This window comes from Streptomyces sp. NPDC060064 (assembly GCF_042736455.1).
Classification (GTDB): Bacteria; Actinomycetota; Actinomycetes; order Streptomycetales; family Streptomycetaceae; genus Streptomyces.
The window spans coordinates 113,297-156,562 of sequence record NZ_JBHWWF010000022.1 but is presented as its reverse complement, the minus strand read 5'-3'; the positions used below and the strand labels follow the sequence as shown (position 1 = coordinate 156,562).

Sequence of the window (43,266 nt, the reverse complement as noted above, 5' to 3'; positions counted from 1 at the left end):
AGCGTTAGGGAAACGCCCGGTTACATTCCGAACCCGGAAGCTAAGCCTTTCAGCGCCGATGGTACTGCAGGGGGGACCCTGTGGGAGAGTAGGACGCCGCCGAACAATCTTTCAAGGACCCGTGGTCCAGCGTTCACGCTGGGCTACGGGTCCTTTTTTGTTTTGCCTATTTTTCGAAGCGCGTCCGATGGCCGGCTGCGCGAGAATGACTGCAGTACCCGAAGACAGGAGTCACGCCGATGTCCACCAACTCTCCCGACGACCGTCCGGAGCGCGAGCCGCGTCGTAGGGACGGTGGCGACCGGGGCGGTTTCCGCGGCGGCCGTGACGACCGGGATCGTGGGCCGCGCCGTGACGATGACCGTGGTGGCTACCGTGGGCCGCGTCGTGATGATGACCGTGGTGGTCGTCCCAGCAGTGGTGGCGGCGGCGGTGGTTACGGCCGGCGTGATGACCGGCCGAGTGGTCCGCGTCGTGATGATGACCGTGGTGGTCGTCCCAGCAGTGGTGGCGGCTACGGGTCGCGCCCGAGCAGCGGTGGCGGGTACGGCGCACGCCGTGACGACGACCGTGGCGGTCGCCCCAGCGGTGGTGGCGGTGGCTACGGCCGTCGCGATGACCGGCCGAGTGGTCCGCGTCGCGATGATGACCGTGGCGGTCGCCCCAGCGGCGGCGGCGGTGGCTACGGCCGTCGTGATGACCGGCCGAGTGGTCCGCGTCGCGACGATGACCGTGGTGGTCGTCCCAGCAGTGGCGGCGGCTACGGGTCGCGCCCCAGCGGCGGCGGTGGCTATGGCCGTCGTGATGACCGGCCGAGTGGCCCGCGTCGCGACGATGAGCGCGGTGGACGCCCGAGCAGCGGTGGCGGGTACGGCGCACGCCGTGACGACGACCGTGGCGGTCGCCCCGGCGGCGGTGGCGGTGGTTACGGGCGTCGTGATGACCGGCCGAGTGGTCCGCGTCGTGACGATGACCGTGGTGGTCGTCCCAGCAGTGGCGGCGGCTACGGGTCGCGCCCCAGCGGTGGTGGCGGGTACGGCGCACGCCGTGACGACGACCGTGGCGGTCGCCCCAGCGGCGGTGGCGGTGGCTACGGCCGTCGCGATGACCGGCCGAGTGGCCCCCGCCGTGACGACGAGCGTGGCGGTGCCTTCCGGCGTGATGACCGGGACCGCGACCGGGATCGTGGGCCGCGTCGTGACGATGACCGTGGTGGCTACGGTGCGCCGCGTCGCGATGATGACCGTGGTGGTCGTCCCAGCAGTGGCGGCGGCTACGGGTCGCGTCCCAGTGGCAGTGGCAGTGGCAGTGGCGGCGGCGGTGGTTACGGCCGTCGCGACGACGACCGTGGCGGTCGCCCCAGCGGTGGTGGCGGCTACGGGCGCCGCGAGGACCGGCCGAGCGGTCCGCGTCGCGACGACGACCGTGGCGGTCGCCCCAGCGGTGGTGGCGGTGGTTACGGGCGCCGCGACGACCGGCCGAGTGGCCCCCGTGGTGACGACCGCGACCGCGGTGGGTACCGCGGGCAGCGCGACGACCGACGTGACGACCGTGGCGGGTACCGCGGGTCTCGTGACGACCGTGGTGGCTACGGGCGGCGCGACGACCGCGACCGCGGTGACCGGGAGCCGATCAAGCGGCTGCCGATTCCCGAGGACGTCACGGGCGACGAGATCGACAAGGACGTACGGCAGGAGCTTCAGAGCCTGCCGAAGGGCCTCGCCGAGGACGTGGCCAAGAACCTCGTCATGGTCGCCAATCTGATCGACGAGGACCCCGAGCAGGCGTACGCCTACTCCAAGGTGGCGCTGCGGCTCGCTTCTCGTGTGGCCGCCGTGCGCGAGGCCGCGGGTTTCGCCGCGTACGCGACGCAGAAGTACTCGGAGGCGCTTGCCGAGTTCCGTGCGGCCAAGCGGATGACCGGGAGCGTCGAGCTGTGGCCCGTCATGGCGGACTGCGAGCGGGGGCTCGGGCGGCCCGAACGGGCGATGGCGATGGCCGGTGAGCCCGAGGTGCAGAAGCTCGACAAGGCCGGCCAGGTCGAAATGCGGCTGGTCGCGGCCGGAGCGCGACGGGACATGGGGCAGATCGACGCTGCCATCGTGACCCTGCAGAGCCCCGAGCTGGCGTCCAACTCCGTACAGCCCTGGACCGCGCGGCTGCGTTACGCGTACGCCGACGCGCTGCTGGCCGCCGGGCGCGACGGCGAGGCGCGTGAGTGGTTCGCCAAGGCGCTCGAGGCGGACAAGGACGGGGCGACCGACGCCTCGGACCGGCTCGCCGAGATAGACGGTGTGGAGTTCGTCGACGCCATGGGCGAGGACGAGGCGCCCGACGCGTCCACGGAGCCGGCCGCCGCCGCCGACGAGGCCGAAAGTGACGTCGACGGCGAGGCCGACAGCGACGCCGACGGCGATGTCGAGGGTGACAAGGCCGAGTAGGTAAGTACACGCAGACGAAAGGGCGGCACCCGGCATGGGTGCCGCCCTTTCGTATGTCCGTATCTCGTCGTCAGTTCTCGTCGTCAGTCCGTCGGTTCGTCAGTCCAGTGCGAGGCTTCTGAGGACCAGGCCCGTCGCCGGCTTCGGGCCGAACGACGTGGACTTGCGGGGCATCGTGACCCCCTCGCGAGCGAGATTCCGCACGACCTCTTCCCGCACCGGATGCATCACCACCGCGGTGCCGCCCTTGCGTTCCGCCTGCTCGACGGCCGCCTCCGTGTCATGGATGTAGGCGATGTGCTCCGGGGTGTCCGGGATCCGCCAGATGTGGTCCAGGAGCGTGGAGTGGAGGACCGTGGCGTCGAGTGTGCGCCAGGCCTCGGGGCGGTCGCGCCGGACCGTACGGGACAGCAGCTCGACGTCCGGGCGGTCGACGAGGTGGAATCCGCCGTCGCCCGCGAGGAGGAAGGCGTTGCCCTCGGCGGCCGCGTTCGCGAGAGTCTCGAGCGCCTGTGGAAGCGGGCCGTCGAGTTGCTGGATGCGGAACGAGCCGGTCAGAGCGGTCAGCGCCTCGGAGACAGGGAGGCGGTGCAACAGGCGGTGGATGGCGCGCACCCTGAGGGGATAGCGGGCCGTGTCGATCAGCAGGACCAGGCCGTAGTTCCACGGGCTCGGGGAAGGGTGTTCGGCGCGCAGCCGCAGATAGGTCGCCCAGCGGTGGTGGCCGTCGGCGATCAGCGCCTGGTGGTCGGAGAGATCGGCGCGGACCTCGGACAGGTCGTCGGGGTCCGTCACGGACCACAGCCGGTGCTTGAAGCCGTCCTCCGTGGTGGTGGCCAGCAGCGGGGTACGCAGGATGGTGCGGTCGATAACGGCGGTCGCGCCGGTCGCACCGCCCGTGCTGCGGTAGGTGAAGAGCAGCGGTTCCAGATTGGCGGCGGTCGTACGCATCAGAGCCGCGCGGTCCGCGACGACGTCCGGCATCACGTCCTCGTGCGGGAGGACGACGCCCTCGGACGGTTCGGACAGTGCGAGCGCCCCGATGATGCCCCGCTGGAGGATGTCGTCCCTGCGCTGCTCGTACACGTAGAACGCGGGCTCGGGGTCCGGGGCCAGGATGCCCTCGGAGAGCCAGCGGTCGAGGGTGTCGGCGGCCTGCTGGTTGCGGGCGCCAGCGGTGTTCGCCTGCGGGAGGATAAGCCGGACGATGTTGTGCGGATCCGCCGACTCCAGATGGAGCAGGCCGTCGGGCCTGACGACGACGTCGTACGGCGGTGAGGTCACGGCGGCGAGACTGCCGACCCGCTCAGGGACATAGCGCAGTCCACGGAACGGGATCAGGTGCAGACCGTCATTGGCCGCGGGACCTTCGGTGTTCATTTGTGCATCGTATGTGGGTCGCGCGGATGAGCGATGATCGGGGAGCGACACTGAGCGAGGAGCGGAAACGAATGAGCCAGCAGAGCAGGAACCGGCCGAGCGGTAGTGCGACGGCGCTGAGCGAGGTGTACGACACGGCGCTGCTCGACCTCGACGGAGTGGTGTACGCGGGCGGTGAGGCGATTGCGCACGCCGTGGATTCGCTGCTGACGGCGCGGGACGGCGGGATGCATCTCGCCTATGTGACCAACAATGCGCTGCGGCCGCCCGAGGCCGTGGCCGCGCACATCACCGAGCTGGGCGTGCCCACCGACGCGGCGGATGTCATCAACTCCGCACAGGCCGTGGCCCGGTTGATCTCCGAGCAGGTGCCGGCCGGTTCCCGGGTGCTGGTGGTCGGCGGGGAGGGGCTGCGGGTCGCGCTGCGCGAGCGCGGGCTCGAGCCGGTGGAGTCCGCCGACGACGATCCGGCGGCGGTGGTGCAGGGGTACGGCGGTCCTGACCTGGCCTGGGGGCGGTTCGCCGAGGCCTGTTACGCGATCGCGCGGGGCGTGCCGTGGTTCGCTTCCAACACGGATCTGACGATTCCGAGTGCGCGCGGGATCGCGCCGGGCAATGGTGCGGCCGTGGAGGTCGTACGGATCGCGACGGGTGCGGAGCCGCAGGTGGCGGGCAAGCCGCTGCCGCCGATGCACAAGGAGACGATCCTGCGGACGGGTGCGCGTAGGCCGCTGGTGGTCGGGGACCGGCTGGATACGGACATCGAGGGTGCGTTCAACGGCGGCGTGGACTCGCTGCTCGTACTGACCGGGGTGACGGACGGCGCGCAGCTGCTGGCCGCGCGGCCCGAGCACCGGCCGACCTATGTGGACGCCGATCTGCGCGGGATGCTGACCGGGCAGCCCGAAGTCGGTGAGGCGGAGGGCGGGTTCACATGCGGCGGGTGGACCGCGTCCGTACGGGAGGACGAGCTGGCGCTCGACGGGGACGGCGAGCCGTTGGACGGGCTGCGGGCGCTGTGTGCTGCGGCCTGGACCGACGCCGGGGACGGCGTGTGCGAGCTGGACGCGGACAAGGTGCTGTCCCGGCTGGGACTGTAGGGCCGTGCCCCGCGGGTGGGGCGGAGGGACTTCGGTCCATACGATGCGTCTCTTCCTTCCGCGGTCGTCCTTGAAGCGCCGACTCCCTTTCTTCGCGCCGGAGTCGGCGGCAGGGGAGGCTGGTCCGGCCGGCGCCATTCACGGAAGGGGAGCCCCCTCGCCGTGGCGAGGGTAGGCTAACCTAACCTCGTGTTGGTCGACAGTCCCCCCAAACAGAGCGCGGAGCCGCAATCCGCACCCGCATCCCGGAGGCGGCACGCGCTGCGCGCCACCGGGTTGCTCGTGTCAGTCGGCATCCTGCTGCTGGTCTGCCTCGCGAGCATCGCGACAGGTGCCAAGTCGATGCCGCTGTCCGACGTGTGGCACGGCCTGTTCCACAACTCGGGCGCCGGCAACGACGTGATCGTCCACGATGTTCGTGTACCGCGGACCCTGCTCGGCCTGATCGTCGGCGCGGCTCTCGGACTCGCCGGCGCGGTGATGCAGGCGCTGACCCGCAACCCGCTCGCGGAACCGGGACTGTTGGGCGTGAACGCCGGCGCCTCGGCCGCCGTCGTCTCCGCCATCAGCTTCCTCGGCGTCACCTCGCTCACCGGCTATGTGTGGTTCGCGTTCCTGGGCGCGGGCGTCGTCTCCGCGCTCGTGTACATCCTCGGCGGCAGCCGGGGCGCGACACCGGTACGCCTCGCGCTCGCCGGAACCGCCGTCAGCGCCGCGCTCGTCGGCTATATCCACGCCGTACAGCTGCTGGACGCGGCCGCGCTCGACCGGCTCCGGTTCTGGACGGTCGGCTCGCTGGCCTCGGCCGATATGGAGACCATCGGCAAGGTGGCGCCTTTCATCGGCATCGGCGTGTTGCTCGCGCTGCTGCTCGCACGGCCGCTGAACGCGATGGAGATGGGTGACGACACCGCCCGCGCGCTGGGCGCGCATCTGAACCGCACCCGCATCCTCTCGATGCTCGCCGTCACTCTGCTGTGCGGGTCGGCGACCGCCGCCTGCGGGCCGATCGTCTTCATCGGGCTGATGATCCCGCATCTCGTCCGCGCCATCACAGGTCCGGACATGCGGTGGATCCTGCCGTACGCGACGGTCCTCTCGCCCGTCCTGCTGCTGGGCGCCGATGTCGTCGGCCGGGTCATCACCCGCCCCGCCGAGCTGCAGGTCGGCATCGTCACCGCGCTGATCGGCGGGCCCGTCTTCATCCATCTCGTACGCCGCAAGAGGATGGCCCAGCTGTGAAGGCCGTGCTGTGTCTTCCCGGGGGACAACCTCCGGACCCCCGGCAGGACAGACAGCTCCGACGACCTGCCCGGAACGTCATGCGAGGGAAATCCCAGTGAAAGCCATACGCACCCCCGGCGGGCTCTCCGTCCGGGTCGATCCGCGCGCGGCCGTCGTCGTGCTGCTGCTCGCCGCGGCCACCGCGGCCACCGGAGTCGTACTCATCGGCAGCGGCGACTTCCCGATCTCACCCGGCGAGGTGATCGCCACGCTGCTCGGGAACGGCACGCCGGCGCAGGAGTTCATCGTTCAGGATCTGCGGCTGCCGCGAGTGCTGGTCGGAGTGCTCGTCGGCGCCTCGCTCGCCCTCAGCGGCGCGATCTTCCAGTCCATCACCCGTAATCCGCTGGGCAGTCCGGACGTCATCGGCTTCGGGCAGGGCGCGACCGTCGGCGCGCTCAGCGTCATCGTGCTCTTCCACGGCGGGGCCGTCGCGGTGGCGGGCGGCGCGCTCGTCGGCGGAGTGGCGACCGGCGTCGGCGTCCATGTACTGGCCTGGAAGCGCGGGGTGCACGGCTACCGGCTGGTCCTCGTCGGTATCGGCATCGCCGCCGTGCTCACCGCCGCCAACCAGTATCTGCTCACCAAGGCCAGCCTGGTCGACGCCATCCAGGCCACGCTCTGGATGACCGGCTCGCTCGACGGCCGCGACTGGGCGCAGGTCTGGCCACTGCTGGGCGTGTGCGCCGTTCTCGTGCCGCTGGTGTCCGGGTACGGGCGGCCGCTGCGGATGCTGGAGATGGGCGACGACGCGGCGTACGCGCTGGGCGCGCCGGTCGAACGCACCCGTGTGGTGCTGTTGAGCGCCGGCGTCCTGCTGGTCTCGGTCGCGACCGCGGCGGCGGGGCCGATCACCTTCGTCGCGCTGAGCGCACCGCAGCTCGCCCGTCGGCTGACCCGCTCGCCCGGCCCGAACCTGGCCGCCGCCGCGGTGATGGGCGCCGCGCTGCTGCTGGTCGCCGACTGGATCGCCACCAACGCCTTCGGCGAGCGGCAGTTGCCGGTCGGTGTGGTGACCGGAGTGCTCGGCGGCTGCTATCTGCTCTGGCTGCTGGTCACCGAACGCAAGGCAGGACGCATATGAGCACGGTGAAGCCCGTGGCAGACGAACCATCGGAATCCAGGAGTACGACGACAATGCAGCGCCTCACCGCGGAATCGGTCACCCTCGGCTACGACCAGCGGGTCATCGCCGAGAACCTCTCGGTGGAGATCCCCGACAACTCCTTCACAGTGATCGTCGGCCCCAATGCCTGCGGAAAGTCGACACTGCTGCGTGCCCTGTCCCGGATGCTGAAGCCGTCCGAGGGACGGGTCCTGCTGGACGGACAGACCATCCACTCGCTGCCGGCCAAGAAGGTCGCCAGGACGCTGGGCCTGCTGCCGCAGTCGACGATCGCACCGGACGGGATCACGGTCGCCGACCTCGTCGCACGCGGCCGCTATCCGCACCAGGGGCTGCTGCGTCAGTGGTCGCCGGAGGACGAGCGGATTGTCGAGGAATCGATGGCCGCGACCGGAGTCGGCGAACTGGCGGAGCGCTATGTCGATGAATTGTCCGGTGGGCAGCGGCAGCGCGTATGGATCGCGATGGCACTGGCCCAGCAGACCCCACTGCTGCTGCTCGACGAGCCCACGACATTCCTCGACATCCAGCACCAGCTCGAGGTGCTCGACCTGTGCGCGGAGCTGCACGAGACGCAGGGGCGGACGCTTGTCGCCGTACTGCATGACCTCAATCAGGCCGCCCGTTACGCCACACACCTCATCGCGCTGCGCGAAGGGAAGATCGTCGCCGAGGGCGCGCCCGCGGATGTGGTCACCGCCGAGCTGGTGGAGCAGGTCTTCGGGGTGAAGAGCCAGGTCATCGACGACCCGGAGTCCGGGACGCCGCTGGTGGTGCCGGCATCCCGGAGGCGTAGCGCCACGGTGGTGTCCTGACCGCTGAAGCAGCTGCCCGGCCGCCGCGGCAGTGCACCGGCCGCCACGGCAGCGTCCCGGCCGTCACGGCAGTGCAGTGACCGCTACAGCAGCGTCCTCAGGCGCAGCAGATCGCGGAAGCCGGCCTCGAGCCTGACCCGGCCGGAGGCCCAGGCCTTCGCGAAGTTCAGCTCACCGTTCACCATGGCCACCAGATCGTCGCCGCTCATCGCGAGACGGATCTGAGCCCTGTCGGGCGGCGGTCCCTGGAGCGTGTCGACCACATCGATCCGGCCGTCCACGAGGCGGCCGGTGAAGGTGATGTCCAGGTCCTTGATGTGGCAGCTGAGGGAACGGTCGAGCGCGGCAGCGCTGCGTACATCACCGTCCGCCTGTGCCAGGTTGTCCGAGAGTTTGTCGAGTGCGCTGCGGCACTCTTCCGTCGTCGCCATCGTGATCGACGGTACCTCAGGGCTTCGCGGTAGCGTCTGGGCATGAGCGACTCGATGCCGGGCCCTGAGATCCAGGAGCAGGGGTTTCAGGAGGGACCAGTGAGCCCGGAGCCGGAGAACCCAGCGTCCGAGAACCCAGCGTCCGAGAACACGGACCGGGAGAGCCGGGAGCCGGTGGGGCCCGGGGCGGCTGCCCGTCAGGCCTACGACCCTGCCGCGCCCGCGCCCGTCGGCGTGCAGCGCGTGCCGACCGGCAACGCCGATGTCGACGACCGGCTGGAGCGGCTGGCCGACGCCGACCACCTCCCGGCGGACGGACACCTCGAGGTGTACGAGGATGTACACCGGGGGCTGCGCGACGCGCTGACCGCGCTCGACGCACGCCCGGCACCTGCGCCTCAGGGGCCCTCGCCATCACCGTCGTACGACAACAGGAGCTGAACCGAACGTGGCAGGAGTGGCCCGCCGCCGTCTCGACGCCGAGCTGGTACGCCGCAACCTCGCACGCTCGCGCGAGCACGCGAGCCAGCTGATCGCCGCGGGACGGGTGACGGTCGGCGGCAACACCGCGACCAAACCCGCGACCCAGGTCGAGACCAGCGCCGCCGTCGTCGTCACCGCAGACGACAGCGACCCCGACTACGTCTCGCGCGGCGGACACAAGCTCGCCGGCGCGCTGGCGGCCTTCGTGCCGCTCGGGCTGAAGGTCGAGGGCAGGCGGGCACTGGACGCGGGCGCGTCCACCGGCGGCTTCACGGACGTACTGCTGCGGGCGGGCGTCGCCCATGTCGTCGCCGTCGACGTCGGATACGGACAACTCGCCTGGTCTCTTCAGAGTGATGAACGCGTGACGGTCAAGGACCGTACGAATGTGCGCGAGCTGACGCTGGAGACGATCGACGGTGAGGCGGTGGACCTGGTGGTGGGGGACCTTTCCTTCATTCCGCTCGGCCTCGTCCTGCCCGCGCTCGTCCGGTGTACGGCGTCCGGCGCGGATCTGGTGCTGATGGTCAAGCCGCAGTTCGAGGTGGGCAAGGAACGCCTCGGCAGCGGCGGGGTCGTCCGTGACCCGGAGCTGCGCGCGGACGCGGTACGGAATGTGGCGCGCAAGGCGGGGGAGCTCGGTCTCGGCGTGCTGGGCATCACGGCCAGCCCGCTGCCGGGCCCCTCCGGAAACGTCGAGTATTTTCTGTGGCTCCGGGCCGGAGCGCCCGAGCTCGACCCGGCGGACGTCGACCGTGCAGTGGCGGAGGGACCTCGTTGACAACGACACCGGCAGCGACACCAGCACGTACCGTTTTCCTGCTCGCACACACCGGCAGACCTGCGGCGATCCGCAGTGCCGAACTCGTCGTACAGGGGCTGCTGCGCAACGGTCTCGGCGTACGCGTACTGGAGGCGGAAGCGGCCGACCTGCCGCTGCCGCCGTCCGTCGAGACGGTCCGCGAGGCGACTCCCGACGTACTCGACGGCTGTGAACTGCTGATCGTGCTCGGCGGGGACGGGACCCTGCTGCGCGGCGCCGAATTCGCCCGCGCCTCCGGGGTGCCGATGCTCGGCGTCAACCTGGGGCGGGTCGGCTTCCTGGCGGAGGCCGAGCGCGACGACCTCGACAAGGTCGTCGACCGCGTCGTCACCCGCGAGTACGAGGTCGAGGAGCGCATGACCATCGATGTCGTCGTGCACAGCAACGGCGATGTCGTGCACCAGGACTGGGCGCTGAACGAGGCGGCGGTGCAGAAGGTCTCGCCCGAGCGGATGCTCGAGGTCATCCTCGAGATCGACGGGCGGCCGGTGACCGGCTTCGGCTGCGACGGCATCGTCTGCGCGACGCCGACCGGCTCGACCGCGTATGCGTTCTCCGCCGGCGGCCCGGTGGTCTGGCCGGAGGTGGAGGCGCTGCTGATGGTGCCGATCGGCGCGCACGCCCTGTTCGCCAAGCCGCTGGTGACCTCGCCGACGTCGGTACTCGCGGTGGAGGTGCAGCCGCACACACCGCAGGGGGTGCTGTGGTGCGACGGGCGCAGGACGGCCGAACTGCCGCCGGGCGCACGGGTGGAGGTACGGCGCGGGGCCGTTCCCGTACGGCTGGCGCGACTGCACCACGCGTCCTTCACGGACCGACTGGTGGCCAAGTTCGCGCTGCCGGTGTCCGGTTGGCGCGGCGCGCCGCACTAGGGCCGCCGGGCTGTCCTGGCCCATCCGTGGGAGAGGCAGGCGCGCTGCCGGACTCGCTCTCCGCGCCGGACGACGGGCTCCGGCCGTACGAGCCGTGGCTGCGGATGCGCTCGACCGGCCGCTCGGGGTGGGCGCGAAGGGCGGGCACGGTCCGGTGCGCCACACGGGCGTCGAGTACGCGCCCGGCCGGTGGGTCCGCTTCCGCTCACCGGGCCGCGCGGCTTCCACGGCTTCCACGAGTACGTCGTGGAGGAGGCGGGGGCGGTGCCGTGCTGAACCATCCGCTCGCGATGCGCGTACGCGGCCCCGCCCGGCTGACGTGGCCGCTCTTCCGGCGTCGGCAGCACGACGCCGTGACCGAGGACAGCCTGGACCGGGCGGAGGGCGTACGCAGGTCGCGATGGGGCCCTTATGTCCGACTGCTGCGGCGGACAAAGGGGCTGCGGTGACTCTCCGCTGCCCTGGAGAGTGAATCGGAGGCCGGGGTCCGTCGCACAGCGGGCCCCGGACCTCGTAAGGTCGTGTCCGTGTTGGAGGAGATGCGGATACGGTCGCTCGGTGTCATCGACGACGCGGTCGTCGAGCTGTCACCCGGTTTCACTGCGGTGACCGGCGAGACGGGCGCGGGCAAGACCATGGTCGTCACCAGCCTGGGGCTGCTGCTCGGCGGGCGCGCCGACCCCGCCCTGGTGCGGATCGGCGCCAAGGCGGCGGTGGTGGAGGGGCGGATCAGTGTGTCCGCCGACGGCCCCGCCGCGGTACGGGCCGAGGAGGCCGGGGCCGAGCTCGAGGACGGCATGCTGCTGATCAGCCGGACCGTCTCCGCGGAGGGGCGCTCCCGCGCCCACGTCGGTGGGCGGTCCGTGCCGGTGGGCGTGCTGGGCGAGCTGGCCGACGAACTCGTCGCCGTGCACGGCCAGACCGACCAGCAGGGGCTGCTGCGGCCCGCGCGGCAGCGGGAGGCGCTCGACCGGTACGCGGGCGGTGCGGTCACCGGGCCGCACGCCAAGTACGCGGCCGCGTACCGGCGGCTGCGGGCCGTCTCCGTCGAACTGGACGAGCTGACCACGCGCGCCCGTGAGCGCGCGCAGGAAGCCGATCTGCTGCGCTTCGGGCTGAACGAGATCGCGGGCGTCGAGCCGCGGGCCGGCGAGGACGTCGAACTCGCCGCGGAGGCGGAGCGGCTGGGCCACGCCGAGGCGCTGGCGTCCGCCGCGTCGCTCGCGCACGGCGCGCTGGCGGGCCATCCCGAGGACCCGGAGGGCGTCGACGCGACGACGCTGGTCGCGGGCGCAGGACGGGCCCTGGACGCCGTACGCTCGCACGACCCCGCGCTGGCCGGGCTCGCCGACCGGATGGGCGAGATCTCCATCCTGCTCGGTGACGTGGCGGGAGAGCTGGCCGGGTACGCGGACAATCTGGACGCCGATCCACTGCGGCTGGCCGCGGTGGAGGAACGGCGGGCGGCGCTGACCGGGCTGACGCGCAAGTACGCCGCGACCGGTGAAGGCATTGCCGCCGTGCTGGCGTGGGCGGAGGAGAGCGCGGGTCGGCTCACCGAGCTGGACGGCGACGACGACCGGATCGGCGAGCTGGCGGCGGAGCGGGACGCGCTGCGGAGCGAACTGTCCGGTCTGGCACAGGCGTTGACCGACGCGCGTACGGAGGCGGCGGCGCGGTTCGCCGAGGCGGTCACCGCGGAGCTGGCCTCACTCGCGATGCCGCACGCGCGGGTGTCCTTCGACATCAGGCAGACCGAGTCCGTCGACGAGGCCTCCGGCGTCGAGGTCGGCGGCCGCGCGGTGGTGTACGGGCCGTCCGGCGTCGACGAGGTCGAACTGCTGCTGGCCCCGCACCCGGGCGCGCCGCCGCGGCCGATCGCCAAGGGGGCGTCGGGCGGTGAGCTGTCGCGGGTGATGCTGGCGGTCGAGGTCGTCTTCGCGGGGACCGATCCGGTGCCGACGTATCTCTTCGACGAGGTCGACGCGGGCGTGGGCGGCAAGGCGGCGGTGGAGATCGGCCGGCGGCTGGCGAAGCTCGCCAAGTCGGCGCAGGTGGTGGTCGTGACGCATCTGCCGCAGGTGGCGGCGTTCGCCGACCGGCAGCTGCTCGTCGAGAAGACGAACGACGGCACGGTGACGCGAAGCGGTGTGACAGTCCTGGAGGGCGAGGACAGGGTGCGCGAACTGTCGCGGATGCTGGCGGGCCAGGAGGACTCGGAGACGGCCCGTGCGCACGCGGAGGAGCTCCTGGCGACGGCCCGGGCGGACGGGTAGCCCGCGGCGGAGGAGTTTCTGGGGACGGCCCGGGCGGACGGGTAGCCCGCGGCGGAGGAGTTTCTGGGGACGGCCCGGGCGGACGGGTAGCCCGCGGGGCGGGCAGAACCCCGTGCCCCGCGGCCCTGTCGCCGCGCCGGCTTGCCGTTCAGCCCGCCGGCCTCGTCGCCGCGGCCGCGCACGGAGACGCCGTCAGCCGGCCCGCCGGATCACCCGTGTGGGTGATCCGGCGTACGGAGTCCGGTTCGGGACACGGGCACGACGCCTCGACGGTGCCGGAACGTGCGTACGGGCTGGCATCCTTGGCCGAGTGACACAGCTGCGTACGGTCCAAGTGCTGGGCGGCGGCAGCGCGGGCAGCAGCGCGCACGTCAGGTCGCTGGCCGCGGGGCTGGTGGCGCGGGGCGTGCGGGTGACGGTGTGCGCTCCCGCTGAACTGGAGCACGTCTACGACTTTCCCGGCGCCGGGGCCCACTTCGCGCCCGTACCGCGGCGCGGTGACCCGGCGGCGGTCGGCGCGCTGCGCGCGGCGTGCGCGGGAGCGGATGTCGTGCACGCGCACGGGCTGCACGCCGCCGTACGCGCCACGCTGGCGCTGAGCGGGCAGCGCGTGCCTCTGGTCGTCACCTGGCACACGCGGGCGCACGACGACGGCGCGCGTGGCCAGGTGCTGCGCCTGCTGGAGCGAAGGGCCGCGCGGGCGGCGGCGGTTGTGCTCGGTACGTGCTCCGAGCTGGTCGACCGGGCCCGCAAGCGGGGCGCACGTGACGCCCGCCTCGCGCCGGTCGCCGTGCCCGCGCCGCGCGGCCGGCCGGGTGGCGCGGAGAGCAAGGCACGCGCCGAACTGGGCGCTGTCGAACGCCCCTTGGTGATGGCCGTCGGGAGCCTGGTGCCGCACCGGGGGTACGGAACGCTGCTGGACGCGGCCCGGCTGTGGCGCGGCCTGGACCCTGTGCCGCTGGTCGTGATCGCGGGGGAGGGACGGCAGCGGGGTGCGCTCCAGCGCCGTATCGAGGCGGAAGGGCTGCCGGTGAGGCTGATGGGGCGCCGGGACGACATCGGTGAGCTGCTCGCGGCGGCGGATGTGGCGGTACTGCCGAGCCGCTGGGAGGCCCGCTCGCTGCTCGCGCAGGAGGCACTGCGGCTGGGCGTCCCGCTGGTCGCGACGGCGGTGGGCGGCGTCCCGGAACTGGTGGGCGAGGCGGCGGAACTCGTTCCGTACGGCGACGCGGCGGCGCTGGGCGGGGCGGTGGCGCGGCTGCTGGGTGACCCGGGGCTTCGGGAGGAGCTGGCGGCGGCGGGACGGGCGCAGGCGGCGACGTGGCCGACGGAGGACGAGACGATTGCGCTGGTGTTGAGCGTGTACGACGAGGTCGTGGCGGGGTGGAGCTGAGGCACGGGCGGGGGGTTCCTGCTGCCCGCCGCTGCCCGCTGTATCCGATGTGCGCGTCCGCCGGGTGAGGGGGCTGCCCCCGGGGCCGGGGGGACGGGGGTACGCGGGGCTGACGCCCCGTACCTCGAGACGCCGGCTTCGCGGCGCCGGCTGCGGGTTCTGTGGAGTGCCGCGTTACACGGCGCGCGGCCTCGTACTTTCCGAGCGCGGCTCCGCCGGGTGAGGGGGCAGCCCCCCGGGGCCGCGGGGGATGGCGGTAGGCGGGGCTGACGCTCCCGTACCCCGAAGCGTCGGCTTCGCGGCGCCGGCTCCGGGCTCTGTGGAGTGCCCCGCACATGGCGGGTCCCCCCGTACTTCCCGAGCGAGTCCGCCGGGTGAGGGCGGAGGCCCCCGGGGCCGCGGGGGCTGGGGTACGCGGGGCTGACGCCCCCGCACCCCGAGACGTCGGCTTCGCGGCGCAGCCCGCGGGCCCTGTGGAGTGCCGCGTACAGGCCGCGCCGCCCCGTACTTTCCGAGCGCGGCTCCGCCGGGTGAGGGCGGAGGCCCCCGGGGCCGCGGGGATGGGGATACGCGGGGCTGACGCCCGCGCACCCCAAGACGCCGGCTTCGCGGCGCAGCCCGCAGGTTCTGTGGAGTGCCGCGTACACGGCGCGCGGCCCCGCTCCTCCCGAGCGCGTCGGCTTCGCGGCGCAGCACCCCGAGTCCTCAGGAATGCCGGATACGCGCCGCACGGCCCCCCAAACCCTCCGCGGCGCCCACCTCACCCCGCGTGCCGTCGCGCCCTCAGTGCCAGGCTCAATGCCAGCACCGTTTGAGGGTCGTCCAAGTCCGTGCCCAGGAGTTCCGAGATACGGGCCAGGCGGTTGTACAGCGTCTGGCGGTTCAGATGGAGTTCGCGGGCCGTCTCCGCCTTGCGGCCCGCGTGGGCCAGGTATGTCTCCAGCGTCGGGAGCAGCGGCGGGCGGGACGCCCGGTCGTGGGCGCGCAGGGGGCCGATCGCACGGTCCACGAACGCCGCCAGGTCCGGGTGGTCCCGGAGGCGCCACAGCAGCAGGTCGATGTCCAGGCGGCGTGCGTCGTACCACGGGCGGTCCGAGAGGCCTTGCGCCGCCGTCGCCGTCTCCGCCGCATGGCGCAGCCCCGCCGACACCGCCGCCCAGCCGCCCGCCATGCCCACCACCACGACCGGCGGATGCGCGCCCGCCCGCTCCAGGCCGGCCCGTTCCACACCCGCCCGCAGCGCCGCGGCGACCCGGTCCGCGACCGCCGTGCGTTCCGACTCGGAGCGCAGGCCGAGCAGCAGCGGTACGCGGCCCTCCACCGGGCGTACGCCCAGCAGCACCGGCACCCCTACCGACGCCAGCTCCTCCAGCACCGCGCGTGCCAGCAGCGCCCAGTTCCCCGAGGGGAAGAGCTCCGCGGCGAGGCGCATCACGACCGGCAGCAGCGGGCCCTCGCCCGGTCTGAAGCCCAGCACCTTCGCCTGCGCCGGCGCGTCCTCCGCCGTGATGCGGCCCTCCGCAAGGTCCGTCAGGAAGTCGCCGCGGCCGCGCGCCGCCAGCTCCTCCTCCTGGCGTGCCTGCATGAGTACGACCGCCAGCAGTCCGGCCGCCCGCTCCGCCGCCATCCGGTGCACCGGAAGCATCGGGGAGCCGACGGCCAGCAGTACCAGCCGGGCGCGTACCGAAGCCGCCCCGTGCCCACCGCCCGGTACGTCCACGAGGACCGCGCCGGCGGGAGGGGACTCCCGCGCCGCCCGCTGGCCGCGCAGCCCGTCCCACACCTGGAGCGGATCGGCTCCGGCCTGCCCCGACTCGGACTCGGCCGCGTACAGCAGCTGCCCGTCCGCCGTTTCCAGGAAGACCGGGTTCGCGGTGAAGTCCGCGAGGATACGCAGCACTTGGGGCACTCCGCCGCCGTCGAGGAGCACCTCCGTACACCGCCGGTGCACTTCCTCGGCCTGCCGCAGCAGGGCGTAGTGCCCGTTCACGATCTCGGTGTGGATCTCCTCCGTCACCGAGACGAAGGGGACTTCGCGGTGCAGCTGCACCAGCGGCAGTCCGGCCGCCCGGGCCGTCTCCACGATCGTCGCCGGCAGCCTGCTGAATCGCGGCCCCAGCTCCACCACGAGCGCGGCGATCCCTCGGTCCGCCAGCTGCCTTACGAAGGCGCGCTGCTCGGCCGGCCGGGTGCCGAGGCCCAGGCCCGTGGTGAGCAGCAGCTCACCGCCCTTGAGGAGCGAAGCGATGTTGGGCACCTCACCCGCATGCACCCAGCGCACCGTGCGGTTCAGCCGCTCCGCGCCTGCGACGACCTCCGGAAGCCCGGCGCGCAGCCCGGGCAGTTCGAGCGCCCGCTGCACCGTGATTCCACCTTGGGTCGTCTCCACTGACTCTCGCCTCGCGCTTCCGATCCGTCCGACGGGCGCCGGCCGCCCCGGCTCCGGACGCTACCGGGCCCGTACATGCGTGCGCATCACCCGGTGTGTCCCGACCGGCATCGCCCGCGCGGCAACCCGACAACATGTCGGCCCGCGCGGGCGTTTGCCGGGCGCCTCGTCTCAGAACGCCGGTTTGATGTTGTGGTTGAGCCGGAACACGTTGTTGGGGTCGTACTTCGCCTTGACCGCGGCGAGGCGAAGGTAGTTCTCCTCGCCGAAGCCCTCGAGGACCCGCCCCCGCCCCTCGTTCCCGATGAAGTTCAGATAGACCGAGCCCTGGGACCAGGGCCGAACGGCGGCGCGTACGTCGCGGACCCAGTGAATGCCGCGCTCGTCGTCAGCCGGGTCTTCCCAGATCCCGAAGGGATGGACGGCCCACGGCGCGGTGCGCCAGGGCAGCGGATAGTCGGCCGGATTCCTCGCCACCGCGCCGCCCACCGGGAACAGGACGTGCTGTGTGGCCGTGGGCACGGGCATGGTGTCGGCACGCGAGCAGTAGGCGTCCACGGCCTCGTCCGGGAACCCGCTGAGGTACTCGGCCGACCAGTAGTTACGCATCCCGGGCGGGTCGTCGAGCATGCACTGCAACTCCGCGTACGGCAGCTCCGTGATCACTTCCGCCGCGTGTCCGAGCCCCATCAGCGGCGCGGTCACCTGCCGGGCCTCCGCTTCCGTGCCCGTGTAGGTGACCAGGACCGTGCACACGAGCTTGCCGACCAGTTCCTCGGGGACGAATGGCTCGGGCGGCGCGGTGAGGTAGATGCAGCCACCGCCGACCTCGTCCGGGGCGGACTCCATGAAGTCACGGTAGGCACGCACGACTTCGGGTCCCGCCTCCGGCCGGAACAGCAGCATGACCATCGACATCGCGGGAAGCGCATGCAGTTGCAGGGTGATCGCGGTCGCCACCCCGAAGTTGCCGCCGCCGCCGTGCAGCGCCCAGAACAGCTCCGCGTTCTCGTCCGCACTGGCGTGGACGGTCTCGCCGTCGGCAGTCACCAGCTCGACGGCGATCAGATTGTCACAGGCCAAGCCGTGCTTGCGCTCAAGCCAGCCGGATCCGCCGCCGAGCGTGAAGCCACCCACGCCGGTGGTGGACGCACGGCCGCCGGTGGTCGCCAGAGCGTGCGGCTGCGTGGCCCGGTCGAGATGGCTCATGGTGGCGCCGCCGCCGACGCGCGCCGCCCGGGACACGGGGTCGACGACCACGATGTGCATACGGCGCAGGTCGACCACGATTCCGCCGTCGGTCAGCGACGTGCCCGCCACGCTGTGGCCGCCGCCGCGGACGGCGATCTCCAGCTCGTTGTCCCGGCCGAAGCGGATCGCCCTGGCCACATCCGCTTCCGTCTCGCACTGCGCGACGACGGCGGGTCGCCGGTCGATCATGCTGTTGAAGATGGCGCGAGCCTCGTCGTACCCCGGATCGCCGGGGGCGACTGCTGTGCCGGTCAGTTCTTGGCGGAGACCGGCCAGCGCCGCCTCCGCAATGCCTTGGGGCGCCATAGTGGCCCCCTTCCGAGGGCGCGACAGGACCTTCTCATCGTAGTCCCGATGAGGGAGAGATGATCAGTCGAGCGGTCCTGCCGCGCAGCCTGGCCGCTACCCTCCGTAGGCGCCGGAAGCTGTCAGCCGCAGCGCCGTGTCGATCAGCGGCACATGGCTGAACGCCTGCGGGAAGTTCCCCACCTGGCGCTGCAGCGTCGCATCCCATTCCTCGGCCAGCAGCCCAAGATCGTTGCGCAGGGAGAGCAGCTTCTCGAACAGCCGCCGTGCCTCGTCCACCCGACCGATCATCGCCAGATCGTCCGCGAGCCAGAACGAGCACGCCAGGAACGCGCCCTCGTCGCCCTTGAGGCCGTCGACGCCGGCATTCTCGCCCGCGGTCGGATAGCGCAGTACGAAACCGTCCTCCGTGGCCAGCTCCCGCTGGATCGCCTCGATCGTGCCGATGACGCGCTTGTCGTCCGGCGGCAGAAAGCCCATCTGCGGAATCAGCAGCAGCGAGGCGTCCAGTTCCTTCGAGCCGTACGACTGCGTGAAGGTGTTGCGCTCCTTGTCGTAACCCTTCTCGCAGACATCGCGGTGGATGTCGTCGCGCAGCTCGCGCCACCGCTCGATCGGGCCGTCCGCATCGCCGGACTCGATCAGCTTGATGGTGCGGTCGACCGCGACCCAGGCCATCACTTTCGAGTGCACGAAGTGCCGGCGCGGCCCGCGCACCTCCCAGATGCCCTCGTCCGGCTGGTCCCAGTGCTTCTCCAGGTAGCGGATCAGCTTGAGCTGCAGCAGCGAGGCGTAGTCGTTGCGCGCGAGACCCGTCATATGGGCCAGATGCAGCGCCTCGGTGACCTCGCCGTACACATCCAGCTGCAGCTGGTGCGCGGCGCCGTTCCCGACCCGTACCGGAGTCGAGTCCTCGTAGCCCGGCAGCCAGTCCAACTCGGCCTCGCCCAGCTCCCGTTCGCCCGCGATCCCGTACATGATCTGCAGGTTCTCCGGGTCACCGGCGACCGCGCGCAGCAGCCATTCGCGCCAGGCGCGGGCCTCCTCGCGGTAGCCGGTGCGCAGCAGCGACGACAGGGTGATCGCGGCGTCGCGCAGCCAGGTGTAGCGGTAGTCCCAGTTCCGTTCGCCGCCGATCTCCTCCGGCAGCGAGGTCGTCGGCGCCGCGACGATCCCGCCCGTCGGCGCGTACGTCAGCGCCTTCAGCGTGATCAGCGAGCGGACCACGGCCTCGCGGTAGGGCCCGTTGTACGTGCAGTGCTCGACCCACTCCCGCCAGAAGTCCGAGGTCGCCTCCAGCGAGCCCTCGGGGTCGGGCAGCGAGGGCGGGTGGTGGTGCGAGGGCTGCCAGCTGATGGTGAAGGCGATCCGCTCACCGGGACCCACGGTGAAATCGGAGTACGTGGTCAGGTCCTTGCCGTACGTCTCCGCGGAGGTGTCCAGCCAGACCGAGTCGGGCCCGGCGACGGCGACCGTGCGCCCGTCGACCTTGTGGACCCACGGCACCACACGCCCGTAACTGAAACGCATACGCAGCGCCGAGCGCATCCGCACCCGCCCGCTCACGCCCTCCACGATCCGGATCAGCTGGGGCGCGCCGTCACGAGGCGGCATGAAGTCCGTCACACGGACCGTGCCGCGTGGCGTGTCCCACTCCGATTCGAGGATCAGCGAGTCCCCGCGGTAGCGGCGCCGGGCGGCCGACGGAGGCTGGGCGTCCGCGGCATGCGCCGGGCCGAGCCGCCAGAAACCGTGGTCTTCGGTGCCGAGCAGCCCGGCGAAGATGGCATGCGAGTCGAAGCGGGGTAGGCACAGCCAGTCCACTGTGCCGTCCCGGCAGACCAACGCAGCGGTCTGCATGTCTCCGATGAGTGCGTAATCTTCGATGCGCCCGGCCACGTGCATCTCCAGTCGAACGGCCACGTCCGCCCCTCGGGGCGCTTACTGCGGTCAAGGGTCGTTGACGAGCACGATGTTCCGGGTGACGGACGGGGATGGTGCCGTTTGCCGGCCTGGCTCGGCAGCGAGTGTCCGAGCAGGATACGTCGCACCTTAAGGATCTGCGTACCGCTCCCGGCAACCCGAGTCCGCCGAACGGGTGAGCCAAGGGTGATCCCCGGATGAACGGGGTGCGCATGGGGGAGGGCGCGGCCGGAAGCGGTCACCCGCTGTCGCTGATACCCTGGTACCCCGTGGACCGGTGGCCGCCCTGTGCAAAACAGGGGCCCCGAAACCGCAGCGACGGCACCCCCCGAACCCCTCGAAGGGGCGCCGGTACGCACCTCACCTCGCGACCACGGGAGCCCCCTCTTGGCGATGCCGCCCAAATCCATGACGACCAAGCACATCTTCGTCACCGGGGGTGTCGCCTCCTCCCTCGGCAAGGGCCTCACGGCCTCCAGCCTGGGCGCGCTGCTCAAGGCACGGGGCCTGCGGGTCACCATGCAGAAGCTCGACCCGTACCTGAACGTCGACCCCGGCACGATGAACCCGTTCCAGCACGGTGAGGTGTTCGTCACCAACGACGGCGCCGAGACCGACCTGGACATCGGCCACTACGAGCGCTTCCTCGACGTGGACCTCGACGGCTCGGCCAACGTCACCACCGGCCAGGTCTACTCCACGGTCATCGCCAAGGAGCGCCGCGGCGAGTACCTGGGCGACACCGTGCAGGTCATCCCGCACATCACCAACGAGATCAAGCACCGCATCCGCCGCATGGCCACCGACGACGTCGATGTCGTCATCACCGAGGTCGGCGGCACGGTCGGTGACATCGAGTCGCTGCCGTTCCTGGAGACCGTCCGCCAGGTCCGCCACGAGGTCGGCCGCGACAACGTCTTCGTCGTGCACATCTCCCTGCTGCCGTACATCGGCCCGTCCGGTGAGCTGAAGACCAAGCCGACCCAGCACTCGGTCGCGGCCCTGCGCAACATCGGTATCCAGCCGGACGCGATCGTGCTCCGCGCGGACCGTGAGGTACCGACCGCGATCAAGCGCAAGATCTCGCTGATGTGCGACGTCGACGAGGCCGCCGTCGTGGCCGCGATCGATGCCAAGTCGATCTACGACATCCCGAAGGTGCTGCACACCGAGGGTCTGGACGCGTATGTCGTGCGCAAGCTGGACCTGCCGTTCCGCGATGTCGACTGGACCACGTGGGACGACCTGCTGGACCGGGTCCACAACCCCGACCACGAGGTCACCGTCGCGCTCGTCGGCAAGTACATCGACCTGCCGGACGCGTACCTCTCGGTGACCGAGGCGCTACGCGCCGGTGGCTTCGCCAACAAGGCCCGCGTCAAGGTCAAGTGGGTCGCCTCCGACAACTGCAAGACCCCGGCCGGCGCCGAGAAGGAGCTCGGAGACGTCGACGGGATCCTCATCCCCGGCGGCTTCGGCGACCGAGGTGTCAGCGGCAAGGTCGGCGCGATCCAGTTCGCCCGTGAGAACAAGATCCCGCTGCTCGGTCTCTGCCTCGGCCTGCAGTGCATCGTGATCGAGGCCGCGCGGAACCTCGCCGAGATCCCCGACGCCAACTCCACCGAGTTCGACGCCGCCACTGCCCATCCCGTCATCTCGACGATGGAGGAGCAGCTGGCGTACGTCGAGGGCGCGGGCGACCTCGGCGGGACCATGCGACTCGGCCTCTACCCGGCGAAGCTCGCCGAGGGCTCGATCGTGCGCGAGGTCTATGACAACCAGCCGTACATCGAGGAGCGCCACCGCCACCGCTACGAGGTGAACAACGCCTACCGCGCGGAGCTGGAGAAGAAGGCGGGCATCCTCTTCTCGGGCACGTCTCCCGACAACAAGCTGGTCGAGTACGTCGAGTACCCGCGCGAGACGCACCCCTACCTGGTCGCCACCCAGGCGCACCCGGAGCTGCGTTCCCGCCCGACCCGTCCGCACCCGCTCTTCGCCGGTCTGGTGAAGGCCGCGGTGGAGCGCAAGACGGGCAAGTAGTTCCAAGCGATACGGTTGCCGGGGTACGTGTCCTTCGGGACTCGTACCCCGGTTTCTGCTTGTGGTGTGGAGGACGTACATGGAGCTCAAGGACACCCCCGAGGAATGGCCGGTCACCGCGACCACGACGCCGTTCAGGGGCAACAAGACCAGTGTCCGTACCGACGACGTGGTCATGCCGGACGGCACCGTCGCGCGCCGCGACTACCAGGTGCACCCCGGTTCCGTTGCGGTCCTCGCGCTCGACGACTCCGGCCGCGTCCTCGTACTGCGCCAGTACCGGCACCCCGTGCGCCACAAGCTCTGGGAGATCCCGGCCGGTCTGCTCGATGTGCCGGGCGAGAACCCGCTGCACGCCGCACAGCGCGAGCTGTACGAGGAAGCGCATGTCAAGGCCGAGGACTGGCGGGTGCTGGCCGACGTCTACACCACGCCGGGCGGCTGCGACGAGGCCGTACGGATTTTCCTCGCCCGCGATCTGTCGGAGGCCGAGGGCGAGCGCTTCGAGGTCTCCGAGGAGGAGGCCGACATGGAGCTGGCCCGGGTTCCGCTCGAGGATCTCGTACGCGGTGTGCTCGCCGGAGACCTGCACAACAACTGCCTCGTGGTGGGCGTGCTGTCGCTGACCGCCGTGCTGAACGGCGACGGCGTCGACACGCTGCGGCCGGCCGAGGCGCCGTGGCCGGCGCGCCCGTTCGAGGCCTGAGCGACGCCTGGGGCGCGCCGGAGAAGTCCCGGTCGGACAATCCGCTGATCCGATCGGGCGATGCCCCCGCCGCGCTCTGCCGCGCTCGTTGCAGAGCGTGAACTACGCTCGGATCGCCCGTGCGGAGTCCCTTGCGGGCTTGGCTCGTGCGCGGACTGACGGGAGCGTGGCCCGTGACGGATCAGGCGGTGGACGTGGGCGGCCCGGCCGAGGCGTACCGAAGCCAATTCTTCGGGCGCCAGCGGGAGCTGAAGTCCCTTCGGGCCGATATCGAGCGAGCCGGTCTGGACACCATCTCCGGACGCAAGGCCCCGCGTGCCCGGGTGCTGCTGATCGCCGGGCGCCCCGGCTCCGGGCGTACCGCGCTCGCCGAGGAACTCGCCCGCAGGGTCGCCGCCGACTACCCCGACGGGGTACTCCGGGCCCGGCTGTCCGAGCCCGGCGGGCGGCGGGTCCCGATGGAGCGGGCGGCCCGCGGACTGCTCGACTCCCTCGGTATCGCGTCGCCGCCCGGCGCCGGCGAGGACGAGCTGACCGGGATGGTGCGCGAGGCGCTCACCGAACGCCGGATGCTGTTGCTCCTCGACGACGCGGGGGACGCCGAGCAGGTCGACCCGCTGCTGCCCGACAACCCCGACTGCCTGGCCGTGGCCGTGGCCGAGGGCCCGCTCACCGGTATTCCGGATGTACGGCCGTGCACGCTCGGCGGCATGGACGCCAAGTCCGCGATCGAGCTGCTCGGCACCTTCACCGGATCGGTGCGGATCACCGTGGATCCGCAGGCCGCCGAGTCCATCGCGGAGGAGTGCGGCGGGCTGCCCACCGCGCTGGTCCTGGTCGGCGGCTGGCTCGCTGCCCGGCCGCGGGCGTCGGTCGCCGATGTGGCCAAGCGGCTGCGCGCTCTGCCGGACGACAGCGAGCAGCCCAAGGTCGGCCGTCCGCTGGCCCGTGCCTTCCGGTTGGTGTACGAGTCCCTGCCGCCGTCGGCCGCCGGGATGCTGCGACTGCTGTCCCTCGCGCCCGGCGGGATCGCCGACGCGCACACCGCCTCCGCGCTGGCCGGCTGTTCGTTGCAGACCGCCGAAGCGACCCTCTGCGACCTCGCCGACCTGGGATTTGTGCGCTCGGCCGGCGACCACCACGAGGTGCCGGGCGCTCTCCTGCCGCTGCTGCGCACCCTGCTGCAGACGCACGACCGGCCGGCCGAGGTACAGCTGGCCCGGGCACGGATGCTGGAGCGGACCGTACGGCAGCTGCACTCCTGCCGGGCGATCACCGAGCCCGACGGCTCCCCGGCCCGCATGAAGCTGGCCGGTCTGCCGCGCGCGCTGCGGTTCTCCACCGCGTCGGCCGCCGCCGAGTGGCTGCGGATCAGGCTGCCCGCGCTGCTGGCCTCGGCGCGGCTCGCGGTCGAGGACGGCGAGCTGGACACCCTGGCGCGGCGGCTGGTCGCGGCCCTGGTCCGGGCCCTGGCCGCGCACCGCGGCACCGAGGACGCGGCTGCCGAGCTCTACGGACTGCACCAGCTGGTGCTCGGCGTGGCCGAGCGTCGCGGGCTGCACCGTGAAAGGGCCGCCGCCCTGCTGAATCTTGCCGATCTGGATGCTCAGACCGGTCGTACCGAGGAGGCGCTGGCCCGCTACCGGGCGGCTCTGGACGCCGGACGGGCCGCGAACGATCCGTACGCGACGGGCCGCGCGATGGAATCCGTAGGTGGTGCCTACCAGGAGCTGGGGGACTGGCAGCGGGCCGCGGACTGGTACGGGCGGGCGCTTGCCCAGCGGCAGGCGCGCGGCGAGCGGACCGACGAGGCCCGGCTGTACGGCCGGCTGGGTGCCGTGCACACCTATGCGGGGCGGTACGGCGAGGCGCTGCGCAACTGGCGCGCGGCGGTGGCCGGCTACCGCAGGCTCGGCGATCTCCCGTCCCGGGCGCGAGCGTTGAGCGAGGTGGCACGCGTACAGGAGTACGCGGGCAGGCCCGAGGAGTGCTTGCGCACCTGCCAGGAGGCGGTGGAGTGGGCGCGGCAGACCGGGGACGCACGGCTGCAGGCAGCTCTGCAGCTCAGGCTGGCCGACACCCTCGACCGGCTCGGCGACCCGACAGCCGCGAGGCTGCACCGCGCCATGGCGGAGAAGCTGCTGGGAACAGAGGGTACCGACGATTCTGCCTACGAAATCCGTAGCACTTCGGCCAAAGATTAATGCTTTGTAAGGCTAGACAGCGCGAAGTCCTTCATTAGACTGGCTCTGCCACATGTTCTCGTGGTGTCTTCCGGTGCGCCATGCGTATCCGGGTATGTATGGCATTGCACCCTTATACCCCTGAGCCAAGGACCGTGATCGACGTGAAGGTCGGCATCCCCCGCGAGGTCAAGAACAACGAGTTCCGGGTGGCGATCACCCCTGCCGGTGTGCACGAGCTCGTGCGCAACGGCCACCAGGTCTTCATCGAGCAGAACGCCGGTCTCGGCTCCTCGATCACGGATGACGAGTTCGTCGCCGCCGGCGGGCGGATCCTGCCCACCGCCGACGAGGTCTGGGCCACCGCCGACCTGCTGCTGAAGGTCAAGGAGCCCATCGCCGAGGAGTACCACCGCCTCCGCAAGGACCAGACCCTCTTCACCTACCTGCACCTCGCCGCATCCCGCGAGTGCACGGACGCGCTGCTCGAGTCCGGCACCACCGCCATCGCGTACGAGACCGTGGAGACCGCCACCCGCGCGCTGCCGCTGCTCGCCCCGATGTCCGAGGTCGCGGGCCGGCTGGCCCCGCAGGTCGGCGCGTACCACCTGATGCGCTCGGTCGGCGGCCGCGGTGTGCTGCCGGGCGGCGTCCCGGGCACGGCGGCCGGCGAGGCTGTCGTCATCGGCGGTGGCGTCTCCGGCTGGAACGCCACGCAGATCGCCGTCGGCATGGGCTTCCACGTCACCCTGCTCGACCGTGACATCAACAAGCTGCGCGAGGCCGACAAGGTCTTCGGCACCAAGGTGAAGACGATCGTCTCCAACGCCTTCGAGCTGGAGAAGGCCGTCGTCGAGGCGGACCTCGTCATCGGCGCCGTTCTCATCCCGGGCGCCAAGGCTCCGAAGCTGGTCACCAACGAGCTCGTCGCCAAGATGAAGCCCGGAAGTGTACTTGTCGACATTGCAATCGACCAGGGCGGCTGCTTCGAGGACTCGCGTCCGACCACTCACGCCGAGCCGACCTTCATGGTCCACAACTCGGTCTTCTACTGCGTCGCCAACATGCCCGGCGCGGTGCCCAACACCTCCACCTACGCGCTCACCAACGCGACGCTGCCGTACATCGTGGAGCTCGCGAACCGCGGCTGGGTCGAGGCGCTGCGCCGCGACCCGGCGCTCGCCAAGGGTCTCAACACCCATGACGGCCAGGTCGTTTACGGCCCGGTCGCCGAGGCCCACGGCCTGGAGAGCACCGAACTGAGCACGTTGCTCGGCTGACGCGTCAACGCGCCTCGTCAATATCGCGCCCGCGGCCGGACCTTGCCGAGCAAGGTCCGGCCGGATGCGTATCCGCCCGCTTTGCGAGGCTCGCTCAACTCGCCTCGAACGTAACCCTTTAACCGTTTCGCACACCCTCGAAACGTCCGGGCCAGGTCACGCCAAGAGTCCTGAGCACCCTTGACAGAAGGGTGTTCGGTTGCCGACACATCGAGCCGGGTCCGGCGGATTGTGTTGCTGCGGACCGGTGACACGCCATAGAGTCGCCAACCGTCGGCATGGTGCCACGCTGACCTATCGATAAGTTTCCTGGTCACGTCCAAGGAGGTAAGACGACTTGTGAATGAGTCGACATTTACTCCCGGGGGTGGTCAACCGGGAAGGCCTGCGCGGGGCCAGGTCCCGTCAAGGGAACAGCCCGGGCTCGAGGCTGTCGGCTCCGTCGCTGTCCGAACCTTCGCGACACAACAGCACACGACGCACACGACGACAGCCCACACGATGAAGATGATGGACGGCCAACACGTGAACGCCATGGCCGGCAACGAGAGTGGCCGAGAGTCCACCCACTTCGCCGCCTACGAGGAAGTCCCCGAAGGGCACTTCTACGACCCCGATGCCGAGTACGAGCCCGACCCCGAGTATGCGGCCACCCTCGCCCCTGACGCCGCGCGTCAGCGCCGCGAGCGGATCGGCCCCACCGGGCGGCCCCTGCCGTACTTCCCGATCCCGGGCCCGCTGACCGATCACGGTCCCGCGAAGATCATCGCGATGTGCAACCAGAAGGGCGGCGTCGGCAAGACGACGTCGACCATCAACCTGGGCGCCGCGCTCGCGGAGTACGGACGGCGTGTGCTGCTCGTCGACTTCGACCCGCAGGGAGCCCTGTCGGTCGGTCTCGGCGTCAACCCGATGGAGCTCGATCTCACCGTCTACAACCTGCTCATGGAGCGGGGCATGTCGGCGGACGAGGTGCTGCTCAAGACCGCCGTGCCCAACATGGATCTGCTGCCGAGCAATATCGATCTCTCGGCCGCGGAAGTGCAGTTGGTGAGCGAGGTCGCGCGCGAGTCCACGCTGCAGCGTGCGCTGAAGCCGCTGCTGTCCGACTACGACTACATCGTGATCGACTGTCAGCCCTCGCTGGGCCTGCTCACGGTGAACGCGCTGACCGCGGCGCACAAGGTGATCGTGCCGCTCGAGTGCGAGTTCTTCGCGCTGCGCGGTGTGGCGCTGCTGACCGAGACGATCGAGAAGGTCCAGGAGCGGCTCAACCCGGACCTGGAGCTCGACGGAATCCTCGCCACGATGTACGACTCCCGTACGGTGCACAGCCGTGAGGTGCTGGCGCGGGTGGTCGAGGCCTTCGACGATCACGTCTACCACACGGTGATCGGCCGGACGGTGCGCTTCCCGGAGACCACGGTCGCCGGTGAGCCCATCACCACGTACGCATCGAACTCCGTCGGCGCCGCCGCGTACCGTCAGCTCGCCAGGGAGGTGCTCGCCCGGTGTCACGCCGAGTGAGTCTGCCCGGGGCCGACGAACTGTTCCGTACGACCGGGGGCATGGGACTTCAGTCGTCGTCCCCGCGGCGGCAGACGAACGGCGAGGCGAGGGTGCCGGCGCCGGCGGGTGAGAGCGATCCGGTCGGGGAGGGGGCGGCTGAGGCGTCGTCCTCCGCGTCCTCGTCCTCCGCGGCTGCCTCTGCCTCTTCCTCGGAGGAGCACTCCGCGGCGGACGCGGACGGCCACGCGGAAGGACGCAGCCGGGGCGCGGAGGCCGACCGGGCCGCGTCGGCCGGCGGTGCCAAGGGGCGCCGCCCGCAGGACGCTGCCGCGTCCGGAGCCGCCGCCGTGTCGCCGACCGGACAGACGCGCCGCCGGCAGCGTGGCGCGAACCGTCGGCCCAGTGGCCGTGAACGGCACGACGAGAAGATCACGGTCTACGTCTCGGCCGAGGAACTGATGGACCTCGAGCACGCGCGGCTGGTGCTGCGCGGTGAGCACGGGCTGGCCGTCGACCGCGGACGGATCGTCCGCGAAGCGGTGGCGGTGGTGCTGGCGGATCTCGAGCAGCGCGGCGACGCGAGCATTCTCGTGCGACGTCTGCGCGGCCGCTGACGGTAGCCTGCGCGCTGCCCTGCCTGCTCCTTTTGCCCCTGGACCGCGATGCCGCCGACCGACGACTCCACCCGCCCGCCCCGCCGCTCGCTGGGCCGCGGCCCCGGCACGGACCGCGGCGGGTCGCCTCCGCCTGCCCTACCGGCCCCCGAGCCGGGGGACGAGCGGCTGGAGCGGGGCGGTGCGGACGGGGAACCGGCAGTGGTGGCGCCGGGGGAGATTTCCCCCACCCCGCCCCTTCCCGCTGCCTCGACAGGCGGCTCCGCCGCGGGTGCGGACGAGGCCCCGGGACCTGGTCGCCCGCTGCGCGGTGACAATGACGCGCCGGAGGGCCCTGCGGGCGCGCCCGTGGAGGCGGAGCCGGAGCTGCCCGCTCGGGCGGAGGCCACCGCGGTGGTGAGCGGGCCAGAGCCTGCCGCGCCGGAGGCCGGGGTGGCTGCGGGCGGGGGCGAGGCGCTGGGCCCCGGCCGCCTGTTTCACGGCGACGACGGTGGTTCCGGCGGGCCGGAGGCGGTGTTTGTGCCCGGGATGGTTGCGGAGCCGGGCGGGGGCGAGGCGCTGGGCCCCGACCGCCTGTTTCACGGCGACGACGGTGGTCCCGCCGGGACCGCGGTGGCGGAGCCGCCCGGTTCCTCCGTGGCGGCCGAGGCCGAGCCCGCCGCGCCGGCGGCCCCCGCGCCCGCGGTTCCGGCAACCCCGCCCGTGGAGCCCGCGGCCGCGCCTCAGACCCCCGACGACGGGCGGTTCAAAGTACGGCTCGCCAACTTCGAAGGGCCCTTCGACCTTCTCCTGCAGCTCATTTCCAAGCACAAGCTCGATGTGACCGAGGTCGCCCTCTCCAAGGTCACCGATGAGTTCATGGTGCATATCCGGGCCATGGGGCCCGACTGGGATCTCGATCAGACCACCGAGTTCCTCGTCGTCGCCGCCACGCTGCTCGATCTCAAGGCCGCGCGGCTGCTCCCCGCCGCCGAGGTGGAGGACGAGGCCGACCTCGCGTTGCTCGAGGCGCGCGATCTGCTCTTCGCGCGGCTGCTGCAGTACCGCGCGTACAAGCAGATCGCCGAGATCTTCAGCGCGCGGCTGGATGCGGAGGGCAAGCGGTACCCGAGGACCGTCGGGCTCGAGGACCACCACGCCGAGCTGCTGCCCGAGGTCGTCATCAGCATCGGCGCCGAAGGCTTCGCCAGGCTCGCGGTGAAGGCGATGCAGCCCCGGCCCAAGCCGCAGGTGTACATCGACCACATCCACGCGCCCCTCGTGTCCGTGCGCGAACAGGCCGAAGTGGTCGTCGCGCGGCTGCGGGAGGCCGGGGAGGTCAGCTTCCGGGAGCTTGCCGCAGACGCACCCGACACCCTCACCGTCGTCGCCCGCTTCCTCGCGCTGCTGGAGCTCTACCGCGAGAAGGCCGTCATCCTGGACCAGGAACACGCCCTCGGCGAGCTGATGGTGCGCTGGACCGGCGGCGAGGGCGCGGAGCAGCCCCTGGTCACCGATGAATTCGATCAAGAGGTTCGCGAGAACCAGGAGCAGGAGGGGAACGCGTGAGTGATCTCAAGCCCGCGCTCGAAGCCGTTCTCATGGTCGTCGACGAGCCGGCCACCGAGGAGCACCTCGCCAAGGTGCTGGAGCAGCCGCGCAGGGCGGTCGCCGACGCGCTGCGGGAACTCGCGGACGAGTACACCGTCCAGGGCCGCGGCTTCGAGCTGCGGCTCGTCGCGGGCGGCTGGCGGTTCTACACGCGGGCGGAGTACGCCGACGCCGTCGAGCGCTTCGTTCTCGACGGGCAGCAGGCGCGGCTCACCCAGGCCGCCCTGGAGACCCTCGCGGTCGTCGCGTACCGGCAGCCGGTCAGCCGATCACGCGTCTCCGCCGTACGCGGAGTGAACTGCGACGGCGTCATGCGCACCCTCCTCCAGCGCGGTCTGGTGCAGGAGGCGGGCGCGGAACCTGAAACAGGTGCGATCCTGTACACGACGACGAACTACTTTCTGGAGCGGATGGGCCTGCGAGGCCTGGACGAGCTCCCGGAGCTCGCGCCCTTCCTCCCCGAGGCGGAAGCGATCGAGGCCGAGACGCAAGAGGGTGTGCCGTCGTTCGATCCGGACGCACCGGACACCGACGCAGACGACAAGACGGAATTTTGATGCGAAGCAGCGGCAGGAACAGCGGAAGCGGCAACCGGGACTCCCGGGGCGCCGGCGGGAACCGGGACTCCCGGGGCGCCGGCGGCAGGGGGCGCGACGACAAGGGGCGCGACGACAAGCAGGAGCAGCGCCCCCGCCGCCCCCGGCCCGAGGAGCGCCGCTACGACGTCGGCGGCAGCCAGGGTTCCGAGGGCGGCAAGTCGGGCGGCCGCGGCGCGTCCGCCCGCGGCGGCGCCAAGGGCGGCCCGAAGACCCCGCAGGGCGGCGGCAGGGCCGGTGCCCCGCGTCGCGGCCCGCACGGCCAGCGCGAATCCCGTCCCCGTGAGCTGGACGCCAAGATCGAGCAGCGCAACCGCGACCGGTACGCCGACAAGCCGCAGGTCAAGACGCCCAAGACGTTCCCCGGGGCCGAGCAGGAGGGCGAGCGCCTGCAGAAGATCCTCGCCCGGGCCGGTATGGGTTCGCGCCGCGCGTGTGAGGAACTGATCGAGCAGGCCCGTGTCGAGGTCAACGGCGAGATCGTCCTTGAGCAGGGCAGGCGCGTCGACCCGCAGAAGGACGAGATCAAGGTGGACGGCCTGACGGTCGCCACGCAGTCGTACCTCTTCTTCGCTCTCAACAAGCCCGCCGGTGTCGTCTCCTCCATGGAGGACCCGGACGGTCGGCAGTGCCTGGGCGACTACGTCACCAACCGCGAGACCCGGCTCTTCCACGTCGGACGTCTCGACACGGAGACGGAGGGCATCATCCTGCTCACCAACCACGGTGAGCTCGCGCACCGCCTGACCCACCCCAAGTACGGCGTGAAGAAGACCTACCTCGCCGCGATCCAGGGACCGCTCCCGCGTGACCTGGGCAAGCGGCTCAAGGACGGCATTCAGCTGGAGGACGGCTACGCCCGCGCCGACCACTTCCGCGTCGTCGAGAACACCGGCAAGAACTACCTGGTGGAGGTCACCCTCCACGAGGGCCGGAAGCACATCGTCCGTCGCATGCTCGCCGAGGCCGGCTTCCCGGTCGACAAGCTCGTGCGGGTCAGCTTCGGCCCGATCGCCCTCGGCGACCAGAAGTCCGGCTGGCTGCGCCGGATGACCAACACCGAGGTCGGCATGCTGATGAAGGAAGTCGGCCTGTAGAGACCCCCGTTCACTGGGCGAAGCCCGCGGTCACCTCTGACCGCGGGCTTCTCGCATCTTGTGTGAACGGCCTTGTGGGACGGCCGGTTCACCTTTATAGTCAACGTGACTATTAAGGAGGCGGGTGTGAGTCTCGCGGACATCCTCGACCCCCTGCAGCAGCCGCTGTTCACCGTTCTCGACACCCCGGTGAGCTGGACCGAGGTCCTCGGCTTCGGCAGTGGTGCGCTCTGCGTCTGGCTCGTCGCCCGCCAGCACATCGCCAACTGGCCGATCGGCATCGCCAACAACCTCTTCTTCATCCTTCTCTTCACTCAGGCCCGCCTGTACGCCGACGCAGGCCTGCAAGTCGTCTTCATCACCCTCGCTGTGTACGGCTGGTGGACCTGGACCCACGGGGGTGGACCAGGTCCCGACGGACTACCGGTGCGGCGCACCACGCGCACCGAGTGGACCTGGCTGCTCGCGGCGGGGGTGGTGGGGACTTTCGGGCTCACGCTCCTCCTCGACCGCGCCACCGACTCGAACGTCCCGTTCTGGGACGCGCTCACCACCGCCCTGTCCCTGATGGCGACGTACGGGCAGTGCCGAAAGCGCCTCGAGTCCTGGTGGCTGTGGATCGCGGCCGACGTGGTCTACGTCCCGCTCTACGCGTACAAGGAGCTCTACCTCACCGCCCTGCTGTATGTCGGCTTCATGACGCTGTGCGTCATCGGACTGCGCAGCTGGTCGCGCGATCTGGCCGCGAAACAACGGGAGTTGGCGGAGGCGACCGCATGAAGACCTACCGGCACGGCCTGGTGCTCGGGAAGTTCTATCCGCCGCACGCCGGACACCACCATCTCGTACGGACCGCGGCCGACCGCTGCGAGCGGCTGACCGTCCTGGTCTGCGCCGCCTCGGTGGAGTCGATTCCGCTCGCCGACCGGGTGCGCTGGATGCGCGAGGTGCACCCGGACGTACGGGTCGTGGGCGCCGTCGACGACATCCACGTCGACCTGAACGACCCCGGCATCTGGGAGGCGCACATGGCCGTCTTCCGCGCCGCCGTCCCCGAGCCGGTCGACGCCGTCTTCACCTCGGAGCCGTACGGCCAGGAGCTCGGGCGGCGCTTCGGCGCCGAGTCCGTGTGCGTCGACCCCGACCGCACCGTCTTCCCGGTCTCCGGCACGGCCGTCCGCAAGGACCCCGTCGGCTGCTGGGACTTCCTGGAACCGCCCGTGCGCGCGGCGCTCGCCCGGCGAGTGGTCGTGCTCGGCGCCGAGTCCACGGGCACCACGACGATGGCGTGGGCGCTCGCCGAGCACTACCGGCACCGCGGCGGCGTCTGGACGCAGACCCGCTATGTGCCGGAGTACGGACGGGAGTTCAGCGAGCACAAGCTCGCCGAGCTGCGCACCGGGCGGCCGGCTGCGGGCTGGGAGGAGGTCGAGTTCACCTCGGAGGAGTTCCCGCTGATCGCCCGGCGGCAGACGGAACTGGAGGACGAGGCGGCCCGAGCAGGATCGCCGGTGCTGTTCTGCGACACCGACGCCTTCGCCACCACGATCTGGCACGAGCGCTATATGGGCGGGCCGAACGAGGAGGTGGCGCGGATCGCCGCGCGCGGACAGCAGCATCTGTGGCTGCTCACCGACCACCGTGGCGTCGGCTTCGAGGACGACGGCCTGCGCGACGGAGAGCATCTGCGGCCCTGGATGACCGCCCGCTTCGCCGCACAACTGGCCCGCACCGGACGCCGGACCGTCGCGCTGACCGGCCCGCACGAGCAGCGGCTCGCCACCGCCGTCGCCGCTGTGGACGCGCTCCTCGACGAGGGCTGGGACCTCGCCGACCCCCTCCCGGAGAAACGATGATGAAGGGCTACGACGCGGGCGCCTTCCCGCCTTTCGCGGTCACCGTCGACCTCGCCGTTTTCACCGTCCGCGAGGGCCGGCTGCATGTCCTGCTCGTCGAGCGCGGCGAGGACCCGTACAAGGGCGCCTGGGCCCTGCCCGGCGGCTTCGTACGGCCCAAGGAGTCCGCCGGTCTCGCCGCGCGACGTGAACTCGCCGAGGAGACCAGCCTGTCCCAGGACACCGTCGCCGGCCTCCACCTGGAGCAGCTGCGGACCTACAGCGATCCTGACCGCGATCCCCGGATGCGCGTCGTCTCCGTCGCGTACACCGCGCTTGTACCGGATCTGCCGGAGCCACGCGGCGGCGGCGACGCGGCTCGCGCTCAGTGGACGCCCCTCGACTCCGTCCGCCGGCTCGCCTTCGACCACGACCTGATCCTCGCCGACGCGCACCACCGGATCGGCTCCAAGCTCGAGTACACCTGCCTCGCCACCACCTTCTGCCCGGCCGAGTTCACTCTCGGGGAGCTCCAGCAGGTCTACGAGACCGTCTGGGGCGTCGAACTCGACCGGCCCAACTTCCGGCGCAAGGTCCTCACCACGCCCGGCTTCGTCGAGGCAGTCGAGGGTCCGCCACGCCGTACCGGCGGCCGCGGGAAACCGGCCGCGCTGTACCGGGCGGGTGCCGCCTCCGCCCTGCATCCTCCACTCCTGCGACCGGAAGGACGGCACGCATGACCACCATGAAGACCACGAGGACCATCACCAAACAGGCGGCCACCGGCTCGTTGATCGGGCTCGCGCTCGGGGACGCTCTCGGCTTCCCGACCGAGTTCAACGATGTGCCGCAGATCCTCACGAAATTCGGGCCGTGGCGCGGGATGAACCTCCCCAAGCCCGCGATCGTCACGGACGACACCCAGATGACGCTCGCCCTGGCGCGCGGCATACGCACCGCGATGGACCGCGGGCTGCTCGTCGCCTCCGGGCTGACCCGGCCGGTGCGCGAGGAGTTCGTCGACTGGTACCACTCCCCGGAGAACAACCGCGCCCCCGGTCGCACCTGCCTGGTCGCCTGCCAGAAGCTTGACAGCGACCTGCCCTGGCAGGAGGCCAGCCAGATCGGCTCCAAGGGCTGCGGCGCCAATATGCGGGTGGCGCCGGTCGGACTCGTACCGGGGCTGAGCGAGGAACAGCGGGCGGGCGCCGCGCAGTTGCAGGCAGCGCTCACCCATGGCCACCCCACCGCGCTGGCGGCGAGCGACCTCACTGCCCGCGCCGTGTTCCTGCTGGCGCAGGGCGCGGAGCCGATGGGGCTGGTCGAGCAGCTGCGCTCGTACGCGTACGAGAACCGCAGCCGCTACTACCACCACTGGCTGGGCAATCTGTGGACCTACTCGCACGACCCGACGCCCGAGGCGTTCATCGCACGCGGCTGGGACGAGTGCCTGCAGGTCCTGGAACGGCTCGCCACCGCGCTGCGCGACCCGCAGCCGGAGGTCGACCCCTGCCTGGCGACGGGCGACGGCTGGATCGCCGAGGAGGCGCTCGCCACCGCCCTGCTCTGCTTCCTGATGTTCCCCGAGGAGCCGGTGACGGTTCTGCGCAGGGCCGCCTGCACCCGAGGCGACTCGGACTCGATCGCCTGCCTCGCCGGCGCGTTCGCCGGGGCGCATCTGGGAGCCGGCGCCTGGCCCAAGGAGTGGTCCGAGCGGATCGAGTACCGCAGCGATCTGATGTCGCTGGCAGCCCTCTGGGACGCTTGATCCATGACTGATCTGCTGGACATGGAACTCGGCCCCGTCGTCGCCGAACAGCCCGACCCGCTCCTGTTCGCCACCGTCTCCGGGGCGCATCTGTACGGATTCCCGTCCCGGGATTCGGACGTGGACCTGCGCGGGATCCATCTGCTGCCCGTGGTGGAGCTGCTGGGGCTGAAGGAGCCGGAGGAGACCCGGTCCCGGATGTGGGACCGGGACGGCGTCGAGATGGATCTGGTCACGCATGACGTACGGAAGTTCGTACGGCTGATGCTGCGGCGCAACGGATACGTACTGGAACAGCTGCTGTCGCCGCTGGTGGTGCACACATCGGACGCCCATACGGAGCTGGCGGAGCTCGCCCCGGGCGTGCTCACCAGCCACCACGCCCATCACTACCGGGGGTTCGCGAACACCCAGTGGCGGCTCTTCGAGAAGACCGGCGAGCTCAAACCGCTGCTCTACACCTTCCGCGCGCTGCTCACCGGTATTCATCTGATGCGCAGCGGCGAGGTGCAGGCGCATCTGCCCACGCTGCTCGGGGAGGTCGACGCCCCGGGCTATCTGCCCGGCCTGATCGCGGCCAAGGCGGACGCCGAACACGGTCCGGCGTCGGGGGCCGGCCCGGCAGACGCGCGCGCCGATGTGGACGCGCTGCACGCCGTACTCGACGAGGCGCGGCTGGCCTCGCGGCTACCCGACGAGCCCACCGCCTACGAAGCCCTGCGCGACTTCGTCGTCCGCGTACGCCTGGAGAGCTGAGGTCCTGCGGGTACGGAACAGGAAGTCCTCGACCCGTGCCCGGTCCGGCTCGGGCGGCAGCGGGGAGCCCGGCGCCGCGGCGTCGGCCTCATCGGCGAGGCGTGTCATCCACGCCTCGACCCGCGGCCACGGCACCTCGCCCCGCTTGACCTCGAGCAGCCGCTCCCGGTCGGCGCCGACGTCGATCACCAGCTCGCCCGTACGCAGCAGATCACGGCAGCTGCCAAGGAGACGCAGCAGATGCATGGCGTGCTTCCAGCGCGGGGCGCCGTGCCGGGCGACGTCCGCCGTCAGCTTCTTGCGCTGGCCGTCCGCGTAGCGCACGAAGGTCTGGTGGGCGGCGCGGGAGAGGAACGCCCCGCGCAGGGCGAGCAGTTCACGTCCGGTGTCGTCGATGTGCTCGACGAGCGGTGAGTGCAGGCACTCGAGGACGTTCGGGTTGGCGCGCAGTGCGAGCTCCAGGAAGCGTTCCAGCTCCCAGGAGAACTGCTCGTCGGCCGGTCCCTCGATGTGGGTCGGGGGCTTGTCGAAGCGCCAGTAGAGCGGGGCCGGGGCGAGGAAGATCCCGCGGCGGTCGGTGTCGCTGCCGTCCGTGGCCAGCCCGAAGGCGCGCGACCCCATCACGCAGGAGTAGATCGTGCGGTCGCGTACGAGTGCTGCGGGGGCCGGTTCGGGAGGCATGCGCGAGAGGGTACGTGAGCGGGCTAGGTCAGCATGATGGTGTCCCCGGAAACGGTGATCTGCTTCGGCGGCAGCGGCCTGGGCGCGGGGCCGTCGACGACGGAGGCGTTCTCGATGCTGAATTTGCTGCCGTGGCAGGGGCAGTCGATGGTGCCGTCCGCGACCTTGTTGACCGTGCAGCCCTGATGGGTGCAGATGGCCGAGAAGGCCTTGAAGTCGCCCGACGTCGGCTGCGTCACGACGATCTTCCGGTCGCCGAAGATCTTTCCGCCGCCGACCGGGATGACGGAGGTCTTGGCGAGCTCCTCGCCGGCCGCAGGTGCCGGGCTGTTCGGCTGCTCGCCGGTCTTGGGCGCTGCGGGCGTCGGCTGCTCGGAGGTGGAACCGCCGCCCTCGTCGCCGTATTTGCTGCAGCCGGTCACCAGCGCGGCGGCGCCCGCCGCGCCCACCGCCAGCACCGTACGTCGCGGAGTCTCCATGGCCGTATGTCTCCCTATGTCGTGACCCCCATCGTGCGGAAGAACCACAGCGCCGAGGTCAGCCAGATCACCGTGAGCGCCGTGAAGGCGGCTCCGCCGACGACCGGCAGCAGCCAGCCAGGCAGCCGTTCCGCTCGCAGCAGGAGCATCTTGGCGCTGAAAACGCCGAAGAAGAAGCAACCCAGCAGCGAGTGCCACATAACGCGCGTGCTGTACGTCTGATAGCCCAGTCCGTACAGGCAGTGGACGGCGACGGGCACGGCGAGCAGAAAGGCGATCCTGCCCGACCAGCGGTGCAGTGCGGGGGCCCAGGAGGCGGCGCGTACGCCCGGCAGCCTGCCGTACATCGCGAACGCCGAGCCGACCTGGACGACGGCGAAGGCGAGGGCCGCCGTGCCCAGCCAGGACTTCACCGCCCCGGTGCTGCTGAAGCCGGCGAGGTTGAAGGCCGTGCCCGCCGGATCGTGCACCTTTCCGTACGCCCCGAGGCCGACCGCGACCGCGGCGGCGACGAGAGCGGGGACGAGGAAGCGTGCGGCTCCCGGGCCCGCGTGGTTGTTGGGGCTCCCCGGGAACGAGGCGGTGCGGGCGTTGGGGTCGACGGGGGGACCGAAACTCATGACGCACCTCAGGGGACGACGGGGCGGGCGGTGAGCCGGGTGCCGTCCACCACGACGGCGCCGGATGCGGGGTCGATCCGGGGCGCGGCGGCGGGCTTGCCTTCGCGGTTGAGAATGCCGACCTGGCGGCCGTCCGGCAGGACGATCCAGCCGCCGTCGATCTTCGCGCCGCGCACCTCGGCCGTGGCGCGGTACAGGCCGGACGGCCTGACCGCCTTGGCGGCGGAGAACTGCCAGGTCCGGTCCCGGATTTCGACCGTACCGTCGATCTTCCCGGCGCGCAGAACGCCGTCGAGGCGGGCGCCGTCCCCGCCGGTCAGCCGCATGCTGCCGTCGTCCTCGACATCGCCCTTCAGCCAGGACTCCTGGTTCTTGCCGTCACAGAAGTACCCGATCGCTTTTCCGTCGCGTACGGATACGGAGACGGCGGCGGTGTCGTCCGCCGTACGGCCCGCGTAGGCGGAGTCGGGCGCCGGGGTCGGCGTGGGGGAGGGGGCCGCGGGCGGCGTCGTGCTCGTAGCGGGTGTGGATGCGGGAGCGGTCGGCGTCGGTGTCGCCGTGGCCCCGTCGTACGAGGACTTGACCTTCGTCCCCGTCGTGGCGTTGAGCGAGAGCATGAAAATGCCCAGCAACAGCCCGGCCAGCAGTGTGAACAGAGGTCCTGAGGGCTTCATGGGCGGCCTTCCCCGGTGGGCAGGGCATGCGCAGACCACCATGCAACTGCACCCGCAGCGCCGCGTCCAGTCGTACGCTGCTTCACGCCCAGGGCGTGAGCTCCCGCGCGTGGCCGTCCGTGTCCCGGCGCACCGCGAGCACTCCGGTGACGGCCGCCCGCTCGATCGGCCCGTACACATGCGGGAAGAGCATGTCCTCGGAACCCTCCCAGCGGACCTCGGAGCCGAGCGCGGTCTCGTCGATGAGAAGCACCAGCAGGTCAGGCAGATCACGGAACGGGCCGTTGGCGATGGCGAGTGCGGCCGGCCCGTCGGGCGAGCAGTGCACAAAGCCGTCGGTGGTCAGCGAGGCCGGGGCGTACGGACGGTCCACGTCCGCCGTCCACTCGTCCACGGGTACGACATGAAAGAGCATGCCGTCAGTTGTAGCGCAGGGCCGCCGAGCGCCGGTTCGCCCAAGTGGCGGTGTGGTCCGTTTTTCATCGGGCAGCAGCGGGTCCGACGTACGGACCTACGGAGGTACGCGCCTGCTCGCGGCGGCCGCCCTCTCCGGATGTCTCGGAGGGCGGTCGCCGCGGCCGTGTGTCCCGGCACCTGACTACGCTGAATGGAGCACTCGCACATTAAGGAGCACGACGTGGCGGTACGAGCGGTCCGTGGAGCCGTCCAGCTGGAACGGGATGAGGCCGGACACATGGACGAGCAGGTCAGCGAGCTGCTCACCGCCCTCCTGGAGCGGAACGGACTCGGCGCGGACGATCTCATCAGCGTCTGGTTCACGGCCACACCCGATCTGCACAGCGACTTCCCGGCAGCCGCCGCGCGCAAGCTCGGCATCGTCGACGTACCGCTGATCTGCGCGCAGGAGCTGGACATCGTCGGAGCCATGCCGCGCGTCGTACGGATACTCGCGCACGTGGAGTCCGAGCTGCCCAAGTCAGAGATCGCGCATGTGTACCTCGGTGCCGCGGCCGCCCTCCGCAAGGACATCGCCCAGTGAGAACCGCCGTCGTCATCGGAACCGGCCTGATCGGCACGTCCGCGGCCCTCGCTCTGGCGGGCCGCGGAGTCGCCGTCCACCTCGCCGACCACGACCCGGAGCGGGCCCGCACCGCTGCCGCACTCGGCGCCGGGACGGACCAGCCGCCGGAGGGACGGGTCGACCTGGCGATCGTCGCCGTACCGCCGGCACATGTCGCCACCGCGCTCGCCGAAGCGATGCGCAGCGGGATCGCCCGCGGCTACCTCGACGTGGCGAGTGTGAAGGGCGGGCCCCGCCGCGAGCTGGAGGCGCTCGGCCTCGACCTGAGCGGCTACATCGGTACGCATCCGATGGCGGGCAAGGAGCGCTCGGGCCCGCTCGCGGGCACGGCGGACCTGTTCGAGGGCCGCCCATGGGTGCTCACGCCCACGCGCGACACGGACACCGAGGTCCTCAACCTCGCCCTCGAGCTGGTGGCGCTCTGCCGTGCCGTCCCGGTGGTCATGGACGCCGACGCGCACGACCGGGCGGTCGCCCTGGTCTCCCACACCCCTCAGCTGATCTCCTCGATGGTCGCGGCGCGTCTCGAGGAGGCGGACGACACAGCAGTACGGCTCTGTGGCCAGGGCATCCGCGACGTCACACGGATCGCGGCCTCCGACCCCCGGATGTGGGTCGAGATCCTCTCGGCGAACCCGGGCCCGGTGGCCGATGTACTGGCCGGGGTCGCGGCGGACCTGGACGAGACGGTCCAGGCGCTGCGGGCCCTGCAGTCCTCGGACCAGTCCAAGCGCCAGGGCGGCGCGGAGGGCATCGAGGACGTCCTGCGCCGCGGCAACGCGGGCCGGGTCCGGGTCCCCGGCAAGCACGGCCAGGCCCCGACGTCGTACGAGATCGTGGCGGTCCTGATCAGCGACCAGCCGGGGGAGCTGGCCCGTATCTTCGCGGACGCCGGCCGCGCGGGCGTGAACATCGAGGACGTCCGTATCGAGCATGCGACGGGCCAGCAGGCGGGCCTGGTGCAATTGATGGTGGAGCCGACGGCGGCGACGGTCCTCACGGCATCCCTGCGGGAGAGGGGCTGGTCGATCCGGCAGTAGTTCCGGCAGTAGTTCCGGCAGTAGTGGTCGACCTGGCACCGACCGGCGCACAGGTGCTGCCCACGGCTCCGCCATCCGTGTGTCAGGACGGTGCTGAGTACTCGGTAACCTTGTGCAGGGTCCCTTGGCATTTCCGCCGGCCCACCCCGCGTACCAGGAAGGTGTCCGACACCGTGGAATCCGTGATCGTCGCCATCGATGGCCCCTCCGGCACGGGCAAGTCGAGCACCTCCAAGGCCGTCGCCGCCGCTCTGGGGCTGAACTACCTGGACACCGGTGCGCAGTACCGGGCGATCACCTGGTGGATGATCAGCAACGGCGTCGATGTGCAGGACGCCGCCGCGGTCGCCACCGCCGCAGCCAAGCCCGCCATCGTCTCCGGCACCGACCCCGCCGCCCCGGCCATCACCGTCGACGGCGTGGACGCCGCCGGGCCGATCCGCACCCAGGACGTCACCTCCAAGGTGAGCGCCGTCAGCGCCGTCCCCGAGGTGCGGGCCCGGATCACCGAGCTGCAGCGTTCCATCGCCGCGGCCGCCGAGAAGGGCATCGTCGTCGAGGGACGCGACATCGGCACCACGGTCCTGCCCGACGCGGACCTGAAGATCTTCCTGACCGCTTCGCCGGAGGCCCGCGCCGCCCGCCGGTCCGGCGAGCTGAAGGGCTCCGATGTCGCGGCCACCAGGGAAGCCCTGATCAAGCGGGACGCGGCCGACTCCAGCCGTAAGACCTCGCCGCTCGCCAAGGCGGACGACGCGGTCGAGGTGGACACCACCGACCTGACCCTGCAGCAGGTCGTCGAGTGCGTCGTCACCCTCGTCGAGGAGAAGCGGGCCGCCCGGTGACCGCACCGTCCGAGAAGGGCGCGGCGGTCGGCCGGGGTATCGGCATCGGGCTGATGTACGGGCTGTGGAAGCCGCGGGTGCTGGGCGCCTGGCAGGTTCCGGCGGCCGGACCGGTGATCCTCGCGGTGAACCACTCGCACAACATCGACGGGCCGATGCTCATGGGCACCGCCCCCCGTCCCGTGCACTTCCTGATCAAGAAGGAGGCGTTCGTCGGTCCCCTCGACCCGTTCCTGCTCGGAATCGGTCAGCTCAAAGTGGACCGTACGATCGCCGACCGCACCGCCATCACCAACGCGCTGAGCGTGCTGGAGAACGGCGGAGTCCTCGGTATCTTCCCCGAGGGCACCAGGGGCGAAGGCGACTTCGCCTCGCTCCGCGCCGGGCTCGCCTACTTCGCGGTACGCAGCGGGGCGCCGATCGTCCCGGTGGCGGTGCTGGGAAGCACCGAGCGCCGCGGACGGTTGATAAAGGCGCTGCCCGCGCTGCGCAGCAAGGTCGACGTCGTCTTCGGCGAGGCCTTCGAAGCGGGCGACGGCAGCGGTCGGCGCACCCGCAAGGCGCTGGACGACGCCACCGTACGGATCCAGGAGCGGCTGACCGCCCACCTGGAAAACGCCAAGCGTCTCACCGGGCGCTAGGTAAGACTTGAGTAGTGGACCGCGCGATCGCGGGGCCATCGATGATGCAACGTAACGAGGTACGGACTTCATGAACGACCAGATCCACTCCGGCGACGAGCACGGGGAGCTTGGCGACGCCGAGTACGCGGAGTTCATGGAGCTCGCCGCGGAAGAGGGCTTCGACGTCGACGACGTCGAGAACGCGATCGGCGAGGCCGGTCACGGCCCGCTGCCCGTCCTCGCCGTCGTCGGCCGCCCCAATGTCGGCAAGTCGACCTTGGTGAACCGCATCATCGGGCGCCGCGAGGCCGTCGTCGAGGACAAGCCCGGCGTCACTCGCGACCGCGTCACCTACGAGGCCGAGTGGGCGGGCCGCCGCTTCAAGGTTGTCGACACCGGCGGCTGGGAGCAGGACGTCCTCGGCATCGACGCCTCCGTAGCCGCCCAGGCCGAGTACGCGATCGAGGCCGCCGACGCGGTCGTCTTCGTCGTGGACTCCACGGTCGGCGCCACCGACACCGACGAGGCCGTCGTCAAGCTGCTGCGCCGGGCCGGCAAGCCTGTCGTGCTCTGCGCCAACAAGGTCGACGGGCAGAGCGGCGAGGCGGACGCGACCGCCCTGTGGTCGCTCGGTCTCGGCCAGCCGCACCCCGTCTCCTCGCTGCACGGCCGCGGTACGGGCGACATGCTCGACGCCGTCCTGGAGGCGCTGCCCGAGGCCCCGGCCCAGACCTTCGGCAACGTCGTCGGCGGCCCGCGCCGTATCGCCCTGATCGGCCGCCCGAACGTCGGCAAGTCCTCGCTGCTGAACAAGGTGGCCAACGAGGACCGGGTCGTCGTCAACGAGATCGCCGGCACCACCCGTGACCCGGTCGACGAGCTGATCGAACTCGGCGGTATCACCTGGAAGTTCGTCGACACGGCGGGCATCCGCCGCCGCGTCCACCTCCAGGAGGGCGCGGACTACTACGCCTCGCTGCGTACCGCCGCCG

41 protein-coding genes and 1 rRNA gene (1 of these 42 running past the window's edge) are annotated in these 43,266 nt (G+C 71.3%); 32 read left to right on the top strand and 10 right to left on the bottom strand.

The window, feature by feature from the left end:
- The 3 genes from rrf to ACFWDI_RS25505 form a co-directional block, all read left to right on the top strand.
- Window positions 1–105, top strand: a 5S ribosomal RNA gene (gene rrf / locus ACFWDI_RS25515); the annotation flags it as partial.
- Window positions 106–324: 219 nt separating this feature from the next.
- Window positions 325–1,764 carry a hypothetical protein gene (locus ACFWDI_RS25510; RefSeq protein ID WP_385307107.1) on the top strand — a complete coding sequence of 480 codons (1,440 nt, stop codon included), beginning with the start codon at window positions 325–327 and terminating at the stop codon, window positions 1,762–1,764.
- Window positions 1,731–2,441, top strand: a complete 711-nt coding sequence (locus ACFWDI_RS25505; RefSeq protein ID WP_385307106.1) for a hypothetical protein — start codon at window positions 1,731–1,733, stop codon at window positions 2,439–2,441. Before ACFWDI_RS25510 ends, ACFWDI_RS25505 begins: the two co-directional genes overlap by 34 nt.
- 99 nt (window positions 2,442–2,540) lie before the next feature.
- Here the strand turns inward: ACFWDI_RS25505 and ACFWDI_RS25500 are convergent, their stop codons facing one another.
- A complete protein-coding gene (locus tag ACFWDI_RS25500; protein WP_385307104.1) occupies window positions 2,541–3,821 on the bottom strand; it encodes a DUF1015 domain-containing protein in 1,281 nt (426 codons plus the stop codon).
- A gap of 71 nt (window positions 3,822–3,892) precedes the next feature.
- On the opposite strand from ACFWDI_RS25500, the gene ACFWDI_RS25495 reads away from it, so the two are divergent.
- The 4 genes from ACFWDI_RS25495 (at window position 3,893) to ACFWDI_RS25480 (ending at window position 8,146) form a co-directional block, all read left to right on the top strand.
- Window positions 3,893–4,921 (top strand): HAD-IIA family hydrolase, encoded by a 1,029-nt coding sequence (locus ACFWDI_RS25495; protein ID WP_385307103.1) that lies wholly within the window; start codon window positions 3,893–3,895, stop codon window positions 4,919–4,921.
- 192 nt (window positions 4,922–5,113) lie between these two features.
- Complete coding sequence (locus tag ACFWDI_RS25490) at window positions 5,114–6,163, top strand: FecCD family ABC transporter permease (RefSeq protein ID WP_385307123.1); 1,050 nt, start codon at window positions 5,114–5,116, stop codon at window positions 6,161–6,163.
- A 91-nt stretch (window positions 6,164–6,254) separates the two neighbouring features.
- The gene (locus tag ACFWDI_RS25485; RefSeq protein WP_385307121.1) at window positions 6,255–7,289 is read left to right on the top strand and encodes a FecCD family ABC transporter permease; all 1,035 of its coding nucleotides are present in this window, start codon (window positions 6,255–6,257) and stop codon (window positions 7,287–7,289) included.
- A gap of 53 nt (window positions 7,290–7,342) precedes the next feature.
- Window positions 7,343–8,146: an ABC transporter ATP-binding protein gene (locus tag ACFWDI_RS25480; RefSeq protein WP_385307102.1), complete on the top strand. Its 804-nt coding sequence runs from the start codon at window positions 7,343–7,345 to the stop codon at window positions 8,144–8,146.
- 83 nt (window positions 8,147–8,229) lie between these two features.
- Here the strand turns inward: ACFWDI_RS25480 and ACFWDI_RS25475 are convergent, their stop codons facing one another.
- Window positions 8,230–8,577 (bottom strand): SCP2 sterol-binding domain-containing protein, encoded by a 348-nt coding sequence (locus ACFWDI_RS25475; protein WP_362689501.1) that lies wholly within the window; start codon window positions 8,575–8,577, stop codon window positions 8,230–8,232.
- 42 nt (window positions 8,578–8,619) lie between these two features.
- Here ACFWDI_RS25475 and ACFWDI_RS25470 point away from each other — a divergent pair, with 42 nt between their 5' ends.
- The 6 genes from ACFWDI_RS25470 to ACFWDI_RS25445 all read left to right on the top strand — a co-directional run bounded on the left by ACFWDI_RS25470 (window position 8,620) and on the right by ACFWDI_RS25445 (window position 14,424).
- Window positions 8,620–9,018 carry a hypothetical protein gene (locus ACFWDI_RS25470; RefSeq protein WP_385307101.1) on the top strand — a complete coding sequence of 133 codons (399 nt, stop codon included), beginning with the start codon at window positions 8,620–8,622 and terminating at the stop codon, window positions 9,016–9,018.
- 7 nt (window positions 9,019–9,025) lie between these two features.
- A complete protein-coding gene (locus ACFWDI_RS25465) occupies window positions 9,026–9,841 on the top strand; it encodes a TlyA family RNA methyltransferase (RefSeq protein WP_385307099.1) in 816 nt (271 codons plus the stop codon).
- Window positions 9,838–10,755, top strand: coding sequence for an NAD kinase (locus ACFWDI_RS25460; RefSeq protein WP_385307097.1), 918 nt, complete (start codon window positions 9,838–9,840; stop codon window positions 10,753–10,755). The genes ACFWDI_RS25465 and ACFWDI_RS25460 overlap by 4 nt, the downstream gene beginning before the upstream one ends.
- A 269-nt stretch (window positions 10,756–11,024) precedes the next feature.
- A complete protein-coding gene (locus ACFWDI_RS25455; protein WP_385307096.1) occupies window positions 11,025–11,204 on the top strand; it encodes a hypothetical protein in 180 nt (59 codons plus the stop codon).
- A gap of 90 nt (window positions 11,205–11,294) precedes the next feature.
- Window positions 11,295–13,031 carry a DNA repair protein RecN gene (gene recN / locus ACFWDI_RS25450; protein ID WP_385307120.1) on the top strand — a complete coding sequence of 579 codons (1,737 nt, stop codon included), beginning with the start codon at window positions 11,295–11,297 and terminating at the stop codon, window positions 13,029–13,031.
- A gap of 310 nt (window positions 13,032–13,341) precedes the next feature.
- On the top strand, window positions 13,342–14,424 hold the full coding sequence (locus tag ACFWDI_RS25445) for a glycosyltransferase family 4 protein (protein WP_385307095.1): 1,083 nt from the start codon (window positions 13,342–13,344) through the stop codon (window positions 14,422–14,424).
- Between the two features lie 760 nt (window positions 14,425–15,184).
- Here the strand turns inward: ACFWDI_RS25445 and ACFWDI_RS25440 are convergent.
- The 3 genes from ACFWDI_RS25440 to ACFWDI_RS25430 all read right to left on the bottom strand — a co-directional run bounded on the left by ACFWDI_RS25440 (window position 15,185) and on the right by ACFWDI_RS25430 (window position 20,269).
- Window positions 15,185–16,813, bottom strand: coding sequence for a PucR family transcriptional regulator (locus tag ACFWDI_RS25440; RefSeq protein WP_385307094.1), 1,629 nt, complete (start codon window positions 16,811–16,813; stop codon window positions 15,185–15,187).
- 171 nt (window positions 16,814–16,984) lie between these two features.
- Window positions 16,985–18,370, bottom strand: coding sequence for an FAD-binding oxidoreductase (locus ACFWDI_RS25435; RefSeq protein WP_385307093.1), 1,386 nt, complete (start codon window positions 18,368–18,370; stop codon window positions 16,985–16,987).
- A 96-nt stretch (window positions 18,371–18,466) separates the two neighbouring features.
- Window positions 18,467–20,269, bottom strand: a complete 1,803-nt coding sequence (locus tag ACFWDI_RS25430; protein ID WP_385307119.1) for a glycoside hydrolase family 15 protein — start codon at window positions 20,267–20,269, stop codon at window positions 18,467–18,469.
- A 417-nt stretch (window positions 20,270–20,686) separates the two neighbouring features.
- On the opposite strand from ACFWDI_RS25430, the gene ACFWDI_RS25425 reads away from it, so the two are divergent.
- From ACFWDI_RS25425 to ACFWDI_RS25360, 14 genes are all read left to right on the top strand, one after another.
- Window positions 20,687–22,336 (top strand): CTP synthase, encoded by a 1,650-nt coding sequence (locus ACFWDI_RS25425; RefSeq protein WP_385307092.1) that lies wholly within the window; start codon window positions 20,687–20,689, stop codon window positions 22,334–22,336.
- A gap of 79 nt (window positions 22,337–22,415) precedes the next feature.
- A complete protein-coding gene (locus ACFWDI_RS25420; RefSeq protein WP_362689525.1) occupies window positions 22,416–23,042 on the top strand; it encodes an NUDIX hydrolase in 627 nt (208 codons plus the stop codon).
- 173 nt (window positions 23,043–23,215) lie between these two features.
- Window positions 23,216–25,246 carry a tetratricopeptide repeat protein gene (locus ACFWDI_RS25415; protein WP_385307091.1) on the top strand — a complete coding sequence of 677 codons (2,031 nt, stop codon included), beginning with the start codon at window positions 23,216–23,218 and terminating at the stop codon, window positions 25,244–25,246.
- A gap of 143 nt (window positions 25,247–25,389) precedes the next feature.
- Complete coding sequence (gene ald, locus ACFWDI_RS25410) at window positions 25,390–26,505, top strand: alanine dehydrogenase (RefSeq protein WP_385307117.1); 1,116 nt, start codon at window positions 25,390–25,392, stop codon at window positions 26,503–26,505.
- 339 nt (window positions 26,506–26,844) lie between these two features.
- Window positions 26,845–28,032 (top strand): ParA family protein, encoded by a 1,188-nt coding sequence (locus ACFWDI_RS25405; protein WP_385307090.1) that lies wholly within the window; start codon window positions 26,845–26,847, stop codon window positions 28,030–28,032.
- Window positions 28,029–28,628: a hypothetical protein gene (locus ACFWDI_RS25400; protein WP_385307115.1), complete on the top strand. Its 600-nt coding sequence runs from the start codon at window positions 28,029–28,031 to the stop codon at window positions 28,626–28,628. The genes ACFWDI_RS25405 and ACFWDI_RS25400 overlap by 4 nt, the downstream gene beginning before the upstream one ends.
- Before the next feature lie 48 nt (window positions 28,629–28,676).
- A complete protein-coding gene (locus ACFWDI_RS25395) occupies window positions 28,677–30,176 on the top strand; it encodes a segregation and condensation protein A (RefSeq protein ID WP_385307089.1) in 1,500 nt (499 codons plus the stop codon).
- A 32-nt stretch (window positions 30,177–30,208) separates the two neighbouring features.
- Entirely contained in the window at window positions 30,209–30,775 is a 567-nt protein-coding gene (gene scpB, locus ACFWDI_RS25390) for an SMC-Scp complex subunit ScpB (protein WP_327328257.1), read from the top strand.
- Window positions 30,775–31,911, top strand: a complete 1,137-nt coding sequence (locus ACFWDI_RS25385) for a pseudouridine synthase (RefSeq protein WP_385307087.1) — start codon at window positions 30,775–30,777, stop codon at window positions 31,909–31,911. Before scpB ends, ACFWDI_RS25385 begins: the two co-directional genes overlap by 1 nt.
- A gap of 126 nt (window positions 31,912–32,037) precedes the next feature.
- Window positions 32,038–32,691 carry a nicotinamide riboside transporter PnuC gene (gene pnuC / locus ACFWDI_RS25380; protein WP_385307086.1) on the top strand — a complete coding sequence of 218 codons (654 nt, stop codon included), beginning with the start codon at window positions 32,038–32,040 and terminating at the stop codon, window positions 32,689–32,691.
- Window positions 32,688–33,767 carry an AAA family ATPase gene (locus ACFWDI_RS25375; RefSeq protein WP_385307084.1) on the top strand — a complete coding sequence of 360 codons (1,080 nt, stop codon included), beginning with the start codon at window positions 32,688–32,690 and terminating at the stop codon, window positions 33,765–33,767. Before pnuC ends, ACFWDI_RS25375 begins: the two co-directional genes overlap by 4 nt.
- The gene (locus ACFWDI_RS25370) at window positions 33,764–34,486 is read left to right on the top strand and encodes an NUDIX domain-containing protein (protein WP_385307082.1); all 723 of its coding nucleotides are present in this window, start codon (window positions 33,764–33,766) and stop codon (window positions 34,484–34,486) included. The genes ACFWDI_RS25375 and ACFWDI_RS25370 overlap by 4 nt, the downstream gene beginning before the upstream one ends.
- Before the next feature lie 5 nt (window positions 34,487–34,491).
- Window positions 34,492–35,514, top strand: coding sequence for an ADP-ribosylglycohydrolase family protein (locus ACFWDI_RS25365; RefSeq protein WP_385307114.1), 1,023 nt, complete (start codon window positions 34,492–34,494; stop codon window positions 35,512–35,514).
- A 3-nt stretch (window positions 35,515–35,517) separates the two neighbouring features.
- Complete coding sequence (locus tag ACFWDI_RS25360; RefSeq protein ID WP_385307081.1) at window positions 35,518–36,270, top strand: DNA polymerase beta superfamily protein; 753 nt, start codon at window positions 35,518–35,520, stop codon at window positions 36,268–36,270.
- Here the strand turns inward: ACFWDI_RS25360 and ACFWDI_RS25355 are convergent.
- The 5 genes from ACFWDI_RS25355 to ACFWDI_RS25335 all read right to left on the bottom strand — a co-directional run bounded on the left by ACFWDI_RS25355 (window position 36,202) and on the right by ACFWDI_RS25335 (window position 39,139).
- A complete protein-coding gene (locus ACFWDI_RS25355; RefSeq protein WP_385307080.1) occupies window positions 36,202–36,951 on the bottom strand; it encodes a DNA polymerase beta superfamily protein in 750 nt (249 codons plus the stop codon). The genes ACFWDI_RS25360 and ACFWDI_RS25355 overlap by 69 nt on opposite strands.
- 23 nt (window positions 36,952–36,974) lie before the next feature.
- The gene (locus tag ACFWDI_RS25350; RefSeq protein WP_385307079.1) at window positions 36,975–37,430 is read right to left on the bottom strand and encodes a Rieske (2Fe-2S) protein; all 456 of its coding nucleotides are present in this window, start codon (window positions 37,428–37,430) and stop codon (window positions 36,975–36,977) included.
- A 14-nt stretch (window positions 37,431–37,444) separates the two neighbouring features.
- The gene (locus ACFWDI_RS25345; protein WP_385307077.1) at window positions 37,445–38,050 is read right to left on the bottom strand and encodes a DUF6529 family protein; all 606 of its coding nucleotides are present in this window, start codon (window positions 38,048–38,050) and stop codon (window positions 37,445–37,447) included.
- Window positions 38,051–38,058: 8 nt separating this feature from the next.
- Window positions 38,059–38,724 carry a hypothetical protein gene (locus ACFWDI_RS25340; RefSeq protein ID WP_385307076.1) on the bottom strand — a complete coding sequence of 222 codons (666 nt, stop codon included), beginning with the start codon at window positions 38,722–38,724 and terminating at the stop codon, window positions 38,059–38,061.
- Window positions 38,725–38,806: 82 nt separating this feature from the next.
- Window positions 38,807–39,139: a DUF952 domain-containing protein gene (locus ACFWDI_RS25335; protein ID WP_327322691.1), complete on the bottom strand. Its 333-nt coding sequence runs from the start codon at window positions 39,137–39,139 to the stop codon at window positions 38,807–38,809.
- 222 nt (window positions 39,140–39,361) lie between these two features.
- Here ACFWDI_RS25335 and aroH point away from each other — a divergent pair, with 222 nt between their 5' ends.
- The 5 genes from aroH to der form a co-directional block, all read left to right on the top strand.
- Complete coding sequence (aroH, locus tag ACFWDI_RS25330) at window positions 39,362–39,724, top strand: chorismate mutase (protein WP_385307074.1); 363 nt, start codon at window positions 39,362–39,364, stop codon at window positions 39,722–39,724.
- The gene (locus tag ACFWDI_RS25325) at window positions 39,721–40,806 is read left to right on the top strand and encodes a prephenate dehydrogenase (protein WP_385307072.1); all 1,086 of its coding nucleotides are present in this window, start codon (window positions 39,721–39,723) and stop codon (window positions 40,804–40,806) included. The genes aroH and ACFWDI_RS25325 overlap by 4 nt, the downstream gene beginning before the upstream one ends.
- A 161-nt stretch (window positions 40,807–40,967) precedes the next feature.
- Window positions 40,968–41,651, top strand: a complete 684-nt coding sequence (cmk, locus tag ACFWDI_RS25320; protein WP_385307070.1) for a (d)CMP kinase — start codon at window positions 40,968–40,970, stop codon at window positions 41,649–41,651.
- A complete protein-coding gene (locus ACFWDI_RS25315) occupies window positions 41,609–42,292 on the top strand; it encodes a lysophospholipid acyltransferase family protein (protein ID WP_385307069.1) in 684 nt (227 codons plus the stop codon). Before cmk ends, ACFWDI_RS25315 begins: the two co-directional genes overlap by 43 nt.
- A gap of 70 nt (window positions 42,293–42,362) precedes the next feature.
- On the top strand, window positions 42,363–43,266 hold the 5' portion of the coding sequence (der, locus tag ACFWDI_RS25310) for a ribosome biogenesis GTPase Der (RefSeq protein ID WP_385307068.1). Its footprint extends 557 nt past the window's final position; only the first 904 of its 1,461 coding nucleotides appear in the window; its start codon is at window positions 42,363–42,365; its stop codon lies off the right edge, out of view.

Bases quoted from the DNA above. Each gene is read 5' to 3' on its own strand.
- ACFWDI_RS25345 (WP_385307077.1), bottom strand. From the start codon at position 38,050: ATGAGTTTCGGTCCCCCCGTCGACCCCAACGCCCGCACCGCCTCGTTC.
- ACFWDI_RS25500 (WP_385307104.1), bottom strand. From the start codon at position 3,821: ATGAACACCGAAGGTCCCGCGGCCAATGACGGTCTGCACCTGATCCCG.
- ACFWDI_RS25360 (WP_385307081.1), top strand. From the start codon at position 35,518: ATGACTGATCTGCTGGACATGGAACTCGGCCCCGTCGTCGCCGAACAG.
- ACFWDI_RS25420 (WP_362689525.1), top strand. From the start codon at position 22,416: ATGGAGCTCAAGGACACCCCCGAGGAATGGCCGGTCACCGCGACCACG.
- recN (WP_385307120.1), top strand. From the start codon at position 11,295: ATGCGGATACGGTCGCTCGGTGTCATCGACGACGCGGTCGTCGAGCTG.
- ACFWDI_RS25435 (WP_385307093.1), bottom strand. From the start codon at position 18,370: ATGGCGCCCCAAGGCATTGCGGAGGCGGCGCTGGCCGGTCTCCGCCAA.
- ACFWDI_RS25480 (WP_385307102.1), top strand. From the start codon at position 7,343: ATGCAGCGCCTCACCGCGGAATCGGTCACCCTCGGCTACGACCAGCGG.
- scpB (WP_327328257.1), top strand. From the start codon at position 30,209: ATGGTCGTCGACGAGCCGGCCACCGAGGAGCACCTCGCCAAGGTGCTG.
- ACFWDI_RS25470 (WP_385307101.1), top strand. From the start codon at position 8,620: ATGAGCGACTCGATGCCGGGCCCTGAGATCCAGGAGCAGGGGTTTCAG.
- ACFWDI_RS25370 (WP_385307082.1), top strand. From the start codon at position 33,764: ATGATGAAGGGCTACGACGCGGGCGCCTTCCCGCCTTTCGCGGTCACC.
- ACFWDI_RS25340 (WP_385307076.1), bottom strand. From the start codon at position 38,724: ATGAAGCCCTCAGGACCTCTGTTCACACTGCTGGCCGGGCTGTTGCTG.
- ACFWDI_RS25425 (WP_385307092.1), top strand. From the start codon at position 20,687: ATGCCGCCCAAATCCATGACGACCAAGCACATCTTCGTCACCGGGGGT.
- ACFWDI_RS25335 (WP_327322691.1), bottom strand. From the start codon at position 39,139: ATGCTCTTTCATGTCGTACCCGTGGACGAGTGGACGGCGGACGTGGAC.
- ACFWDI_RS25395 (WP_385307089.1), top strand. From the start codon at position 28,677: ATGCCGCCGACCGACGACTCCACCCGCCCGCCCCGCCGCTCGCTGGGC.
- ACFWDI_RS25355 (WP_385307080.1), bottom strand. From the start codon at position 36,951: ATGCCTCCCGAACCGGCCCCCGCAGCACTCGTACGCGACCGCACGATC.
- ACFWDI_RS25350 (WP_385307079.1), bottom strand. From the start codon at position 37,430: ATGGAGACTCCGCGACGTACGGTGCTGGCGGTGGGCGCGGCGGGCGCC.
- ACFWDI_RS25365 (WP_385307114.1), top strand. From the start codon at position 34,492: ATGAAGACCACGAGGACCATCACCAAACAGGCGGCCACCGGCTCGTTG.
- ACFWDI_RS25385 (WP_385307087.1), top strand. From the start codon at position 30,775: ATGCGAAGCAGCGGCAGGAACAGCGGAAGCGGCAACCGGGACTCCCGG.
- ACFWDI_RS25495 (WP_385307103.1), top strand. From the start codon at position 3,893: ATGAGCCAGCAGAGCAGGAACCGGCCGAGCGGTAGTGCGACGGCGCTG.
- ACFWDI_RS25475 (WP_362689501.1), bottom strand. From the start codon at position 8,577: ATGGCGACGACGGAAGAGTGCCGCAGCGCACTCGACAAACTCTCGGAC.
- ACFWDI_RS25375 (WP_385307084.1), top strand. From the start codon at position 32,688: ATGAAGACCTACCGGCACGGCCTGGTGCTCGGGAAGTTCTATCCGCCG.